This window comes from Lysobacter sp. Soil_N_51, from assembly GCF_057655755.1.
Window position 1 is genome coordinate 245433 of sequence record NZ_JBDGLR010000005.1, and the last position, 57002, is coordinate 302434.

At 67.5% G+C, this 57002-nt stretch carries 48 protein-coding genes, 1 tRNA gene and 1 pseudogene (1 of these 50 only partly in view); 37 read left to right on the plus strand and 13 right to left on the minus strand.

The annotated features are described in order from the left end of the window. The first annotated feature begins 649 nt into the window (after positions 1–649). The 8 genes from plsY (at position 650) to AC3A4T_RS10850 (ending at position 6338) form a co-directional block, all read left to right on the plus strand. Positions 650–1330 carry a glycerol-3-phosphate 1-O-acyltransferase PlsY gene (plsY, locus tag AC3A4T_RS10815; RefSeq protein WP_487675401.1) on the plus strand — a complete coding sequence of 227 codons (681 nt, stop codon included), beginning with the start codon at positions 650–652 and terminating at the stop codon, positions 1328–1330. After that, on the plus strand, positions 1330–2328 hold the full coding sequence (birA, locus tag AC3A4T_RS10820; RefSeq protein WP_487675402.1) for a bifunctional biotin--[acetyl-CoA-carboxylase] ligase/biotin operon repressor BirA: 999 nt from the start codon (positions 1330–1332) through the stop codon (positions 2326–2328). Before plsY ends, birA begins: the two co-directional genes overlap by 1 nt. After that, on the plus strand, positions 2325–3083 hold the full coding sequence (locus tag AC3A4T_RS10825) for a type III pantothenate kinase (protein WP_487675403.1): 759 nt from the start codon (positions 2325–2327) through the stop codon (positions 3081–3083). The genes birA and AC3A4T_RS10825 overlap by 4 nt, the downstream gene beginning before the upstream one ends. 34 nt (positions 3084–3117) lie before the next feature. Next, positions 3118–3969 (plus strand): SPOR domain-containing protein, encoded by an 852-nt coding sequence (locus tag AC3A4T_RS10830; protein WP_487675404.1) that lies wholly within the window; start codon positions 3118–3120, stop codon positions 3967–3969. 110 nt (positions 3970–4079) lie between these two features. Beyond that, positions 4080–4155: transfer RNA gene (locus AC3A4T_RS10835), tRNA-Thr, on the plus strand. 428 nt (positions 4156–4583) lie between these two features. Further along, on the plus strand, positions 4584–5507 hold the full coding sequence (gene rocF, locus AC3A4T_RS10840) for an arginase (RefSeq protein WP_056106082.1): 924 nt from the start codon (positions 4584–4586) through the stop codon (positions 5505–5507). 182 nt (positions 5508–5689) lie between these two features. Then, entirely contained in the window at positions 5690–5839 is a 150-nt protein-coding gene (locus tag AC3A4T_RS10845; protein WP_036106649.1) for an entericidin A/B family lipoprotein, read from the plus strand. A 298-nt stretch (positions 5840–6137) separates the two neighbouring features. Beyond that, positions 6138–6338, plus strand: coding sequence for a CsbD family protein (locus AC3A4T_RS10850; protein WP_036106652.1), 201 nt, complete (start codon positions 6138–6140; stop codon positions 6336–6338). A gap of 231 nt (positions 6339–6569) precedes the next feature. Here AC3A4T_RS10850 and AC3A4T_RS10855 read toward each other — a convergent pair whose 3' ends face one another. Continuing rightward, positions 6570–7412 (minus strand): hypothetical protein, encoded by an 843-nt coding sequence (locus AC3A4T_RS10855; RefSeq protein ID WP_487675405.1) that lies wholly within the window; start codon positions 7410–7412, stop codon positions 6570–6572. Between the two features lie 220 nt (positions 7413–7632). Here AC3A4T_RS10855 and AC3A4T_RS10860 point away from each other — a divergent pair. From AC3A4T_RS10860 to AC3A4T_RS10880, 5 genes and pseudogenes are all read left to right on the plus strand, one after another. Then, positions 7633–8826: pseudogene (locus AC3A4T_RS10860) on the plus strand (tryptophan--tRNA ligase); the annotation flags it as partial. Positions 8827–8922: 96 nt separating this feature from the next. Continuing rightward, the gene (locus AC3A4T_RS10865) at positions 8923–9303 is read left to right on the plus strand and encodes a YegP family protein (RefSeq protein ID WP_487675594.1); all 381 of its coding nucleotides are present in this window, start codon (positions 8923–8925) and stop codon (positions 9301–9303) included. 43 nt (positions 9304–9346) lie between these two features. After that, positions 9347–9670 (plus strand): hypothetical protein, encoded by a 324-nt coding sequence (locus AC3A4T_RS10870; RefSeq protein WP_487675406.1) that lies wholly within the window; start codon positions 9347–9349, stop codon positions 9668–9670. A gap of 111 nt (positions 9671–9781) precedes the next feature. Beyond that, positions 9782–10789, plus strand: a complete 1008-nt coding sequence (locus AC3A4T_RS10875) for an MBL fold metallo-hydrolase (RefSeq protein WP_487675407.1) — start codon at positions 9782–9784, stop codon at positions 10787–10789. Between the two features lie 152 nt (positions 10790–10941). Continuing rightward, entirely contained in the window at positions 10942–12108 is a 1167-nt protein-coding gene (locus AC3A4T_RS10880) for a GGDEF domain-containing protein (RefSeq protein ID WP_487675408.1), read from the plus strand. Between the two features lie 19 nt (positions 12109–12127). On the opposite strand, the gene AC3A4T_RS10885 is transcribed toward AC3A4T_RS10880, so the two are convergent. From AC3A4T_RS10885 to AC3A4T_RS10915, 7 genes are all read right to left on the minus strand, one after another. Then, a complete protein-coding gene (locus AC3A4T_RS10885) occupies positions 12128–12517 on the minus strand; it encodes a VOC family protein (protein ID WP_487675409.1) in 390 nt (129 codons plus the stop codon). A 228-nt stretch (positions 12518–12745) separates the two neighbouring features. Further along, positions 12746–14119: a dihydrolipoamide acetyltransferase family protein gene (locus tag AC3A4T_RS10890; RefSeq protein WP_487675410.1), complete on the minus strand. Its 1374-nt coding sequence runs from the start codon at positions 14117–14119 to the stop codon at positions 12746–12748. 40 nt (positions 14120–14159) lie between these two features. Next, entirely contained in the window at positions 14160–14513 is a 354-nt protein-coding gene (locus AC3A4T_RS10895; protein WP_056106072.1) for an SH3 domain-containing protein, read from the minus strand. Position 14514: 1 nt separating this feature from the next. Then, positions 14515–15546, minus strand: coding sequence for an alpha-ketoacid dehydrogenase subunit beta (locus tag AC3A4T_RS10900; RefSeq protein ID WP_487675411.1), 1032 nt, complete (start codon positions 15544–15546; stop codon positions 14515–14517). Next, on the minus strand, positions 15543–16616 hold the full coding sequence (gene pdhA / locus AC3A4T_RS10905) for a pyruvate dehydrogenase (acetyl-transferring) E1 component subunit alpha (protein ID WP_487675412.1): 1074 nt from the start codon (positions 16614–16616) through the stop codon (positions 15543–15545). Before pdhA ends, AC3A4T_RS10900 begins: the two co-directional genes overlap by 4 nt. An 848-nt stretch (positions 16617–17464) precedes the next feature. Then, the gene (locus AC3A4T_RS10910) at positions 17465–20956 is read right to left on the minus strand and encodes a lamin tail domain-containing protein (RefSeq protein ID WP_487675413.1); all 3492 of its coding nucleotides are present in this window, start codon (positions 20954–20956) and stop codon (positions 17465–17467) included. A 275-nt stretch (positions 20957–21231) separates the two neighbouring features. Next, positions 21232–24816 carry a lamin tail domain-containing protein gene (locus tag AC3A4T_RS10915; RefSeq protein ID WP_487675414.1) on the minus strand — a complete coding sequence of 1195 codons (3585 nt, stop codon included), beginning with the start codon at positions 24814–24816 and terminating at the stop codon, positions 21232–21234. Positions 24817–25023: 207 nt separating this feature from the next. Between AC3A4T_RS10915 and AC3A4T_RS10920 the strand changes: the two genes are divergently transcribed. Beyond that, positions 25024–25962 (plus strand): tryptophan 2,3-dioxygenase, encoded by a 939-nt coding sequence (locus AC3A4T_RS10920; protein ID WP_487675415.1) that lies wholly within the window; start codon positions 25024–25026, stop codon positions 25960–25962. 482 nt (positions 25963–26444) lie between these two features. Then, the gene (locus AC3A4T_RS10925) at positions 26445–27986 is read left to right on the plus strand and encodes a peptide MFS transporter (protein WP_487675416.1); all 1542 of its coding nucleotides are present in this window, start codon (positions 26445–26447) and stop codon (positions 27984–27986) included. 181 nt (positions 27987–28167) lie between these two features. On the opposite strand, the gene AC3A4T_RS10930 is transcribed toward AC3A4T_RS10925, so the two are convergent. Continuing rightward, entirely contained in the window at positions 28168–28716 is a 549-nt protein-coding gene (locus AC3A4T_RS10930) for a MarR family winged helix-turn-helix transcriptional regulator (protein WP_487675417.1), read from the minus strand. 98 nt (positions 28717–28814) lie between these two features. On the opposite strand from AC3A4T_RS10930, the gene hppD reads away from it, so the two are divergent. From hppD to AC3A4T_RS10965, 7 genes are all read left to right on the plus strand, one after another. Next, positions 28815–29906: a 4-hydroxyphenylpyruvate dioxygenase gene (hppD, locus tag AC3A4T_RS10935; protein WP_487675418.1), complete on the plus strand. Its 1092-nt coding sequence runs from the start codon at positions 28815–28817 to the stop codon at positions 29904–29906. Positions 29907–29934: 28 nt separating this feature from the next. Beyond that, entirely contained in the window at positions 29935–30435 is a 501-nt protein-coding gene (locus AC3A4T_RS10940; protein WP_487675419.1) for a hypothetical protein, read from the plus strand. A gap of 165 nt (positions 30436–30600) precedes the next feature. After that, entirely contained in the window at positions 30601–31926 is a 1326-nt protein-coding gene (hmgA, locus tag AC3A4T_RS10945; RefSeq protein ID WP_487675595.1) for a homogentisate 1,2-dioxygenase, read from the plus strand. A gap of 392 nt (positions 31927–32318) precedes the next feature. Beyond that, entirely contained in the window at positions 32319–32981 is a 663-nt protein-coding gene (locus tag AC3A4T_RS10950) for a lectin (protein ID WP_487675596.1), read from the plus strand. 173 nt (positions 32982–33154) lie between these two features. Then, the gene (locus AC3A4T_RS10955; RefSeq protein ID WP_487675420.1) at positions 33155–34171 is read left to right on the plus strand and encodes a sodium:calcium antiporter; all 1017 of its coding nucleotides are present in this window, start codon (positions 33155–33157) and stop codon (positions 34169–34171) included. A gap of 192 nt (positions 34172–34363) precedes the next feature. Beyond that, positions 34364–35593, plus strand: a complete 1230-nt coding sequence (gene nhaA, locus AC3A4T_RS10960; RefSeq protein ID WP_487675421.1) for a Na+/H+ antiporter NhaA — start codon at positions 34364–34366, stop codon at positions 35591–35593. A 21-nt stretch (positions 35594–35614) separates the two neighbouring features. Next, the gene (locus tag AC3A4T_RS10965; protein WP_487675422.1) at positions 35615–36481 is read left to right on the plus strand and encodes an NAD-dependent epimerase/dehydratase family protein; all 867 of its coding nucleotides are present in this window, start codon (positions 35615–35617) and stop codon (positions 36479–36481) included. Positions 36482–36568: 87 nt separating this feature from the next. Here the strand turns inward: AC3A4T_RS10965 and AC3A4T_RS10970 are convergent, their stop codons facing one another. Next, entirely contained in the window at positions 36569–37459 is an 891-nt protein-coding gene (locus tag AC3A4T_RS10970) for a DMT family transporter (protein ID WP_487675423.1), read from the minus strand. A 65-nt stretch (positions 37460–37524) separates the two neighbouring features. Between AC3A4T_RS10970 and AC3A4T_RS10975 the strand changes: the two genes are divergently transcribed. Then, on the plus strand, positions 37525–37956 hold the full coding sequence (locus tag AC3A4T_RS10975) for a hypothetical protein (protein WP_487675424.1): 432 nt from the start codon (positions 37525–37527) through the stop codon (positions 37954–37956). 62 nt (positions 37957–38018) lie between these two features. Here the strand turns inward: AC3A4T_RS10975 and AC3A4T_RS10980 are convergent, their stop codons facing one another. From AC3A4T_RS10980 to AC3A4T_RS10990, 3 genes are all read right to left on the minus strand, one after another. Further along, positions 38019–38513 (minus strand): Mpo1 family 2-hydroxy fatty acid dioxygenase, encoded by a 495-nt coding sequence (locus tag AC3A4T_RS10980; protein WP_487675425.1) that lies wholly within the window; start codon positions 38511–38513, stop codon positions 38019–38021. 115 nt (positions 38514–38628) lie between these two features. Continuing rightward, the gene (locus AC3A4T_RS10985) at positions 38629–38964 is read right to left on the minus strand and encodes a DMT family transporter (RefSeq protein WP_487675426.1); all 336 of its coding nucleotides are present in this window, start codon (positions 38962–38964) and stop codon (positions 38629–38631) included. 476 nt (positions 38965–39440) lie between these two features. Further along, positions 39441–40370: a phosphoribosylaminoimidazolesuccinocarboxamide synthase gene (locus tag AC3A4T_RS10990; protein ID WP_487675427.1), complete on the minus strand. Its 930-nt coding sequence runs from the start codon at positions 40368–40370 to the stop codon at positions 39441–39443. 185 nt (positions 40371–40555) lie between these two features. Here AC3A4T_RS10990 and AC3A4T_RS10995 point away from each other — a divergent pair, with 185 nt between their 5' ends. The 14 genes from AC3A4T_RS10995 to cphA all read left to right on the plus strand — a co-directional run. Further along, positions 40556–40888, plus strand: coding sequence for a J domain-containing protein (locus tag AC3A4T_RS10995; RefSeq protein ID WP_487675428.1), 333 nt, complete (start codon positions 40556–40558; stop codon positions 40886–40888). A gap of 144 nt (positions 40889–41032) precedes the next feature. Then, positions 41033–41728 carry a ribulose-phosphate 3-epimerase gene (gene rpe, locus AC3A4T_RS11000; RefSeq protein ID WP_056106036.1) on the plus strand — a complete coding sequence of 232 codons (696 nt, stop codon included), beginning with the start codon at positions 41033–41035 and terminating at the stop codon, positions 41726–41728. A gap of 25 nt (positions 41729–41753) precedes the next feature. Beyond that, positions 41754–42227: a ribonuclease E activity regulator RraA gene (rraA, locus tag AC3A4T_RS11005; RefSeq protein WP_487675429.1), complete on the plus strand. Its 474-nt coding sequence runs from the start codon at positions 41754–41756 to the stop codon at positions 42225–42227. 681 nt (positions 42228–42908) lie between these two features. After that, positions 42909–43886: a lipid kinase YegS gene (yegS, locus tag AC3A4T_RS11010; protein WP_487675430.1), complete on the plus strand. Its 978-nt coding sequence runs from the start codon at positions 42909–42911 to the stop codon at positions 43884–43886. Between the two features lie 153 nt (positions 43887–44039). Continuing rightward, positions 44040–45530, plus strand: coding sequence for an anthranilate synthase component I (gene trpE, locus AC3A4T_RS11015; RefSeq protein ID WP_487675431.1), 1491 nt, complete (start codon positions 44040–44042; stop codon positions 45528–45530). Positions 45531–46454: 924 nt separating this feature from the next. Then, on the plus strand, positions 46455–46646 hold the full coding sequence (locus AC3A4T_RS11020; protein WP_487675432.1) for a hypothetical protein: 192 nt from the start codon (positions 46455–46457) through the stop codon (positions 46644–46646). 317 nt (positions 46647–46963) lie between these two features. Continuing rightward, positions 46964–47638, plus strand: coding sequence for a winged helix-turn-helix domain-containing protein (locus AC3A4T_RS11025; protein WP_056107011.1), 675 nt, complete (start codon positions 46964–46966; stop codon positions 47636–47638). A gap of 34 nt (positions 47639–47672) precedes the next feature. After that, on the plus strand, positions 47673–49031 hold the full coding sequence (locus tag AC3A4T_RS11030) for a sensor histidine kinase (RefSeq protein WP_487675433.1): 1359 nt from the start codon (positions 47673–47675) through the stop codon (positions 49029–49031). Between the two features lie 727 nt (positions 49032–49758). Further along, positions 49759–50340: an anthranilate synthase component II gene (locus AC3A4T_RS11035; RefSeq protein WP_487675434.1), complete on the plus strand. Its 582-nt coding sequence runs from the start codon at positions 49759–49761 to the stop codon at positions 50338–50340. Between the two features lie 48 nt (positions 50341–50388). Next, the gene (gene trpD / locus AC3A4T_RS11040; RefSeq protein WP_487675435.1) at positions 50389–51417 is read left to right on the plus strand and encodes an anthranilate phosphoribosyltransferase; all 1029 of its coding nucleotides are present in this window, start codon (positions 50389–50391) and stop codon (positions 51415–51417) included. A gap of 306 nt (positions 51418–51723) precedes the next feature. Beyond that, entirely contained in the window at positions 51724–52119 is a 396-nt protein-coding gene (locus AC3A4T_RS11045; protein WP_487675436.1) for an antibiotic biosynthesis monooxygenase family protein, read from the plus strand. A gap of 7 nt (positions 52120–52126) precedes the next feature. Next, the gene (iadA, locus tag AC3A4T_RS11050) at positions 52127–53317 is read left to right on the plus strand and encodes a beta-aspartyl-peptidase (RefSeq protein WP_487675437.1); all 1191 of its coding nucleotides are present in this window, start codon (positions 52127–52129) and stop codon (positions 53315–53317) included. A 142-nt stretch (positions 53318–53459) separates the two neighbouring features. Next, on the plus strand, positions 53460–54305 hold the full coding sequence (locus AC3A4T_RS11055; protein WP_487675438.1) for a cyanophycinase: 846 nt from the start codon (positions 53460–53462) through the stop codon (positions 54303–54305). A 160-nt stretch (positions 54306–54465) separates the two neighbouring features. Continuing rightward, positions 54466–57002 carry the 5' portion of a cyanophycin synthetase gene (cphA, locus tag AC3A4T_RS11060; RefSeq protein ID WP_487675439.1) on the plus strand. It continues 253 nt past the right edge of the window, so 2537 of the gene's 2790 nt are visible here — the first part of the coding sequence; its start codon is at positions 54466–54468; its stop codon lies beyond the right edge, outside the window.

Below are 57002 nucleotides of genomic sequence, written 5' to 3' on the forward strand. Positions count from 1 at the left end.
GGGCTACCGTCGGCGTCGGCCGCGACACGGGACCGACTTTCCATGGCCTACCTGTAGGAGCGGCGTGAGCCGCGACCGCGCCAATGCGGCTGCGACGCAGGCCCCAGCAGCCAACGTCGTGGCCGAGGTTTCGCGGTCGCAGCTTACGCAGCTCCTACAGTCGGATACGGGGCTGTCGTCGGCGTCGGCCGCGACACGCAGCCGACTTCGCATGGCCTACCTGTAGGAGCGGCGTGAGCCGCGACCGCGCCACTGCGGCTGCTGCGCAGGTCCCTGTAGCCAGCGTCGTAGCCGCGGTTTCGCGGTCGCAGCTTACGCAGCTCCTACAGTCGGATACGGGGCTGTCGTCGGCGTCGGCCGCGACACGCAGCCGACTTCGCATGGCCTACCTGTAGGAGCGGCGTGAGCCGCGACCGCGCCAATGGGCCCACGGTGCAGGCTCCTGCGGCCATCGTCGCGGCCGCGGTTTCGCGGTCGCAGCTTGCGCAGCTCCTACAGTCGGATACGCGGCCGCCGCCACTACGGCGACTCCGCGCGGTGCACGCAATCAGCACGCGGGTCACAAGCCGCACGCCACAGCCGGTTTGCGCGGAGCGCCAATCGCTCCGGGCCGCGCTCGAACCCGCGCCGGCTCGCGCATAATCCGCGCATGCAGCTCGACCTCCTGTCTCCGCAATTGTCCGTGGTCACCCAACTGGCGCCGCTATCGGTGGCGCTGCTGGTGGCCGCCTACGCGATCGGTTCGCTGTCGGGCAGCCTGCTGCTGGGCAAGCTGCGCGGGGTCGACATCCGCACCCAGGGCAGCGGCAATGCCGGCGGCACCAACGCCTTCCGCACTCAGGGCCTGCGGTTTGCCGCCGCCGTGGTGGTGTTCGATATCGGCAAGGGCGCGCTGGCGACCTGGCTGGCTCTGCGCTACGCGCCGGTCGGGCATGCCTTGTCGGTCACCTCGCACGGGTATCTGGCCGCGTTCGCCGCGGTGCTCGGCCATGTCTGGCCGATCTGGCACGGGTTTCGCGGCGGCAAGGGCGCGGCGACCCTGGTCGGCGGGCTGGCGGTGCTGTGGCCGTTCGCGCTGCCGATCCTGCTGGCGGTGTGGGCGCTAGTGATCCTGCTCAGCGGCTACGTCGGCCTGGCCACGGTGATCGCCGCGCTGTGTCTGCCGGTACTGGCCTGGCTCGGCGATGCCGGGCTGCCGCGGCTGTATTTCGCCCTGGCCGCGGCGGTGCTGATCGTGTTCACCCATCGCGGCAATCTCGCGCGCCTGCGCGCCGGCACCGAATCGCGCTTCAACGGCGCGCGCCTGCTGCACCGTTGGCGCCGGAGCTGATGGACGATCGCGCGCTGCTGCAACGCCTGATCGAAGGTCCCGCCACCGGCGACGCGCTGGCCAGCGCGGCCGGGCAGACCCGCGCCGCGGTGTGGAAACGCATCGAGGCCCTGCGCGAAGCCGGGGTCGCGATCGAGGCCAAGCCCGGCCGTGGCTATGCCTTGTCGCAGCCGCTCGATCTGCTCGACGCGCAGGCGATCACCGCCGCCATGCACGCCGACGCGCGCGCGCGCCTGACGGCGCTGGACGTGGCCTGGACGATCGATTCGACCAACAGCGAATTGCTGCGCCGGCCCACGCCCGCGCAGGGCGCCGCGGTGCTGCTGGCCGAACGCCAGACCGGCGGGCGCGGTCGGCGCGGCCGGGTCTGGGCTTCGCCGCTGGCCGCGCATCTGTACCTGTCGCTGTCGCGCAGTTTCGGCGGCGGCCTCGCGCGCCTGGGCGGGCTGAGCCTGGTCGCCGGCATCGCCGCGGTCGAGGCCCTGCAGCGCTTGGGCTATGCCGACGTGCGATTGAAGTGGCCGAACGATCTGGTCGTGCTCGACGGCGCCGGCCTGCGCAAACTCGGCGGCCTGTTGATCGAAGGCGGCGGCGAATACGCCGGCCCGGCGCGGGCGGTGATCGGCCTGGGCCTCAACGTGCGCATGCCGGCCGCGGCCGCCGCGCAGATCGATCAACCCTGGTGTGACTTGGCGATGCTCGTGTCGCAACGCGTGTTGTCGCGCAACGCCGTCGCCGCCGCCTTACTTGACAGCCTGCTGCCGGCGCTGGACGAATTCGACGCGTCCGGCCTGGCGCCTTTCATCGATCGCTACGCCGCGTTCGACGCCTTGGCCGGGCAGGCGGTGACCGTCCACGGCGCGCAGGCAGATCACGTCGGCACCGCGATCGGTCTGGCCGACGACGGCGCCTTGCGGGTGCGTCTGGCCGACGGCGAAGAACGCCGCTTCCATGCCGGCGAAGTCAGCGTGCGCCGTGGCGCGGGAGACGCGCGATGAGCGCCTGGCTGTTCGATCTGGGCAATACCCGGCTCAAGTGCGCGCCGCTGGATGCGCATGGCCGTCCCGGCCCGGCGCTGGCGCTGCCGCATCGCGAGGAAGACGTCGCCGCGGCCTTGGCCGAGGCCTTGCCGGACGAGCGCATCGAGGTCGCCTATCTGGCCAGCGTCGCCCATCCGGCGCTGCGCATGGCGGTATTGCAGGCGTTGACCGAACGTTGCGGACGGATCTCGATCGCGCGTACTCAGCCGAGTTTCGAACTCGACGGCTTCGGCCGCGTGCGCATCGCCTATGCCGACCCGCGCAAGCTCGGCGTCGACCGCTTTCTCGCCTTGCTGGGCGCGCACGCGCGCGGCGAAGGCGCGGCCTTGATCTGCGGGGTCGGCACCGCGTTGACCATCGACCTGCTCGACGCCGACGGCCTGCATCACGGCGGCCTGATCGCGCCGTCGCCGACGCTGATGCGCGAAGCGCTGCATGGGCGCGCGCCGCAGTTGCCCGAACTCGGCGGTCAGCGCATGTCGTTCGCCGCCGACACCGAGGATGCGCTGGCGTCGGGCTGCGACGGCGCGGCGTTGGCGCTGATCGAGCGCAGCCTGACCGTGGCGAAGTTGAAGCTGGGCACCGTGCCGCAGTTGCTGCTGCACGGCGGCGGCAGCGACGCGCTCGCCGCCGCGCTGCCTGCGCCGATCGCCGCGCCGACCTTGGTGCTGGAAGGTCTCGCGATCTGGGCCGGAATCGAAACTTCGCCTTGAGCGGGGCGGCGATCGGGCAGGCTAGAATCGACGCATGCTCGTTCGTGCCCTCATCGTCCTGCTGATCGCGCTCAACCTCGGCGTCGCCGCGTGGTGGATCGCGCGACCCGCGCCGCCCGCGCCGCCGCGCGAACAACTTCCGTCCGGCGTGGCGCGGCTGCAGATGGTCGACGAACCGCGCAGCGCGGCTAAGCCGCAAGCCGTTACGCCGCCGAAGACGACGGACGCCGCCGCGCCGGTGGCGGCATCGTCGGCGCCGCAGCCCGCGTCGGCCGCGCCCGTGAATTCGGCGCCGGTCCCGGCGGCGGAGAAACCGCAGACGCCGCCAGCCGCAACGCCGTCTGCGGCCGCCACGGTAGCGACGGCCACGCCGTTGCCGACCACTCCCGTCGGCACGCCCGCGCCGATCGCACCACCGCCCGAAGCCAAGCCGCAATGCTTCAGCGTCGGGCCGTTCGCCGATACCGCCGCGGCCGCCGAGGCACGCGCCAAGCTGCAGCCGCTGGCGCAGAAACTGGCCACGCGCACTCAGGCCGGCACCGGCAATGCACGCGGTTGGCGCGTGTACATGCCGCAGGCCAGCGCCGAGGCCGCGCAGGCCACCGCGCAGCGCATCCGCGCGGCCGGTTTCAGCGATCTGTTCGTGATGAGCGGCAGCGAAGCCAACGCCATCGCCCTGGGCCGTTTCCGCAGCGAGGAATCGGCGCGCAAGCGCGGCGCCGAGTTGAGCGCGGCCGGCTTCAGCGCGCGGGTCGAAGCGCTCGGCGAAAGCGGCGAAGGCCCGACCTGGATCGACGTCGCCACCACCACCTCCAACGGCGATGCATTGCGCCGCGCCGCCGGCGCCTCGCGCTGGCGCGGCCGTTCCTGCGCCGGTCTGGGTTGATCGCGGCCCATTCGCAGCCCGCACGCGTCGCGCTGTCGCGATGAGACCCGGGCGCGATAGAATGCGCCGGCGCCATCGATCCGCTCGCTGGTCGCCCGTCACGTCAAGCTGCCGCTTTAGCTCAGTTGGTAGAGCACTCGCCTTGTAAGCGAGCGGTCGTCCGTTCGATTCGGACAAGCGGCACCACGTGAATCCAAGTGAGTCCGAGAAAAACAACCGCCCGGCCACCGCATCCGAAGGCCGCGCCAATTCCGGCCGCACTCCCGGCCACACCCCCCAACCGCATCCGAGCAAGCACATCGGCTCAGCATGCCGCGTCCAGCTCGCGCCCCGCGCCAGCGAAACCAAGAACAGCAAACTCCCGACACCCGCGCCTGGCCTCACGGCGCAATCGCCTCGCCTCGCCACGAAGCGACGCATTCGCCATTCACACCCGCGTTTTTGCGCACACCTTCACGGTTAAGCCCAGTTCGCGCTTAGGCACTAGAATGCCCCCATCGTCGGCGGCCGCAACGGCCCTGTTGCGGCGATCGCGCGATGCCGCGGGCATCGTCCGCGTTCACCTATCGATGCCGCGCGCTCATCCGTCAGCCAGCGCGGCAGAGGACATCCTTATGAGTCGTACCTATCCCCCGGTTTCGTTGATCGGTGCGCCGACCGACGTCGGCGCCGGCCACCGCGGCGCGCGTATGGGGCCCGAAGCCCTGCGCATCGCCGGCCTCGGCGAAGCCCTGGTCGCGCGCGGCGTCGACGTGGTCGATCGCGGCAATCTCGACGGCCCGCGCAATCCCTGGCAGAAACCGGTCGAAGGCTATCGCCATCTGCCCGAAGTGGTGACCTGGAACCGTCTGGTGATGGACGCGGTCGGCGCGGAACTGCGCGCCGGGCGCATGCCGATCCTGCTCGGCGGCGATCACTGCCTGGGGCTGGGCTCGATCACCGCGGTGGCGAACTACTGCCGCGAAACCGGCAAGCAACTGCGCGTGCTGTGGCTTGATGCGCACGCCGACTTCAACACCAGCCAGGTCACGCCGTCGGGCAACATCCACGGCATGCCGGTGTCGTGCCTGTGCGGCATCGGCCCGCAGGAACTGACCACGCTGGGCGGCCCGGCGCCGGCGATGCGCGCCGAGGACATTCGCCAGATCGGCATCCGCTCGGTCGATCCGGGCGAGAAGCAATTGATCCAGCAACACGGCCTGGACGTGTACGACATGCGCTACATCGACGAGATCGGCATGAAGCGGGTGATGGAGGAAGCGCTGGAAGGCGTGGACGACAACACCCATCTGCATGTCAGCTTCGACGTCGACTTCCTCGATCCGAGCATCGCGCCTGGTGTGGGCACCACGGTGCCGGGCGGGCCGAACTATCGCGAAGCGCAGTTGGTGATGGAGATGATCGCCGACAGCGGACGGCTCGCGTCGCTGGACATCGTCGAACTCAATCCGATCCTCGACAAGCGCAACCGCACCGCCAAGCTGTCGGTGGACCTGGTCGAAAGCCTGTTCGGAAAATCCACCTTGATGCGCGAGTAAGGCAAACGCGTCGATGGCGGCCGCGGCGATGAATCGCGGCTGACGCCGGACACGGTGAACCCATGTAAGGCATTGTTTCGCGTGGCTTTCGCGCCTCACTCCACGCGGGCTTCACGTTCATTCGCGTCTGATCGGCTCCAGGACGCGACGAGTGGCGCGGCCGCTATGACCAAGGAGATTCTATGAAGCGTTTGACTGCCCTGTTGCTGCTGGCCCTGTTTTCGATGGGCACCCTGAGTGCTTGCAACACCGTGGCCGGCGCCGGTAAGGACGTGAAGAAGGCCGGCGAGAAGGTCGAGCAGAAGGCCGAAGAAGTACGCGACGGCAAGTAAGCAGCGCGAACCGCTATAAGCAAAAAGGCCGGAGCGATCCGGCCTTTTTGTTTGCCTGATGTTTGGTTCGAAACCGCGCGACGACGATGGTTACGCCACTCAGCGCTCAGTTTGCGGCTGAAGGATTCACTTCGTTCATCGACATCAAGTCCGGGCTAACGCAATCGTGATCGGATGCGAATGTCGCGGCTGCGAAGCTGGCCTCGTGATCTCGGCAGGCCGATCACGCACGACGCGGTCGACACGACGCAGTGCGCGGCGCCGAATCCGAATCCCCCAACTGAAGGAGTGGACATCGATGAACAAAGACATCATTGCCGGCAAGTGGACCCAGATCAAAGGCAAGGCTAAGGCGAAGTGGGGCGACCTGACCGACGACGTATTCGATGTCGCCGAGGGCAACTCCGAATACCTCGCCGGCAAGCTGCAGGAACGCTATGGCTGGGAAAAAGACCGCGCCGAGAAGGAAGTGCGCGAGTTCGGCAAGACCTTGAACTGACCCGACGGGTCTGGATGGTGTAATCAGCGGCGCCGATCAAACCTGCTGATCGCGCCGCGCGCCAGTCGCATCGGCGCAGTTGTGGACAGCCACCGGTGCGAGGTACGAGGAGAAGCGGGCCGGATGCGAATCCGGCCCGTTTTTATTGCGTGTGTTTCCAAGCCAGGCAAGACTCGTCCCGATTCCCGATTCCCGATTCCCGATTCCCGATTCCCGATTCCCGATTCCCGCTCACCAACCGCGCGACGGCGGATCGGCGACGAAGCCGCTCGGAAACGCGTTGGGTTCGTTGCGATTGCGGTAGTACGGATCGCGATAACGCGGCACCACCCCGCGCGCGACCAAGCTGCGGTAATCGTCGTAGCGCAACTGCAGGACCTGCGCGGGCGAACGCGAGGCGCGCACGAACTGGGTCTGCGACACCGGCGACCATTCGCGCGAACCGTGACCGGTGCCGATCGATTGCGCGGCCGCGTCGGCGGCGGCCGATTCGCGGCCGATCTCGCTCGCCGCCGGCGCGGGCGCGGCGTTGCCCGATGCGCGGCGCTCGGCCTTGGCCGCTTCGCCTTCGCGCGCCATCGGCGGATACGGGTAGGGATACGGATACGGACGCGGCGGTTGGCGATAAGCGCGCTCCTCGAACACCGCCACGCCGATCACGCCGACGTTGTCGGGCCGGCCGGTGCGCGCGGCGTAGCTGTCGGGCAGATCGGTAAACACGAACTGGGCCACGTCGTCGAGCGACTTGCGCCAGCCGTTGATTTCGGTGGACTGCCACGCATCGAGCACGTAACCGGCCTGCGAGGGGTTGGCGGTCTGGCCGCTGACCGCGTTGACGCCGTCGACCGACAGCACCACCAGCACGCGCTGGCCGGTGGTGTTGGTCAGGCGCACCGAATAGCGATGGCCCGGGGTGCCGGCGATCCACTGCTGGCCGCGATGGGGCCAGCTCGGCAGCCAGTCGCCGTTGTCGCGGTCGACCACGGCGACATCGACCAGCGGGCGGGCGTAGCTCGGGGTGCAGGCGCTTGCGGTCAATGCGGCGCCGACGAGCAGGACTAGCGAGCGGAACATGGCGGGTCTCCTGGTGGGTCGATGAGGTGGTCGATCCTGCAAACGCCTGCCCGATCGAAACGGGGTTGTGGCTGCGATCACAGGCCCGCTCGCGCGGCCTAGCCGGCCGACGGCGCTCAGCTGCCGCTCAGGCGGATAGCCCGGTGGGCGGCCCGGCTCAGAGGTCGGCCGCGGCGGTCAGCGGGTACACTGGCCGGCCACGATCCACCCGCGATTCACCATGACCCAGACCCGCGTCCTGACCGGCATCACCACCTCCGGCACTCCCCACCTCGGCAACTACGTCGGCGCGATCCGCCCGGCGGTCGCCGCCAGCCTCACGCCGGACGTGGAGAGTTTCTATTTCCTCGCCGACCTGCATGCGCTGATCAAGGTGACCGAACCTGAGCGCGTGCAGCGCTCGACCCTGGAGATCGCCGCGGCGTGGCTGGCCTGCGGCTTGGACCCGGCCAAGGTGTGGTTCTACCGGCAGAGCGAAATCGTCGAGATTCCGGAGCTGAGCTGGTTCCTGACCTGTGTCGCCGGCAAGGGCATCCTCAACCGCGCGCACGCCTACAAGGCCGCGGTCGACAAGAACCGCGCCGAGGGCGAGGACGACGACGCGGCCATCAATGCCGGTCTTTTCATGTACCCGGTGCTGATGTCGGCCGACATCCTGGTGTTCAACGCGCACAAGGTTCCGGTCGGCCGCGATCAGGTCCAGCATATCGAGATGGCGCGCGATTTCGCCCAGCGCTTCAATCATCTGTACGGCGAGCATTTCGTCCTGCCCGAGGCGCTGATCGAGGAAAGCGTGGCGACCCTGCCGGGCCTGGACGGCCGCAAGATGAGCAAGAGCTACGACAACACCATTCCGTTGTTCGCGCCGCGCGAGCAGTTGAAGAAATTGATCTATTCGATCGTCACCGATTCGCGCATGCCTGGCGAGCCGAAGGACACCGAAGGCTCGGCGCTGTTCCAGATCTATCAGGCGTTCGCGAGCGTGGACGAAACCGAAGCGATGCGGCGCGCGTTCGCCGACGGCATCGCCTGGGGCGAGGCGAAGCAGGCCTTGTTCGAACGCATCGACGCGGAAATCTCTCCGCTGCGCGAGAAGTACGAAACGTTGATCGCGCAGCCGCACAAGATCGAAGCGATCCTGATCGACGGCGCGCGCCGGGTACGCGAGCGTTACGCGCATTCGACCATGAAGCGCCTGCGCGCGGCGGTCGGCTTGCGCGATCTGTCGCAGGCGATTGTCAAACAGGACAAAAAGGCTGTACGCACTCCGACACTTCCCGGATTTAAAGCCGTTCCCTTCAGGGAAAAGAGTGGAATGTTCAGGTTTCGAATTTCAAACGAGGCTGGACAGGAGATGTTTGTCTCAAAAGAGTTTAGTGATGCGAAAGTTGCTAATGCGCTTATAAGTGAGCTGGCGCTGCTTGGATTGGATTTTTTTGGGCTGCAGGAACTTCAGGATCAATTGCTCTTGACGCGAAATGGAGAAGCTCTCGGTGTTTTCAGTGGCGTGATGAAAAACGCGACTCCGCAAGAAGCTGAGCGATATCTGAAGCCACGCCTCAGTGGCCGCTACGTTGTATCGCGACAGAGCAATGGGCAGTATCACTTTGTTCTTAAGGCTGGTAACGGAGAGACCATACTCTCGAGCGAAAGCTACAGTACGAAAGAGTCCTGCTTGAATGGAATTGAAGCGGTTCGGTCCAATGCGGAGATGCCTGCTAGATTTGAGAAAAAATTGTCGTCGAGCAACAAACCCTACTTTGTTTTGAAGGCGGCCAATCATCAGATAATTGGTACGAGCGAGTTATATAATTCGGATGCAGCGAGAGAAAATGGAATTGCTTCTGTAAACATAAACGCGAAGAACTCTCCGTTGGAAGACAGGACCTGATTGTGAGTCCGGTCATTGAAAATTTTTCCGTTCGACCCCAGCCATGAGTCGCTTCGTCGAACTCAATCTGGCGCTGATCCTGTTCCTGCCGTGGTTCGCGATCCTCGGCGCCTTGTTCTGGCTGTATCCGCGCCGGCCGCGCAACCCGGCGCGCAAGTTGTTCGATGCGGTGTCGTTGGCGGTGTCGGTGTGCGCGTTCGTGCTCGCCGTGCATTGGGCGCACCTGCATGCCGGACGCGGGCACGGCGCGATGTGGCCGCAGATTCTCGCCACCTCGCTGGGTTATGGCGTGTTCCTGCTGGTGCTGGCGATCGCGTGCTTGGTGCGTTGGCGCTGGTTGCGCGGGGTGGTCGATCATCGCGAGTGAGAACAAGCGAAACCGCTGACGAAACCGCGAAATGATGCCTACGAAAGCCGCATCGCGGCGGCGCGCCATGAAGGCATAGACTGCAAGCCAGTCACAGCCCGATTCTCTGCCATGACCTCAGCTTCCGATCCGAGCACGCACGCCGCTTCCGAGCAAGCCGCGGCTTCGCACCCAGCCGACTCGCACGCAGCCGACTCGCACGGCATCGTCACCGTCGACACCGGCTTTCATCGTCCGGTGTTCGACGCGGCCTATCTGATCGTCGAAAACGGCCGCGCCGCCTTCGTCGATTGCGGCACCCAGCATTCGATCCCGGCCCTGCTCGACGCGCTCGCGCGGCAGGGGCTGACGCCGGCCGAGGTCGACTGGCTGATCCTCACCCACGTGCACCTCGATCACGCCGGCGGCGCCGGCGCGCTGATGCAGCGCCTGCCGAATGCACGCGCGGTCGTGCATCCGCGCGGCGCGCCGCACATGATCGATCCCTCGGTGCTGGTGGCCGGCGCCACCGCGGTCTACGGTGCCGAGGAAATCGAGCGCAGTTACGGGCAGATCGTGCCGATTCCGGCCGAACGCGTGGTCGTCGCCAAGGACGGCCATGTCGTTGATCTCGCCGGGCGACCGCTGCTGTGCGTGGACACACCCGGGCATGCGCGCCATCACTTGTGCGTGTGGGACGAGCGCAGCCGCGGCTGGTTCACCGGCGACACCTTCGGCCTGTCGTATCGCGAATTCGATGCGCCGCGAGGCCCGTTCGTGCTGCCGACCAGTTCGCCGGTGCAGTTCGAACCCGAGCCGCTCAAGACCTCGATCCGCACCTTGCTGGCGCGCGATCCCGAGGCGATGTACCTGACCCACTACGGTCGGGTCGGCGATGTGCAGCGGCTCGGCGCCGAATTGATCGAACAGATCGACGCGATGGTGCGGCTGGCGCGCGCCGCGTCGGCGGCCGGCGGCGACCGGCATGCGCGCCTGGTCGCGGCGCTGGCCGATTACTTCCTGGCGCGCGCGCAGGCGCACGGCAGCGCGCTGAGCCCGGCGCAGATGCGGGCGGTGCTGGCGGTCGACATCGAGCTCAACGCCCAGGGCCTGGAGGTCTGGCTGGATCGGCGCGGCTGAGCGGTCGCGGCCCTCGCCAGGGCCGATTTTGCTGAACCGACGCCGGAGCGCCACGATCAGGCCGCGCGGCCGTCACGGGCATTGAATCGTCTCCGGGGTAGCTTGAGCGAGACCACGTAGCATCTCTCCCCCCTATATCGCCGATGCCCGTCGTGCCGCTGCGACTCCGTCATTTCCTGCCGCTGTCGATCCCGGGCCCGCCCGCGCAGGACGATGCCCTCGCGCCCGCGGCCGATTCGCCGCCGCGTTCGCCTGGTGAGGACGACGGCCGTCAATCCACGCTGGAGTCCTACGGCCTGCTCGACAGCGTGCCGGAGGCGGCCTACGACGATCTGGTCCGGCTCGCCGCGACCTTGTGCGGCACCCAAGGCGCGGCGATCGCCCTGATCGATCGCGAGCGGGTCTGGTTCAAGGCGCGGCATGGGGTAGACGCCGAGCAATTGCCGCGCTCGCATTCGATCTGCCATCAACTGATCGGACAGGCCCGGCCCGATCGCCTGCTGCTGATCGGCGACGTCGCCCAGGACCCGCGTTTCGCCGCGCTCGGCCTGAGCCTGCAAGGCGGGCAAGCGCTGCGTTTCTATGCCGGCGCGGCCCTGATGAGCCCCGACGGTCATCCGCTCGGCACCCTGTGCGTCCTCGACACTCAACCGCGCGCGCTGTCGGCGGCCCAGGCCGACGGCCTGGCCGCGCTGGCGCGGCAGATCCAGCATCTGTTCGAACTTCGCCGGTATGCCATCGAACAGCGCCGCCTGTTGTCCGAGCGCGAGGCCTTCGCCCGGCAACTGGAAAGCGCGCAGGCCGACCTGCAGCGGCGTCACGACCTGCTGCAGCACAGCGCCAGCCACGATGCGCTGACCGGCCTGCTCAATCGCAGCGCGTTGGCGCAATTGCAGGACAGTCCGGACGCGATGCAGCGCCTGGGTCGCGCTGCCTACACCCTGATGGTGATCGACGTCGATCACTTCAAACAGGTCAACGATCGCCACGGCCATCTGCTCGGCGATCGCGCCTTGCGCGCGGTGGCCGACGCGGTGGCCGCGTCGATACGCGAAGACGATGTCGCGGTGCGCTACGGCGGCGAAGAATTTTTGGTGGTGCTGCCGGGCACGCGTCTGGCCACCGCCAGCGAAATCGGCGAACGCATCCGCCAGCGCGTCGCGCGTTCGTCGTTGCCGTTCGCGCTGACCGTGTCGATCGGCGTGGCCGGCGGCGAGCCCGGACGCGATGCGCCCGAGCAGGTGTTCGATCGCGCCGATCAGGCCTTGTACCGCGCGAAGGCGGCGGGGCGCGATCGGCTGGTGGTCGACGACAGTTGAGCGCGCGCCGCGCGCGCGTTCAATCCCACTGATTCGGCGGCGGTCCGCGCTCGGGGTGCTTCATCTGCACCACGCAGAAGCGATGGCCGGTCGGGGCCTGCATCACCCACCAGCGCTTGATGAATTCGACCCGGGTGGCGCCGAGTTTTTCCAGGCGATCGGCTTCGGCTTCGATGTCGTCGCTTTCGATGTCCAGGTGCACGCGCGAGGGATGCGCGACCTTCTGCACCGCGACGTAAAGCTCGTCGGCGGTGTTGGCGAGCTGCGCGTATTGCGCGCCGTCGCCATCGTCTTCGTCGGTTTCGCCGCGGGCCAGGCCGAGCGCGCCGCTCCAGAAATCCGCGGCGGGGTCGATCTCGCCGGTCTGACAATCGATGATGAAGCCGGCCAGGCGGCTGCGGTGGGCCATGTCGTCGCTCCGTTGTCCGAGGTCGAGCGACAGACTGCCGCGCGGGCGGCGAATGCGGAAGTGTCCGGGTGTCGAAGCGGTCGCAGTTCGCGCGCGATTTTTCTTGCGCGGCCATCGCATCGGTTTTGCTCGCGAACCGCGCGCACTCAGCGCGCCGGGTATTCGCGCTCATGCAAGGTGTCGCGAGGCGGGCGCCGGCCCGCGAGGGACCGGCGCCGCGCGGGTCGATCAGTTGGCGCGGGCCAGATCGTCGATCATCGCCTTGAGGAAGCGCGCGGCTTCGCCGCCGGTGCAGGCGCGGTGGTCGAAGGTCAACGACAACGGAATGACCTTGTGCGATTCGAAGCCGCCCATCACCGGGGTCATCTGGTGACGGCCCTTGCCGGCGGCGACGATCGCCACGGTCGGCGGCACCACCACCGGGGTGGCGTAGCGGCCGGCGAACATGCCGAAGTTCGACAGCGAGATCGTGTAGCCGGTCAGTTCCGACGCCGGGATGCTGCGGTCTTGGACCTGCACGCGCAGGCGATTAATCGCTTCGCGCACGCCGCGGGTGTCGAGCACGTCGGCATTGCGCAGCGCCGGCACGAACAGGCCGTCGTCGGTGTCCACGGCGATGCCGATGTCGACATGCGGATGCAGGGTGCGGGTGAGCTTGTCGCCGTCGAACCAGGCGTTGAGCGCCGGCACCGCCTTGCACGCGGTGACGATGGCGCGGACCAGGCGGCCGGTGATGTCGTTGCCCGGTGCCCAGGCGTGGATGTCGGCGTCGTCGGCAAGCGTGGTCGGCACGACCTTGCTGTGCGCGTCGGCCATCACTCGCGCCATGTTGCGGCGCACGCCCTTGAGCTGTTCGGGCTGGCCGCTCGCGGCCACGCCGGGCGGCTGGGTGCGCATCGGACGGCCGGCCTGCGACAGGGTGCTGCGCGAGGCGGCCGGCGCTTCAGCGACGGGAGCGCGATTCTGCGCCGGTGCAGCGACCGCGGCGGTCGGCGCCGAACCGACCTTGGCCGAACCGTCGGCGGCGGCGCGCTTGACGTCGTCGTTGGTGACCACGCCATCGTTGCCGGTGGCGCGCACGCGGCTCAGGTCGACGCCGAGCTTGCGCGCGAGCGCGCGCACCGCCGGCATCGCCTTGACGCCGCCGACCGCGACGGCCTGTTCGCTGCGCACCGCATCGGAGGACTGCATCGCCCCGACCACGGTGCCGCTGTCGGCGCGTTCGGTGGCTTCCGCGGGCTTGGCCGCGGCAACCGGTTCGGCGGCCGCGGCCGGCGCCGGTGCAGCGGCTGCCGCGGGCGCGGCATGACCGTGGTTGTGCCCAGTGTCCTGACCGTCGGCGCGCTGCGGCTGGCTGAGGTCGAGTTCGAACTCGGCCAGCATGGTGCCGGTGACGACGATATCGCCGGCCGCGCCGGCCAGCTTGAGCACCTTGCCCGACACGGGCGAGGGCACCTCGACCACGGCCTTGGCGGTCTCCATCGACACCAGGGTGTCGTCGAGGCGGATGGTGTCGCCGACCTTGACCGCCCATTCGACGATGGTCGCGTCCGGCAGGCCTTCGCCGAGATCGGGAAGCAGGAAGGTCTTGGTATCGCTCATAAACGGGTTCGTCTCTGAAATAGGGAGTTGGGACGCGGCGTCACGACGCATCGTCCTGGATGACTTGCAGATGGCGCGCGGGCACCCAGCCCTGCGCGCCGTCCTCGCGTTGCGCCCACCACCAGCCGCCGAGTTCGTCGTGCAATCGCAGCGACTGGCCGACCGACACGTCGAGTTCGCGCGCGTCGTAGCTGGCCAGCGTTTCGGCGCGTTCGGCGTCGAGCGGGCGCAGCAGATCGCATGGCGCCCAGCCGGCGCGGTCGTCGGCCAGGCGGGTCCACACGTAAGCGGGCCACTCGTGGTCGCGTTCGCCCAGGTGCACGATCTCACCCGCCTCGAAGCGGATGGGATCGTGATACTTGGTGCGGTAATCGGCGACCACGAGCGCGCGCATCTCAGCCATGGCCGAGCGCGCGCTTGGCCGCCGCGACGATCTTGTCGACGCTCGGCAGGTACTTCATTTCCAGGCGGAACAGCGGGATGTGGGTGTCGTAGCCGGTGACCCGTTCGACCGGCGCGAGCAGGTCGTACATCGACTCCTCGGCCAGGCGCGCGGCGATCTCGGCGCCGAAGCCGGCGGTGCGCGGGGCTTCGTGCACGATCACGCAGCGGCCGGTCTTGGCGACCGATTCGGCGATCGTGGCGAAGTCCAGCGGCTTGAGCGTGGCCACGTCGATCACTTCGCAGCTGATCCCTTCGCCGGCCAGTTTCTCGGCCGCTTCCAGGGTTTCCTTGACCTGCGCGCCCCAGCTGACCAGGGTGATGTCGGTGCCGTCGCGCAGCACGTAGCACACGTCCAGCGGCAGCGCTTCGCCGTCGTCGGCGACCACTTCCTTGTACTGGCGATAGATGCGCTTGGGTTCGTAGAAGATCACCGGATCGGGATCGCGGATCGCCGCCAGCAACAGGCCGTAGGCGCGCGCCGGCGAGGACGGCAGCACCACGCGCAGGCCCGGCACGTTGGTGAACAAGGATTCGTTGGCTTCGCTGTGATGCTCCGGCGCGCGGATACCGCCGCCCCACGGCACCCGCAGCACCATCGGGCAGGTCAGGCGGCCGCGGGTGCGGTGCCGGAAACGCGCGGCGTGGCAGATGATGTGATCGAGCATCGGATAGACGAAGCCGTCGAACTGCGCTTCGGCGACCGGCTTCATGCCCTGCGCGGCCAGGCCGACGGTGAGGCCGGCGATGGTGGTTTCGTCCAGCGGCGTGTCGAGCACGCGCTCGCTGCCGAAGATCTGCTGCAGGCCGGCGGTGGCGCGGAATACGCCGCCGTTGACGCCGACGTCTTCGCCGAGCACCAGCACGGTGTTGTCGTGGCGCATCTCGTAGGCGAGCGCCTGGGTGATCGCTTCGATCAAAGTGATCGCGGCGGGCGTGGCGACCGGCTGACTCGTATCCACGTTGGCTTTCGTCGCGACGTTCATCGACGACCCTCCAGAGCAAGTACTTCGGCGCGTTGCGCCTGCAGATCCGCAGGCATGTCGCCGTACAGGTAATCGAACATGGCTTCCACCGGCTGCACCGGCGTTTCCAGGTAGGCGTTGATCTCGACGTCGACCTTCTTGCCGCATTCCTCGGCCCAGGCTTTTTCGAGTTCTTCGCTCCACACGCCCTGATCGGTGAGATAGGTGCGCAGGCGCGGCATCGGGTCGCGCGTCCAGGCATCTTTCACTTCGGCGTCGTCGCGGTAGCGGCGCGCGTCGTCGGCGGTGGTGTGATCGTGCAGGCGGTAGGTGAGGAATTCGATCACGCTGCCGCCGCCGCCGCTGCGCGCCAGTTCGGCGGCGCGGCGCATGCCTTCGAGCACGGCGATCAGATCGTTGCCGTCGACCTGCAGGCAATGCAGACCGCCGGCCAGGCCCTTCTGCGCGAGCGTCTTGGCGCCGGTCTGCGCCTTGCGCGGCACCGAGATCGCCCAGCCGTTGTTGATCACGCACAGGATCAGCGGCAGTTCGTACGCGCCGGCGGAATTGAGCGCGGCGTAGAAGTCGGTCTTGGACGAACCGCCGTCGCCGCAGCAGGCGACCGCGAGGTTTTGCTCCTTGCGCAGTTTGAACGCCAATGCGGCGCCGGCCGCGTGCAGGCACTGGGTGGAGATCGGCACCGACCAGGCGAAGTCCTTGCGCGGACCGGCGAAGTCGTTGCCGCGTTCGTCGCCGCCCCAGTACATCAGCACTTCGCGCGGTTGCACGCCGCGCATGAACTGGGCGCCGTATTCGCGATAGCTCGGCGCGAACACGTCATCAGGTTGCATCGATGCGCCGATGCCGACATGGGTGGCTTCGTGGCCCAGGCAGGCGGCATAGGTGCCGAGCTTGCCGGTGCGTTGCAGCGCGATGGCCTTGGTATCGAAGGTGCGCACGAACAGCATCTGCTTGAACAGCGGCAGCAAGGTGTTCGCGTCCTTGAACGCGGCCGGGATCTCGGCGACGGGCTTACCGTCGGCACCGAGGTATTGCAGGTATTCGATTTCGAACGTCGCGGCGACGGTCATCGGGAAGGGTCCTCACGGGTGGGGATGAGGTCCGAATCGTTCCGGTCCCGGATCCAGTGCCGGGCGCGCTGGTCAGCTTCAGACGGCTGGGTCCGGTTCTCCGTTCCAGTGCGGAGTCAGCCGGGCCGGGCTAAAGCCGCAGCGCCCGTGGCCTTCCGGCCTGGGGCGCTGCGTCATGGCGCGGATGATACCCAAACGCGTGTTAAGCGCCGTTGCGCGCTGCGGCATGCATTGCGCGCGGAAACCCGCTAGGCGTCGGGAGGCGTGCGGCGAAATCACCGATTTCGTGAACTCGCCCGGAATTCAAACGCGCCGCGCGGATGATGACGGATCGGAATTTCGTTATGGCGTCGCGACTTGCGTTGGCGACGCGGGTTTGCGCGCAGGCCTGGATTGCGCTAGTCGCGCGCCGTGTTCGCGCTGCTTGCGAGTGTCGCGACGCATCGCGAATCGTCTTGCTGAATGTGATCTGGTTTCGATCCTGCGCGGAAACCGAACAGCACGGCGCGGTATGGATATCGATGACAGTTGCGTACGCGGCGGCGCGTTCGAAACGGCTGTTGCGGCAAAGCGGTCAAGCATCGCGGTGGGGACGATGGGGCAGGCGGACGCAGCGAACCGACGAAGCGGGCGCGTTGGACGAGTCGACGATGTTGGCGGTGCGAGCGAACGCGACACGATGATTCATGCCGTCAGACCCAATGGTTCGAGCATCGCTTCGGCATCTCGGCGATCACGGCATCGCATCGCAACGACATTCGCTCGACACAATCGCCGAGGCAAAAAAAGACCCCGGCGCAAGGCCGGGGTCGAGGTGGTGCGTACAGCGATGTATCAGTCGATCGCGATCAGGGCACGAAGCTCGGACGCAGCGACACGTTGGCGAAGGCGTTAGCGCCGCCGAGCACGGTGATGAACCAGCTGCCGGCCTGCGGCGCGCCGATCAGGATCACTTCGTTGTTGCCGGTGCGGATCGAACGCTGGTCGTAGTCGCTCGCGGTCGGCGCGCTGCCGCGCTTGGCGTACAGGGCGATGTCGCCGCTGCCGCCGACGGTGACGATGCGCAGGTTGCGCGCACCGGCCGGCACGTCGATGCGATACACGCGCGCTTCGTTGGCCGCGCCGGACACCAGCACGCTCTGGCCGTTGCCGATCGGCGTGGCCGGCGGACCGGCGGCGATGATGGCGACGGAGGCTTCGGCGCTGTCGTTGGCGGCGACCAGGTCCTGCGAGGTGGTGGTGCCGGCGACCGCGAGCTTGACCGTCTTGCCGACCAGGTCGGCGGTGGCGGTGGCCGACAGCGAGAAGGTGTCCTGCGTGTTCACCGCCAGCTGCGCCTTGCTGCAGGCGACCGAGGTCTTGCCGTCGGCGATCTGCGGTGCATCGCAGGTCCAACCCTGGCCGAAGGCGGTCACGCTGAGCGACGGCACTTCGGCGTCGAGAGCGAGACCCAGGCCGACCGCGGTGGCGAGCCCGGGGCCCTGGTTGCGCACGTTGACCGCGTAACCGTAGGGCTGGCCCACCGGCACCGGATCCGGCAAGGCGCTGGCGTGGACCGCGATGTCGGCGATTTCGCGCGGGAACAGGTAGGTCACCACCGGGTCGTGGTCGGACAGGCGCGAGGGCGAGTCGGCCAGGTTGCGGTTGACCTCCGGGAAGTCGGCGTTGATGCGCGCATGCGCCGGCACGATGCGGCTGGTGCTGACGACCATTTCTTCGTTGACCAGCACGTGGTCCAGGCTCTGCGCCATGCCGTCGAACACGAACGAATAGCGCTCGCTCGGCTCGGTGATGCTGGCCAGGTTGATCAGGTCGGGATTGACCAGATCGGCGCCGTCGCCGGGCACCACGGTGGCGTTGTCCGGGCTCGGCGTGCCGGTGACCACGTTCATCGCGTCGACGTAGCCGTCGTTGAATTCGAACGCGTTGAAGTCGCCGAGCACGATCAGGCGGGTGGACGGGTTGTCGGTCTGGCGCTGGTTGAGGTAGGTCGCCAGGAACTCGGCCTGACGCTGACGCTTGGCGCGCACGCGCTGGCCGTCGGCATCGTCGGTTTCCGCGCCGTTGAGCGAGCGCTGATGCACGACCACCACGCTGAGCGGGAACTCGCGGCCGTCGGCGTAATGCACGATCGCGTCGAGCGCGAGCGGCGGACGATCGTTGAGCAGGCTGCTGCCGCCCGCCGGTTCAGTCCACAGCGTGTCCTTGCCGACCTGGGCGACCGACACGACCTGCACGCGCGGCTTGCCCGGCAGCACTTCGCCGGTCTTGACCAGGTAACCCACGTCGATGCCGCCGACGTCGTTGCCTTCCATCAGGTACGCGACGTAGTTCGGGTTCGGCTGGCCGGCCGCGACCGCGTCGGTGTTGATGCGCGCGGCGAGGTCCTGCAGCACGGTCAGGTTTTCCACTTCGACCGCGCCGAGGATGTCGGGGGTCTTGAGGAAATCGCGGATGCCGAGCGAGGCCTTCTTCTTGCGCAGATCGTACGCGGCCGCGGTCAGGATCGGTTCGCCGATCGCCGGGTCGTTGACGGTGTCGAAGAAGCGCTCGAGGTTGTAGCCGGCGACCGAGACCGCGTTCGGGTCGACGGTTTCCACCGCCGCGTGCGGCGCCGGCCCCGGGGTGACGTTGACCGTCGCGCCCGGATCGACCAGCAGGGTGTAGCGGCGGAAGCCGTAGTCGAGCGGGCCGGTCATGCCGGTGATCACCGCGCCGTTGGCCACTTCCAGCTTCGGCGCGCCGAGCGCGTCGCTGTCGACGGTCATCAGTTCGGCGTTGCCGTCCCAGCGCGGGATCGGCGGCGAGGTGCCGCCGCCCGGGATCGGCGTGCCCGGCTGGATGCCCGGTTCGCGGAACGGACGCGGCACGCTGCCGATCACGCCGTGGAAGATGCCGTTGCTGGTGCCGGTCGCGTTGGGCTCGTTGGTGCTGCCCTTGGTCGGCGCGGTCACGGTGAAGCTCGGGATCGCCACGCGCATGGCTTCGAAGCGTTCCAGCGCGTCCAGCGGCGAGGTCGGCAGCACCTGCGGCAGCACCACCGGCACCGGCAGGGTGTCGGTGCCGGTCTGGGTGTAGGTGGCGAAGCTGATCTCGGTCAGCGGCAGCTGGCCCAGGTCGGCGGTCGGGATGAACTCGACCACGGTGCCGCTCACGCGCACGCGGTTGCCCACCGTGGCCGCCGCGGTCGGCGCGGTGCTGGTGAACACGTAGATGCCTTCGGAGGTCGCCGGATCCGCGTCGGCCTCGGCGTCGCTGGCCTGGACGAAGAAGCCGTTGTTCTTGCGGCCGGTGACCACGCCCTGGAAGGTCACGGTCTGGCCGGTCAGCGGCGAGGTCGCGCCATTGCCCTGGATGTCGTGGATCGGCACCAGGGTGACGTCGTCGTTGGCGATGGTCGCGGTCGCCTGGGCGAACGCCGGCGGGGCCGGCAGGCCGCCGCTGGTGACCTGGACCCGCAACTGGAAGGTCTCGTTGGGTTCCTGGACGGTGTCGCCGTTGACGGTGACCGTCACCGTGGCCGAACTCTGGCCCTCGGCGATGGTGCCGGTGGCGCCGGCCAGGGCGACGTAGTCGCTGCCCGCGGTGGCGGTGCCGTCGACGGTCGAGGCCGACCAGGCCACGCCGCCCGCGCCGGCCGGCTGGCTCAGGCTCAGGGTGAACACGAACGAGGTGGTGCCGGCGTCGCCTTCGTCGAGCGAGACGTCGGCGACCGACAGCACCGGCTGATTGCCGCCGGCGCAGGCGAACACCGGCGAGGCGCTGTTGCGCGGGGTCGGTTCGACGATGTCGAAGTCGGCGCTGTTGTTGTCGGTGTCGGTGCAGCCGTTGTTCTTGCGCACCGCGCCGGTGGCGTTGGCGGTGTTCGCGGTCGGCGTGCCTTCCGAGCAGGTCGTCGCGCTGCCGAAGCCGACGGTGTCGACGCGGCCGGCCGGGCAGGCGCCGCTGAGCGCGGTGGCGTTGTTGACCAGTGCGACCTTGCCGGCGCTGCCGGACATCGCGATCGTGCCGACCACATCGGGCGTGGGCAGCACATCGGTGCCGCCGCTGCCGTCGGCCTGCTTGATCAGGTAGTAGCCGCCGGGCGCGATCGAGCCGGTCAGCGTGGTGCGCTGCCAGGCGCCGGTGCCGGCGGACGAGTTGTACTGCACGCTCCAGCCGCTCAGATCAACGGCGCTGGTGCCGTTGTTGTGCAGCTCGATGAAATCGCTCTTGTAGCGGGCGCCGTTGTTGCCGCCGCCGCCGTAGGCCTGACTGATCACGACCTGCGCCTGCGCCGAACCGGCCGCCGCTAAGGTCAATACCGCCGCCGCCAAAAGGCGGCTCGTGCGCTTGTCCATGTGGTTCCCCATGTGAGCGTCTGCCCGACCTCCCCGGTCGCAGACGGCTGGATTGTGCATCAATACTCACTTTTTGGCGTTGCAGGAGCATGACGCGGGTCACGCTCAGCCCGGCCGCGCCGGCCCGGGCGCATTCAGCGGAGCGGCCCGCGCGAACGCCGGCGCAGGCCTGCTGCGTCGCAACAAGAACCCCCGGCTCGCGCCGGGGGCGAATCATCCGCGTCTTGCCGCGGGCCGCGGCGCCCCATGGACGCCGCGACGCCGCGGCGCCGGGGTCAGGGCTGCGGCACGGGCAGGGCGGGCAGGATCTCGATCGAGGTCTGGGCGGCGTTGTCGGACGGATCGGCATCGAGCGCCGAGGAGACCGCCGACGCGGCCAGGGTGATCGATCGGCCGGCCCGCTCGGGCGTGGCGGAGAAGCTCAGGCTCACCGCGTTGCTCGACGGCCCTTGCGGCGAGACGTTCAAGCCGGTGCAGGCCACGCTGGTGCGGCCGTCGGCGGTCACCGGCGGCTCGCAGGTCCAGTTGGGCGAATGCACGCTCACCCACAGCGGCTCGACCGGTTCCGACAAGGCTAGGCCCAGGCCGACCTGCCGGGCCACCTCCGGACCGAGGTTCTGCACCTGCGCGGTGAAGGTCGGCTGCATCGACTCGCCGACCCGATGGCTCGGCGCGGAGTGCTGCGCCCACACCCGCAACGAGGCCTGGTCGCGCGGCACCAGCCGCACATGCACCGGATCGGTGTCGCCGCCGCGTATCGCGCTGGTCTCGTCGTCGCGCCATCGCGCCGGGAAATCGGCGTTGATGCGCGCGCGTTCGAGTTCGATCGACTCGGTCTGCATCAGCAGGCGCTCGTCGGCGAGTACGTGCTGCAGTTCCTGCCGGCTGCCCTGATCGATCGACGAGTAACGCTGCTCGCGCGCCTGGATGGCGGTGAGATCGATCAAGTCCGGTTCGACCTGATCGGCGCCGTCGTGCGCGACCATCGTCAGCAGCGGATCGCTGGGCGTGCCGACGATCGTGCCGAGCGGATCGACCAGGCCGTCGTTGAACGCATGCGCCTGGAAATCGCCGACGAACAACAGCGGCAAGCCATCCGCGGCGTGTTGCTGCTGCTGCGCCCATTGCGCCAGGAACTGGGCCTGATCGCGGCGCCGGTCGCGCAGACGTTCGGCCTGCACGCTGTCGGCGTCGAGGCCGTCCAGCGATTGCAATCGCACCAGCACGATCCGCGTTCGCAACGCGCTGCCGTCGGCGTAGTTGCTGCGCGTGTCGATGACCAGCGGCGGTTGATCGAACAAGGCGATCATGCCGCCGCCCGGCGCCTGCGCGAACGCGTTCGAACCGAGCTGCTCGATCTTGTCCACGATCACCCGCGCGCCGACGTTGACGATCGCGTCGCTGCGCACCAGGAAGCCGAGGTTGGTCGCGTTCGGGTCGTTGCCGGGCGGGGCGATCGCGCGGTATTGCGCGGCGGGCTGGCCGTTGCTCATGGCATCGCTGTCGATGCGGTTGGCCAGCCGTTGCAACAACAGCTCGTTCTCGACCCCGCTGACGGCGACGATGTCGGGCAGGCGCAGGTTTTCGCGGATACCGCGCGAGATCTTGCCGAGCCGCCGTTCCAGCGCGAACGGCATCGGCGCGGGCTGGCCGGAGCCGGGCGGGCTGGTGAAATCGAACAGATCGCGCAGGTCGTAATGGGCGAGCGTGGTCGCGCGCTGGCCCGGCGCGCCCGCGGCGACCAGCGACGGCGTCGGCGGCGATTGCGGCGGCAGCCAGGCCGGCGCATCGGCGTCCAGCACGATGCTGTAGCGGCCGCTGCGATGATCGAGCGGCCCGATCAGGCCGCCGATCGGCGCGCCGGCGGCGAGGTCGATCGGCGCATGGCCGGCGGCGGCGCTGTCGACGCCGAGCACTTCCGGATTGCCGTCCCAACGCGGCAGCCAGCCCTGAAACTGGCCCTGCCAATACACGGGATAGCGGGTGCCGGGTTCGCGTTCGGGCGCGACAAAGGGCGCGGCCGGATTCTGTCCGCCGTCGACGACGTAAAAGCGCCCGTCGCTGACGCTCTGGCCCGAGCTTATGTCGGTGATCGCGCCGGTCGGCCCGACCACGCGCGTCTGCGGCAACATCACCCGCATGCCTTCGTAGTGTTCGTAACCGCGCGCGCCGATGTGGTAATCCGGCAGCAACGCACTCGCCGGCGGCGGCAACAGCACCGGCTCGGTGCTCAGTTGCGTGACCGAGGGCGAACCGCCGATCGCGGTCATCGATTCGCGCTGCGGATTGTCGCCGGGACTCATCAGCTCGATCACCGTGCCGCTCGCACGCACGCGCTGCGCGCGCAGCTGCGGCGACGGCGCCGACGCGGTCTGCACGAACAGGCCTTCGGAGGTCTCCGGATCGGCGTCGGCCTGGCCGGCGTCGGCCTGCAGGAATAAACCGTCCTTGACCACCGCGGTGACGATGCCTTCGACGATCACCGACTGATCGCGCAACGGCGACACCGCGTCGCGGCCCTGCACCTCGTGGATCGGCGTGACGCGCAAATCGTCGTTGATGAGCGTGGCCTGGGTGTCGAGGTAATCGCCGTTGGCGGCGACCGCGCCAGCGGCGATCTTGATCCGCAGGTTGACGGTTTCATCGGTTTCGTAGCTCAAGTCGCCGAGCACCGGCAACACGAATCGCGCGCTGGTCTGTCCGGCGGGAATGACGCCGCTGGGATCGATCGCGTTGTAGTCCTCGCCCGGGACGGCGCTGCCGCCGGGCAGGATCAACGCGCTCCAGGCGACGCCGCCGGCGCCGGCCGGACGATCCAGCCGCAACTCGAACTCGAACGGCGTGATGCCCGCGTCGCCTTCGTTGCGCGCGACCGGCGACACCGTCAGCGTCGGCGGCGGCGCGCGGTCGTTGTCGCGGATGGTCGCGGTGAGGTCGAGGTAATCGCCGTTGGCGGTGACCGCGCCGGCGGCGACCTTGATCTGCAGGTTCACCGTTTCGTCGCTTTCGGCCACGGTGTCGCCCTTGATCGGCAGCACGACGATGGCTTCGCTCTGGCCCGGCGCGATGGTTCCGGACTTGTTGATCGCGAGGTAATCGTTGGCCGGCGAGGCGCTGCCGCCGGTGGTGGTGAACGCGCTCCAGGCGACGCCGTCGGGCCCGGCCGGACGATCGAGCCGCAGCGTGATCAGCGCATCGGCGTAGCCCGAATCGCCTTCGACGATCTCGCCCACGCTCGCGGTCAGCACCGGCGGCGCCGAGGTCGAACACACCAGCCTGAGCGCGGTGCTGCCGCGCGGCTTGGCGGTGGCGACGACGAAGTCGGCAGCGTTGACCTGGGTGTCGGTGCAGCCGCCGTTCTTGCGCAGTTGCGCGGTGGTGTTCGACGCGGACGAGGCCGGCGCGGCGCCTTCGGCGCAATTGGCCGCGCCGTAGCCGAGGAAATCGACCAGGCCGGTGGGGCAGGCCGCGCTCAGGGTGATGTTGTTCGCGACCAGCGCGACCTTGCCCAGGCCGGGCGTCATCGCGATGCCGCCGCTGGCGTTGTACGGCGGCAGGCTCAGGTTGCCGGCGCCGCTGCCTTGGCGGATCAGGTAATAGCCGCCGGCCGCGATGCTGCCGCTGAGCGGCGTGCGCAGCCAACTGCCGTTGTTCTGCGCGTATTGCACGCTCCAGCCGTTGAGGCTGACGGCGCTGTCGCCGTTGTTGTGCAACTCGATGAAGTCCGCGTTGTATCCGCTGGTGGTGCTCCCCGCGCCACCGTAGACCTGGGAAATGACGACCTGGGCCTGAGCGTTGCCGGCCGAGGCCAAGGCCAAAGCGATCCCCGCCGCGAGCGCGCGGCTTGTGAGTTTGTGCATGAATTCCCCTTGGAAAGTGCGCCTGCGGACTGGAACCGACAGCGTTGCGCTGTAGTGGGCAGGCGCGTTTATTTTACGTTTGCGGTGTCGCACGGATCGCGACAGCGTGCACGCGGCGCACGATGCGAGCACGCGATGGCGCAGGCGTTGCGGCCCCGCGCCCGGCCCGATGCGCTACGCTTTGCGCCCCTGCCGCGAGCCCCGCCGATGTCCGTCGAAAAGAACCAGCGCGAACTGGAAAGCGGTATCCATACCGACCTGCACGGACGCATCACCTACAGCGGCTATCTGCAGCTGGACAAACTGCTGTCGGCCCAGCGCGGCCTGGCCGATCCGGCGCACCACGACGAGATGCTCTTCATCATCCAGCACCAGGTCTCGGAGCTGTGGATGAAGTTGATCGTCCACGAGTTGAGCGCCGCGCTGATCCACCTGCGCCGCGATCAGGTCTGGCAGAGCCAGAAAGTGATCGCGCGCTGCAAGCAGGTGCTGCGTCAGCTGACCGAGCAATGGTCGGTGCTGGAAACGCTGACGCCGTCGGAATACATGGGGTTCCGTGAAACGCTCGGGCCGTCCTCCGGTTTCCAGTCGCTGCAGTACCGCACCATCGAATTCATGCTCGGCAACAAGAACGAGGCGATGCTGCGGGTGTTCGCGCACGACCCCGACGGCCAGGTCGAACTCGAACGCGCGTTGTCCGCGCCGAGCCTGTACGACGAATTCCTGATGTACCTGTCGCGCTTCGGCCACGACATCCCGGCCAGCCATCTGCAGCGCGACTGGCGCCGTCCGCACGTCAGCGACCCGGCGTTGCAGCCGGTGTTCGAGCGCATCTACGAGAACACCGACGTCTACTGGCGCGAATACGCGCTGTGCGAGGACCTGGTCGACCTGGAGACCCAGTTCCAGTTGTGGCGGTTCCGCCACATGCGCACGGTGATGCGCATCATCGGCTTCAAGCGCGGCACCGGCGGGTCCAGCGGCGTGGGCTTCCTCAAGCAGGCGTTGGAGCTGACCTTCTTTCCGGAGTTGTTCGAAGTGCGCACCAGTATCGGCGTTGCCGGAGGGTACGGAGCTGCCGGCGGCTACGGAGCGGCCGAGCCCGGTCAGGGCTGCCCGGTCGGCGGTGGGGCCGGCCCGGCCTGACGTTTGATGTTTTGCTCCTTCCCCCGCTAGCGGGGGAAGGCTGGGATGGGGCGCGCCGGCCGGCGTGCCCTCACCCGCAGGCGGGAGAGGTGCTTTTGGACGGTCCGAAGCCACACCGGCGCCCGCGGCTTCCCGGACCGCAATCATCGCGCTCCCGCATGGCCTTCCTGTAGGAGCGGCGCAAGCCGCGACCGCGAATCCACACCCACCGCGCCCACATCGAAGCCCGTCCGACGAGACCCGTCGAGGTGACAGTTGTCACCCGATCCCCGCACGTAAGCATCCCAAACCCCGAACTTCGCCCCTCGGTTCGTGCAAAATCCACCCCTATTCAGGCACTTGCAGGCGCAAATGTTGCGCCGCAGCACATCGCGACAGGCTTCACAAAGGTTTGACGTGACCGGCCCGCACCGGTAAATCTCCCCGACCCGTGCCGTCGGCGTGGGATTTTCATTCAGTTTCCACACGACAGGGGACACCGCATGAGCGGAGCCGCACCAGCCACCCAGGGCACCGCGCCCATCCCGGATTTCACGCAGCGACTCGGGCATCCCAGACCCTTGTGGATGCTGTTCATGACCGAGTTCTGGGAGCGCTTCGCCTTCTACGGCATCCGCTGGGCGCTCGTGCTCTACATCGTGCATCAGTTCCACGGCGGCGACGCCTCCGGCGAAGCCTCGGCCAACCGCGTCTACGGCGCCTACCTGGCCCTGGTCTACGCCGCGGCGATCTTCGGCGGCTATGTCGCCGACCGCATCCTCGGGTATCAACGCTCGATCCTGCTCGGCGCGGTGATCATGGCGGCCGGCTTGTTCATGATCGCCCTGCCCAACGAGCAGATCTTCAAGCTCGGTCTGGCCACGATCATCTGCGGCAACGGCCTGTTCAAGCCGAACATCTCGACCATGGTCGGCAAGCTCTACAGCACCGGCGACGAACGCCGCGACTCGGGCTTCACCATCTTCTACATGGGCATCAACCTCGGCGCGATGGTCGCGCCGCTGCTGACCCAGTGGCTGGCGAAGAAGATCTTCGGCAGCGAGACCATGCCGGACTACAAGATGGTGTTCCTGTCCGCCGGCGTGGGCATGCTGATCAGCCTGGTGTGGTTCTGGTTCGGCCGCCAGCAGTTGCAGGGCATCGGCCGTCCGCCGGAAGGCAAGGCCGAAAAGGCCAAGGTGCTGTACGTGTTCCTCGGCGCGCTGGTCGCGATTCCGATCGTGTACTTCCTGCTCGCCATGGGCGCGAACGCGCTGCAGGGCGTGCTGACCGCGATGTTCCTGGGCCTGTGCGCCCTGCTGCTGGTGGAAGGCTTCCGTGAAGGTTCGGTGCAGCGCGACAAGGTGATCGCGATGCTGATCATCTTCACCTTCAACATCCTGTTCTGGATGTTCTTCGAGCAGGCGGGCAGCTCGTTCACCTTCCTCGCCGACAAGATCGTCAACCGCGACATCTTCGGCACCTCGATGGCCGACTTCGTGTTCAGCATCAGCGGCGAGCGGGTGTTCCCGACCGCGTGGTTCCAGTCGGTCAACTCGGTCGCGATCATCACCCTGGCGCCGCTGATCGCCTGGATCTGGGTGGCGATGGGCCGCGCCAATCCGTCGATCCCGCGCAAGTTCGGCCTGGGCCTGATCTTCAACGGCCTGGCCTTCCTGCTGCTGATGTTCGCGCTGACCAAGCTGGTCGGCGAAGCCGGCAAGATCCCGTTCTGGACCTTGTTCGCGGTGTACTGGATCCAGTCGATCGGCGAGCTGTGCCTGTCGCCGATCGGTCTGTCGATGGTGACCAAGCTGGCGCCGGTGCGCCTGGTCGGTTTCGGCATGGGCGGTTGGTTCCTGTCGACCGGCATCGGCAACAACCTGTCGGGCATCTTCGCCGGCGTGGTCAGCGGCGAAGGCGGCATGACCACGACGTCGGCGTTGAGCGGTTACACCTTCGGTTTCTGGGCGTTGGTGGGCGCGGGTGGTCTGTTGTTCCTGATCGCGCCGCTGGTGCAGAAGTTGATGCACGGGGTGAAGTGATCGGGTTGTGCTGATCGCTTGATCGCTCTATCGAAAACGGCAGCTCAGGCTGCCGTTTTCGTTTCTGGGGATTGGGGAGGCGGGCCATAAAGCAAAAATGGCAGAGGCAGAAGCAATGGCGACACGAGGGACAAAGTGCCTCGTTGCGCGAAACCCGAACGCAGAAACCCAGCGCGAAACCTCAGCGCGTATCCGCCGCCATCTCCGCCTCGGCCTGCATCTCCAACTCGTCCAGCCGATCCAGCAACCGGAACAGCGCCTCGCGCTCGGCCGGGTCGATGTCGACCAGCAACCGCTGCTCGAACGCCAACGCCATCGGCGCGACCTCGTCGTAGATCTTGTAACCATCCGGGGACAACTGCAGCACCGAACGACGGCGGTCGTCGTCGTGGGTCTCGCGCTCCAGGCGGCCGGCCTCGGTCAGGCGGGCGACCGCGCGGCTGACCGCGACCTTGTCCATCGCGGTGCGCTGGGCGACCTCGTTGGCCGACAGGCCCGGGTAGCGGCCCAACACGGCCATGACCCGCCACTCGGTCACGCTCAGCGCGTACCGCTGCGAATACACCCGCGCGATCGCGCTGCTGACCCGGTTCGACAGCACCGACAGGCGATACGGCAGGAAGTGCTCGAGGTCGAGCTCGGCATGGCGGGCGCCGCCCACGGCCTTGCTGGGGCTGGGGGCCGGGCTCGGCGGGACGGGTGATTCAGGATCCGGATTCGGTCGATTCATGTTGCACTGTGCCTTGCTTATGGTTTCATGTGAAACTATAACGACCCTTTCCCCGAGGCCGTCCGCAGCGGACCTGGCCGCCACCCGAGAACAATGCCATGAATGCACAGCCCAACCTCGGCATGCAGGTCACCACCTTCGAAAATCCGCTCGGCATCGACGGCTTCGAGTTCGTCGAATTCGCCGCGCCGGCCGGCCAAGCCGAGCAGCTTCACGCCTATTTCCGCGGCATGGGCTTCACCGCCGTGCTGCGCCACAAGTCGCGGCCGATCACCGTGTACCGCCAGGGCGGGGTGAACTTCCTGATCAACGAAACGCCCGACAGCTTCGCCTCGGCCTTCGCCCAGGCCCACGGCCCGTGCGCCTGCGGCTTCGCGATCCGGTTCAAGAAGCCGGCCGGAGAAGTGTTCGACGCTGTGCTCGCCAACGGCGGCGAAGCGATCGGCGACGGCGCCGACACCCGCGCGATCGACGCGCCGGTGGTCAAGGGCATCGGCGATTGCATGCTGTACCTGGTCGATCAGTACGGCGGCAACGGCAGCGCCTACGGCGACTACGAGCCGATCGCGGGCGCCGACCAGAATCCGACCGGGTTCGGCCTGACCTTCATCGATCACCTGACCCACAACCTGTACTTCGGCAACATGCAGAAGTGGTCGGATTATTACGAGCGTCTGTTCAACTTCCGCGAGATCCGCTACTTCGACATCAAGGGCGTCAAGACCGGCCTGGTGTCCAAGGCGATGACCGCGCCCGACGGCGTGGTGCGCATCCCGCTCAACGAATCCAACGATCCCAAGTCGCAGATCAACGAGTATCTGGACGCCTACAAGGGCGAGGGCATCCAGCACATCGCCTGCTTCACCGACAACATCTACGAGACCGTCGAGGCGATGCGCGCGCAGAACATCGATTTCCTCGACACCCCGGATACCTATTTCGACGTGATCGACCTGCGCGTGCCGAATCACGGCGAGGACGTGCCGCGTCTTGCCAAGAACAAGATCCTGATCGACGCCGACCCGGAAACCCATCAGCGCAAGCTGCTGCAGATCTTCACCAAGAACGCGATCGGCCCGATCTTCTTCGAGATCATCCAGCGCAAGGGCAACGAAGGCTTCGGCGAAGGCAATTTCCAGGCCTTGTTCGAAAGCATCGAGCGCGATCAGATCCAGCGCGGCGTGCTGTAATAGGCGACCGTGCCGCGAAGGAGTCGCAATGCTGAAGGAACTCGTCGATCTGCTGACCTGCCGGGAACTCGATCCTGACGAACTGGCGTCGCTGGTCGCCACGATCGAAGGCGCGGCGGACGATCCGGATCTGGACTGGATGGACGATCCCTCGCCAGAAGAGCTGATCCAGAACGCGATCGTGTTCAAGCTCGTCAACCACCTCGCCGTGGGCGACAAGATCGACGAAGTGCACGAGCAAATCAGCGACTTCTTCGCCGAGCCGCTGGCGGATTTTCCGCGTCACGCCAACGGGCGCTGGTACCTGCCGGACGAATACTTCGCCTGGCTGGACCCGCTGCTGGCCGAACGCGGAAAAGACGGCGGCGGCTATCAGTTGTTCCTGCTCGACGACAGTTTCAGCGACCAGTTGAACGCCTTGCTGGTCTGGCGCAAGGACGCCGCGCGGGTGCTGGAACTGGCGCGCGAGTTGGCGCTTTCGATCGAACCGTCGACCCAGCGCTCGTTGGGTCATCGCCCGATCATGTGATGGGCGGCGTCGGCGCCTCGCCGGTGTTCCGGCGTCGGCGCCATCGCCGCGAAGATTCAAGACGCCGCCGCCCACCGGCGACGTCGCGCCGCCGTCGAGGGGCGTCCAACAGCCCAGCGAGCCCGTATGAGCACCGCAGCCAACGACATCGACAACGTCATCCCGATGCCCAGCACCGACAGCGTCAGCCAGCGTCCGCGCGGCTACATGAGCGGTTTCGGCAACGAATTCGCCACCGAGGCGATCGCCGGCACCTTGCCGGAAGGGCAGAATTCGCCGCAGCGCGCGCCGCACGGCCTGTACGCCGAGCAGCTCAGCGGCACCGCGTTCACCGCGCCGCGCAAGGAAAACCGCCGCAGCTGGCTGTACCGGATCCGTCCGGCGGCGATGCACGGGACCTTCGCGCCGTTCCATCAGCCGCGCCTGCACAACGATTTCGGCGACGGCCCGGTCTCGCCCGATCAGCTGCGCTGGGACCCGCTGCCATTGCCCGACACCGAGGTCGATTTCGTCGACGGCCTGTACACCATGGCCGGCAACGGGTCGGCCGCCGGCCAGCACGGTTGCGGCATCCATCTGTATGCGGCCAATCGCTCGATGCAGGGGCGGTATTTCTACGACGCCGACGGCGAGCTGCTGATCGTGCCGCAGCAAGGCCGCCTGTTGCTGGCGACCGAGTTGGGCGCGATCGAGGTCGAGCCGCAGGAAATGGCGGTGATTCCGCGCGGCATCCGCTTCCGCGTCGAACTGCTCGACGGCGCCTCGCGCGGCTACGTGTGCGAGAACTTCGGCGCGTTGCTGCGCCTGCCCGACCTCGGCCCGATCGGTTCCAACGGTCTGGCCAATCCGCGCGACTTCCTGACCCCGCATGCGTCCTACGAAGATATCGAGGGCGAGTTCGAACTGATCGCCAAGTTCCAGGGCCATCTGTGGCGCGCCGAGATCGGCCACTCGCCGCTGGACGTGGTCGGTTGGCACGGCAACTACGCGCCGTACAAGTTCGACATGCGCCGCTTCAACACCATCGGTTCGATCAGTTTCGATCATCCCGATCCGTCGATCTTCACCGTGCTGACCTCGCCGAGCGATACGCCCGGCACGGCCAATATCGACTTCGTGATCTTCCCGCCGCGCTGGCTGGTCGCGCAGCACACGTTCCGGCCGCCGTGGTTCCACCGCAACGTCGCCAGCGAGTTCATGGGGCTGGTGCACGGCGCCTACGACGCCAAGGCCGATGGGTTCGCGCCGGGCGGTTCGTCGCTGCACAACTGCATGACCGGGCATGGGCCCGATGCGCAGACCTTCGAGAAGGCATCGCATGCCGATCTGAGTCAGGCGCATGTGATCGTCGATACGCTGGCTTTCATGTTCGAGACGCGCGCGGTGATCAGACCGACCGCGCAGGCGTTCGATGCGCCGCACCGGCAGCGCGACTATCAGGCCTGCTGGGCCGGGCTGCGCAAGCACTTCGATCCGAATTCGCGGGAGTAAGTGGGGCGTTTCGAGGCGGTCGCTTCGAACCTGCATGTACCGACAAAAAACGCGCGGCTTCGGCCGCGCGTTTTCGTTTGAACACCGATATCGCCGAGATGTTTTTGTGGGCGGGGCTTTGGCCCCGATGCTTTTCGATCGGATAGAGGTAGAGATTCGATTCGATCTGAGCCAAGAGTGTCGGGGCTGAAGCCCCTCCTACAAAAAACCTCTCGATTTCGACATGGGGTGGGTGCAGCTGCGCGCATTCGAACGCAACCTCGCGTTGGAGCAAGCGCGAATCCAGCCGCGAACCCTTCGCTTCTCGCCGCGTTCACGCAAAACCGCTAGGCTGATTCGGCCATTCGAATCGCGCCTTGTGCGCCGGAGTTCCGCCGATGAAACTTGCGCCGATGTCGATCGCGCCACGCCGCGCCGTGCTGTTCGCCGCCGTGGTGTTGAGCCTGGGCCTGGCCGCCTGCCAGCGCGAGGCTGCGCCGGCCGACGCGGCGACGCCGGCCGCGACCGCCGCGCCGGAGGCCAACCCGGCGCCGATCACCGATCAGCCCGCCGAAAGCGTTCCGCCCGCGACCGCGCCGGTGTCCAATCCGCCGCCGGCCGCCAGCGACACCCAGGCGCGCTTCGATGGCTACGGCGCCATGCGCTTCGGCATGAGCGCCGAGCAGGCCAAGCAGGCCTGGGGCGGCGAGCTCAAGGGCAAGCCGCCGGCCGACGGAGGTTGCTACTACCTGCAGCCGATCTGGGTGACCAACCCGCGCGATTTCGCCTTCATGGTCGAGGACGGCAAGTTCGTCCGCCTCGATGTGGGCAACGACAAGGAGACCGCGCCCGGCGGCGGCAAGCGCGGCATGAGCGCCGATGAAATCGGCAAGCTCTACGCCGGCCGGGTCGAGCAGCAGAACCACAAGTACGTGCAGGGCGGCCATTACCTGCGGGTCAGCGACAGCGCGGGCGGCGCGGGTGCGCTGGTGTTCGAAACTGATGTCACCGGAAAGGTGACCTCCTGGCGTATCGGTCTGCCGCCGCAGGTGGATTACGTCGAAGGCTGCGGTTGAGCCGTCGCCGACCGCGCCATGGCCGCTGAGCCGTTACGGGCAGCGGACCGGCGTCGCGCCATGACAGGCCGGCCACTGCCGGCCCGGCCACGACGTTAGAATCGGGACCGATGCGCCCGCTCGCCGGGCCACGCCGTCCACCGCACGCCGTTCACTGCAAGGGGAAGATCGCCATGTTCGAAGCCGTCGGCTTGTTCGTATTGGGCCTGTTCCTGCTGGCCCTGGGCGGCGATTCGATCGTCAAGGGCGCCTCCGGCCTGGCCCAGCGCTTCGGCGCCTCGCCGTTCGCCGCCGGCTTGGTGCTGGTCGCGTTCGCTACCTCGCTGCCGGAACTGGCGGTCAACCTGCAGGCGGTGGTGCGCGGCCAGCAGGCGCTGGCGCTCGGCAACGCGGTCGGCAGCAATATCGTCAACTTCGGCCTGACCCTGGGCCTGGCGGCGTTCGCCGCGCCGCTGGTGGTGCGCTGGCGCGCGCTGGCGCCGCTGTTGGTGCTGCTGTTGGTGGGCACGCTGGCGGTGATCGGCCTGGGCCTGGACGGCGCGCTCAGCCGCTGGGAAGGCGTGGCGATGCTGGTGGCGTTCGTGGTCGTGGTCGCCTACGCGACTTCGCGCACCCGCCATGAGGCGCCGGAGCTGCAGGACGCCATCGCCGCGTTCGCCCAGACCCAGACCCACCTGGGCCTCAATCTGGTGCGGGTGCTGATCGCCGCGGTGCTGCTGCACCTGGGCGCGTACCTGATCGTCGGCGGCAACGGCCTGTGGAGCTTCGGCGGCGCCGCGCCGGCCCTGGCCGGTGGGTTCGGTTCGCCGAACGCGGCCATCATCGGCGCCGGCCTGGGCCTGTCGCCGCTGCTGACCGGCCTGCTGCCGGTCGCGATCGGCACCGCGCTGCCCGAAGTCGCCGCCGCGGTCGCCGCGGCCCGGCGCGGGCAGGGCGACATCGTGGTCGGCCACGTGATCGGTTCGAGCCTGTTCAATCTGCTGATCGTGCTCGGCGGCATGGCCGCGCTGCACACCGTGCCGCTGCCCGCGTCGTTCGTGCGTTTCGAACTGCCGGCCGCGGCGGTGTTCGCCTTGATGCTGTACCCGATGCTCAAGGGCGACCTGCGCATCAGCAAGCGCGAGGGCGCGATCCTGGTGGTGGCGTTGCTGGCGTGGATCGGGTTCGAGTTGCTGATGCTGCATCAGTAACCGATCTCCCTCTCCCGCTAGCGGGAGAGGGCAGGGGTGAGGGCGCGCGTCGCGCCGATGATCTCGCAGGGGCTAGCCCTCATCCGCCCTTCGGGCACCTTCTCAGCCGTGCACTGTCTTCGGTCGCCGCAAGCGGGAGAAGGGCAGGGCGCATCCACAACACCCTTGCAACTGCCCCGCCTATAATGGGTCATGAGCGAAATCACCCCCATGCCGCGCTTGCCGCGGCGCGCGTTGCGCGCACTGAGCGAATTCTTCCGACTGGAAGCGGCCGGCGGCATCGTCCTGATCGCCGCGGCGGCGCTGGCCTTGATCGCGGCCAATTCGCCGCTGCAATCGGCTTACGAAGCGTTCCGCGAAATCCCGGTACAGGTGCGCATCGGCGCGCTCGACATCAGCAAACCGCTGCTGCTGTGGATCAACGACGGGTTGATGGCGATCTTCTTCCTGGTGGTCGCGCTGGAGATCAAGCGCGAGGCGCTCAGCGGCCAACTGGCCGAGCGCTCGCAGTTGGTGCTGCCGATGGTGTGCGCCGCCGCCGGCGTGATCGTGCCGGCGCTGCTGTTCGCCGCGCTCAATCACAACGACGCCGCCGCGATGCGCGGCTGGGCGGTGCCGACCGCGACCGACATCGCCTTCGCCCTGGGCGTGCTGGCGCTGCTGGGTTCGCGCGTGCCGGTGGCGATGAAGCTGCTGCTGTCGACGATCGCGGTGGTCGACGACCTGATGGCGATCCTGATCATCGCGTTCTTCTATTCGCACGGCCTGTCGGCGACCGCGCTGATGTGGGCGGCGGCCGCGTTGGCGGCGATGTGGGTGCTCAACCGGCGCGGGGTCAAATCGCTGGGGCCGTATCTGGCGCTGGGCGTGGTGCTGTGGGTGTGCGTGCTCAAGTCCGGCGTCCACGCGACCCTGGCCGGCGTCGCCACCGGCCTGATGATTCCGCATGTCGACAAGCGCAACAACATCGACGACGCGAACGAACACTCGCCGTTGGAAACCCTGGAGCATGCGCTGCATCCGTGGGTGGCCTACGCGATCCTGCCGTTGTTCGCCTTCGTCAATGCCGGTCTGTCGTTGAGCGGGGTCAAGCTGGAGGATGCGACCGCGGCCTTGCCGATGGGCATCGTGCTGGGCCTGGTGGTCGGCAAGCCGGTCGGCATCGTCGGCGCGGCGGTGCTGATGCGCGCGCTGGGCTGGGCGCGTTTCCCCAACGGCATGGACCTGCGCGCGATGGTCGGCCTGGGGCTGATGTGCGGAATCGGCTTCACCATGAGCCTGTTTATCGCGTCGTTGGCGTATCAGGACGCGCGGCTTTACGAGGAAGCGGTTCTGGGTATTCTTGGCGCCTCGCTGCTGTCGGCGGTGATCGGCTTTGCCTGGCTGCGCGCGGTATTGCCGGTGCGCGGCGCCCAGAATTGAACAACGCATGACGCACGCTTTATGAAGCACGCTTTGGTTTTCGGCGGCAGTGGCCAGATCGGCGTGCCGCTGCTGCAACGCCTGTACCACGCGGGCTGGCGGGTATCGGCGATATCGCGCCAGCAACGCCACGACCGCCCCGGCCTGGAATGGCTGCAAGGCGATCTCGACGCCGTGCCGGCGCTGCCGGCGCGGGTCGATGCGATCTTCAGCTGCGGTCCGCTGCTGAAGTTTTCGCGCTGGTACGAACAGTCCGGCATCGAGGCCACGCGCGTGGTCGCGTTCGGTTCGACCAGCGCCCAGACCAAGCGCGGTTCGGCCGATGCCGATGAGCGCCGCAACGCCGCCGAACTGCGCCAGGGCGAGGAAGTCCTGTTCGCGGCCGCGCTGCCGCGCAGCGATGCCGTCACGGTGCTGCGCCCCACCTTGATCTACGGCGCGGGCCGCGATGCGACCCTGACCCGGATCGCGCAACTGGCCAAGCGCCTGAAGTATTTCCCGTTGCCGCGCGGCGCCGAGGGCCTGCGCCAGCCGGTGCACGTCGACGACCTCGCCGATGCCGCGTTCGCCGCGCTGACCGCGCCGGCGAGTTTCGGCAACGTCTATGCGGTGCCCGGCGGCGAAACCCTGAGTTACCGCGACATGGTCGAACGCACCCTGGCCTGTCTGCGTCCGCCGGTGCGATTGATCGAACTGCCGTCGCCGCTGTTCAACCTGGCCTTGCTCGCCGCGCAGGCGGCCGGTCGCGCGACCGGCCTGGGCGAAGCCGCGGTACGGCGCATGCGCAACGACATGACCTTCGACGCGGGCCCGGCGCAACGCGACTTCGGCTATGCCCCGCGCAGCTTCCAGCCCAGCGCCGAAATGTTCGAAACCCCACGCGATTGATCGGTCGCCCCCTGTAGGAGCGGCGCGAGCCGCGACCGCGACACCTCACACGCGGCGCAAACACGATGTCGCAATGAAAGCCGCGTCTTAAAGATCCGCCGCCAAAGCCCGCTGCGCCCGCGCCTTGGCCAGATTCCGCAACGCAATCAGCAACACCCCACCGAGCACCATCGCCCCGCCGATCCACAAACTCGGCCCCGGCCGATCGCCCCAGAACACGATCCCCAGCGCCACCGCGATCACCGGCACCAACAGCAGCCACGGCGTGACCTGGGCGACCGGATGGCGCTGCACCAACACGTAATACAGCCCATGGCCGAGCAGCGAGGACACGAACGCGGCATAGACCACGCCGGTCCAGCCGACCCAGCTCACCTCGCCCAAGCTCGCCAGGCCGCCCGGCTCGACGATCAAACTGATCGCCAACAGCGGCGGCACCGCGATCAAGGCCGTCCAGCCTTGTTGGCTATAGACGTCCAGCCCGCGCAATCCCTTCATCAGCACCGTGCCCAGCGCCAGCGCCGCGGCCGAGATCAGCATCAGCACCACCGCCATGGGTTTATCCAACACCAGCGGATCGAAACCGAGCACCAGCACGCCGCCGAAACTGATCGCGATCGCCACCCCGGTGCGCCAGGCGAAACGCTCGCCGAGCAGCCACCACGCCAGCAGCGCGGTCATCGGCACGTAGCTTTGCAGCACGATCGCCGGCGAGGACAGATCGCCGGCCGCCTTGAGCGCGCTGAAGCTCAGGCCGAAATGCAGCACGCCGATGCACAGGCACACCGCGATCAGGCGCGGCCATTGGCCCGGCGCCGGCCGCTTGAGCACGAACACCAGCGGCACGGCGAGCAGGGCGAAGCGCAGCGCGGTGAACAGGAACGGCGGAATCTCGCGCAGCGACAGCGCCGAGGTCAGGAAGTTGATCGCCCAGGCCACGACCACGAGCAACAACAAGGCGATATCGCGAGCGGGCATGGCGGTCCGGCTTGGGCTATCGTGGCCGCCGAATCAGCGGCCGCGAATGGCAGAGGGGACCCATTGTGAAGCAAGCCCTGCAATCTGCGGGTATCTGGGAGTGGGGACTGCTGTTGCTGGTCGTCGTGCTGCTGTGGCTGATCCCGGGCGCGTGGTTGCTGCGCGCGCTGGTGGCGCGCGAGTTCCGCGCGCGGCCGGCGTTCGGCGCGGCGTTGTGGTCGGTGATCTACGCGCTGGTGCTGTGGGCGATGCTGAGCATCGTCGCCCTGATCGCGATGCAGAGCCTCGGCGCCGGTAGCGGCTGGCCGCTGATCGCGATCGCCTTCGTACTGTCCTGCTTGGCTCTGGCGACCGGCGTGCGCATGTTCCTGCCGGGTCCGGACGGCGGCAAGCTGCGCTGGTCGCGCGCCTTGTGGGTGGCGTGGCCGGCGGCGCTGATGCTTTGGGTCTGGGGCGGGTTCGGTATCGTCAGGCTGGTTCGCGTGATCGTGGATTGAGAACGAAGATCACCGCATCGCGTCCGCTCGAATAATCGAATCTCCAATCTCCAATCCCGGCCTCAATACGACCACCCCAGCTTGCGATACAGCTTCGCTAGCACCCACGCCGGGCCGATCAGCAGATAGGTCAGGTCGGTGAGGAAACTCGGCTTCTTGCCTTCGATCTTGTGGCCGATGAACTGCGCGATCCAGGCGATCACGAACACGCCGACTGCCGACCACAGCAGCACCGTCAGCCCGAACGACTGCGCGATCCAGTGCGTGAGCACGGCGAACACGCCGAACTGCGCGAACATGCCCAGGCCGAGTTTGCGCGAGGCGCGGTAGTAGAACAGCATCGCCGCGAACATCGCCATGCCCGCCCAGATGCCGGGCCTGAACCAGGTGCCCGGCGCGGGGATGCACCACAGCAGCGCGATCACGCTCCACAGGATCGCCGGCACCGCGAACACGTGGATGCGCTGGTTGGTGGCGTTGCGGTGATCGCCGGAATAGCTGGCGAACCAGCGGTCGATCGGACGAGTTTCGAACGAGGTTTGCGCGACGGTGCTCATGTGCGGCTCCCGATGGTGCGTGGCGGGCGCGCGGCCCGCGCGACGGTGGCTGGCGCGTCCGCGAGCGGCGCGCGTGAAACGGCGGTCGCGCGCGTGGACGCCGCGCGCGCGGCGGCTAGTGCGCCGCGGATTTCGAGAATAGCTGGATCACGATCACCCCGGCGACGATCAGCGCGATGCCGGCGATCGCGCCCGCGTCCAGGCTCTGCTTCATGAACAGCCAGCCGATCGTGGCGATCAGGACGATGCCGACCCCGGACCAGATTGCGTAGGCGACTCCGACCGGCACGCTCTTGAGTACCAGCGACAGGAAATAGAAGGCGACGCCGTAGCCGGCGGCCACGATCAGGGTCGGTCCGGTCTTGGTGAATCCTTCCGATGCCTTGAGCGCGCTGGTGGCGACGACTTCCGCGGCGATGGCGATGGCGAGGTACAGGTAGCCGATGTTCATGCCGGGGGCGATCCGCGTGAGGCGAGGTCGGCAGGGTAGCGCGCATGGCGTCGGCGGGCGGCGAAGGCGGCGCGGGATGGCGCCTTGCTGGGAGTGTTGCGTGTTTGTGGGGGCGGGGTCTGTAAAGCAGGTGACAGTTGGGGGGCGAGATAGGGACGACCTAAAGAAGGTAAAGCGACTAAAGCAAAGCAAAAGCGAATCCCCCTGCCCCCCTTTTCCCAAGGGGGGAACAGCAACAGCAACGGCAACGGCAGAGGAAAAGGCATCGGACGTGGGGAGTTGCGCTTGGCGGACCAGATCGCGGCACCCGCCCGAACTCTTTCGCAACTGCTTTTCCCCCTTGGAAAAGGGGGGGGCAGGGGGATTCGCTTTTGCTTTTGCTTGTTCTTTCGCCGCAGCCGAAGCCAAAGCCAAGCCATCCGCGCAACCCTAACGCCACAAACAAAAAGGGCCGCTTTCGCGGCCCTTCCGTCCAATCAATCCACCGATATCCCCGCCAACTTCTGCAAGGCCTCGGCGTACTTCGCCCGAGTGCGCTCGATCACCTCGGCCGGCAGGTTCGGCCCCGGCGGGGTCTTGTCCCAGCCTTGCGTCTCCAGATAGTCGCGCACGAACTGCTTGTCGTAGCTCGGCGGACTGGTGCCGACTTGATACTCGTCGGCCGGCCAGTAGCGCGAGGAGTCCGGCGTCAGCATCTCGTCCATCACATACAGGCGACCGTCGGCGTCGGTGCCGAATTCGAACTTGGTGTCGGCCAGCAGGATGCCGCGCTCGGCGGCGAAATCGGCGGCGTAGCGGTACAGGCGCAAGGTCGCGTCGCGCACCGCTTCGGCCAGTTCGGCGCCGACCGTGCGCACCGCGGTGTCGAAGTCGATGTTCTCGTCGTGGTCGCCGACCGCGGCCTTGGTCGAGGGGGTGAAGATCGGCTCGGCCAGTTTCTCGGCCTGGCGCAGCCCGCCCGGCAGGGCGATGCCGCTGATCCGGCCGGTGCGCTGGTAGTCCTTCCAGCCGCTGCCGATCACGTAGCCGCGCGCGATGCATTCGATCGCGACCGGTTTCAGCCGCTTGGTCACCACCGTGCGCTTGGCGTACAGCGCGGGGTCGACATTGGCCGGCAGGACCGCGGCGACGTCGATGCCGGTCAGGTGGTTGGGAATGATGTGCGCGGTCTTGCCGAACCAGAAGTTACTGATCTGGCACAGCATCTCGCCCTTGCCCGGGATCGGGTCCGGCAGGACCACGTCGAAGGCGCTGAGGCGGTCGGTGGCGACCATCAGCAGGCAGTCGCCGCCGGGGGCGGCGCCCGCGGGCAGGCGGTCGGCGGGCAGATCGTAGACATCGCGGACCTTGCCGCGATGGCGCAAGGGCAGGCCGGGCAGTTCGGATTGCAGCAGTGTGGTCGTCAACGTGGGGACCCCTGATGGCGGTACAGAAACCCTCCATCGCCCTGCGCCCGGAGCCGTTCGGCTCGCGCGCCTGCGCGACGGGGCCGGGCAGTGTACGCCGGCTGGCCGGCCGCGTGCAGGTCCGGGCGGGTAAACTGCGACGCTTCGGCCCTCGCGGGCCCGGCCGGACGGCGCGAGGGGCCTGAATGAATCGCTGGTACGGCAAATTGCTGGGGGCCGTGGCCGGGATCGCGCTGATGCGCGGCAACCCCCTGTTCGGCGCGATCGTCGGCCTGCTGATCGGCCACGCCTTCGACACCGACTGGTTCAAGCTGCGCGGCGACAACCCCTACCTGGCGCTGGGCCTGAGCGCGGACGCCAGCGACAGCGAGGTCGAACAGGCCTACCGGCGGCTGATCTCGCAATACCACCCCGACCGGGTCGCCAATGCCGCCCCGGAGGTCCGCCAGCAGGCAGAACTCAAGGCGCGCGAGATCAATCGGGCTTATGACCGGATCAAGGCGCTGCGCCGACGCTAAGGGCGAGAAACGAGTTCAGAGGAGTGAGGAGTGAGTAAAGGCGGTGTCGCTGGCGCTCTTACTCACTCCTCACTCCTCTGAACTCGTTTTTGCCTGATCCTCGCGGCAAGGCGACAATACCCACATCTCCCGCCGGCACCGCCCATGACCACGCAATCCACCGTCATCGCCCCTTCGATCCTTTCGGCCAATTTCGCCAAGCTCGGCGAAGAGGTCGACAACGTGCTCAAGGCCGGCGCCGACTGGGTCCATTTTGACGTCATGGACAACCACTACGTGCCGAACCTGACCATCGGCCCGCTGGTCTGCGAAGCGCTGCGCAAGCACGGCGTGACCGCGCCGATCGACGTGCATCTGATGGTCGACCCGGTCGACCGCATCGTCCCGGACTTCGCCAAGGCCGGCGCGAGCACGATCAGCTTCCATCCCGAAGCCAGCCAGCACGTTCACCGCACCATCCAACTGATCAAGTCGCACGGCTGCGGCGCCGGCCTGGTGCTGAACCCGGCCACGCCGATCGAAGTGCTCGACTGGGTGCTCGAAGACCTCGACCTGGTGCTGCTGATGTCGGTCAATCCCGGCTTCGGCGGCCAGAGCTTCATCCCGTCGGCGCTCGACAAACTGCGCAAGGTGCGCGAGCGCATCGACAACAGCGGCCGCGCGATCCGCCTGGAGATCGACGGCGGGGTCAAGACCGACAACATCGGCGAAATCGCCGCGGCCGGCGCCGACACCTTCGTCGCCGGCTCGGCGATCTTCAACGCCCCCGGCGCGCAGCAGCACGGCTACGCCGAGGTGATCGCGAGCATGAAGGACGCGGTCGCCGCCGCGCGGCGCTGAATCCATTCCGAATAAGAGCGCGATGATGAACACCTGCGACCTGTGCGACCGCCACGACGCGCAGGTGCGCGTGCTCGAGTTGCCGCTGCGCGATTACGGCGGCCGCATCGCGTTCGATGGCATCGTCAGCACGATCAAGGCCTACGAAGACAACTCGCTGGTACGCGATGCGGTTGCCGAGCCCGGCCACGGCCGGGTGCTGGTGATCGACGGCGGCGGTTCGATGCGTCGTTCGATGCTCGGCGATCTGCTCGCGGCCAAGGCGCTCGATAACGGCTGGGCCGGGGTGGTGGTGTTCGGCGCGATCCGCGACAGCGCGGCGATCGGGGCGATGGCGCTCGGGGTCAAAGCGCTGGGAACGTGTCCGCGCAAGACCGACAAGTTAGGACAGGGGTTGCGCGATGTGCCGGTTCAATTCGGCGGATTGCTGATCCGACCGGGCGAGTGGTTGTGCGCGGATGCGGATGGGGTGGTGTTGGCGGATGGTGTTTTGCGTTGAGGCCGACGTTTTATGTCGCCACATACGTGGGTTAGCTGCGGTGCACCGAGGCGTGCATGCCGCGATGATTTTGCGTAAGCCGTAGTGACAATTGCTCCGCCATGGTGCGTTCTCTCCCTGTAGGAGCGGCGCAAGCCGCGACCGCGCCATTACGCCGACGTCGCAAGCTGCGTCGTAGCTGCATTCCCGCGGTCGCGGCTCGCGCCGCTCCTACAGGAATGCCATGTAGCTTCGGCTTGCGCTTGAAGCCGCGCAGTTCATCCAGCGCTGAGAAGTCACGAGCCTCGCAGCGCTGGATGAACTGCGCGACTTGATGCTTAGGGCGAAGGCTTAGGTTGAAGCCAGAGACAGAGCGATGGACGAGGGGTAACGGGTGACGGGCCAAGCGGAGTTGCGGCTTGGAGCCGGCGCCGACGATTTCATCGCCAAACGTGAGCTGAGAGCACGGCCAGCGTGCATGGGCCCGCCGAGCCGGCGCCACCCCAATAAAAAACGCAGGCCTTTCGGCCCGCGTCTGGAATATTTGGAGGCAATCCAGCCTCCGCCCGTCGTCCCTGATATGGCCTCTTATATTCCGGATGAACGATGACAGGTGTGTGACACACTTCGCGGTATCCGCAATTCACTTGCCCTGCGCGCGGCACTGCTAGCCTCGCGACTCCTCCACGGACCCCCGACCCCATGCCCAAACCCCGCTGGCGATTGATCCTCAACGGCAAGTCCGCCGGCGACGATGCCCTGCGCGACGCCGTCGTCGCCATGCGCGACCGCGGCATCGTCCTCGATGTGCGGGTCACCTGGGAAAGCGGCGACGCCGAACGCTACGTGTCCGAGGCGATCGCAGACGGCGTCGCCACGATCATCGCCGGCGGCGGCGACGGCACCCTGAGCGAAGTGGCGACCACGCTCGCGCATCGCGACGAATCGGCCGACGTGCTGCCGTCGCTGGGGCTGGTCCCGCTCGGCACCGCCAACGATTTCGCCAGCGCCGCGCTGATCCCGAACGATCCGGCCCAGGCGCTGGATCTGATCGACCGGCAGGCGCCGCGGCCGATCGACCTGATCCGGCTGGAAGCGCCCGACGGGCTGCACTGGGCCGCCAATCTGGCCAGCGGCGGGTTCGGCACTCAGGTGACGATCGAGACCGATGCGGGTCTGAAGAAGATGTTGGGCGGACTGGCGTACCTGGTCACCGGCATTTCCAAGCTCGGCAAGATCGAGCCGATGCGCGCGCGCCTGCACGGCGACGGCTTCGAGTGGGAAGGCGACTTCATCGCCCTGGGCATCGGCAACGGCAAGCAGGCCGGCGGTGGCCAGGCCTTGTGTCCGGATGCGTTGATCGACGACGGCCTGCTCGACGTGACCGTGGTCCCGGAGTTGTCGGGCGAAGTCGGCGCGACCGTGCGCACCCTGCTGACCGAAGGCAAGCACGCCGCGCTCGACCGCGTCGCCGCGCGCGCGCAACTGAAATACGTCGAAATCGATTCGCCGCAAGGGCTGACCCTCAACCTCGACGGCGAACCGGTCCACGCGCATCACTTCCGCATCGACTGCGTGCCGGCGCGGCTGCGCATGCACTTGCCGGCGGACTGCCCGCTGCTGTCGGCGACGGCGGTGCAGGCCTTGCCGGGCGCGCTCGCGACCGAGGCCGACAGGTAGGCGCCGGACCGTCGCGCACGGTCGGCGAAGCAGTTACAGTGAGCGCCATGAAAGCCTGGGCGAACCCGCATTCCTTTTGCGCCGACGTGGGTTGGCGATGGTGGCTGCAAGCCATCCTCGCTCCTGCCCACTCGTCCATGAAGGAACCGCCGCGTGATCTCGCACGAACTCTTCCAGCAACAGGCCGCTAACGGCTACACCCGTATTCCCGTCGTGCGCGAGGTGCTGTCCGACCTCGACACGCCGCTGTCGGTCTATCTCAAGCTCGCCGACGGCCCGCACACCTATCTGTTCGAATCGGTCGAGGGCGGCGAACGCTTCGGCCGTTACTCGATCATCGGCCTGCCCGCGCAGCGCGTGTACGCGTTCGCCGGCCACACCCTGTTCGTGTCCGAACACGGCGAGCTGGTCGACAGCCGCCAGGTCGAAGATCCCTTCGCCGAAGTCGAGCGCCTGCGCACCGAATACCGCGTGCCCAAGATCGACGGCCTGCCGGGTTTCGCCGGCGGCCTGGTGGGCTGGTTCGGCTTCGAATGCATCCAGTACATCGAGCCGCGTCTGGCCGGTCCGCAGCCCGACGGCAGCTACAAGCCCGACGAACTGGGCACGCCCGACATCCTGCTGATGCAGAGCGAAGAGCTGGCGGTGTTCGACAACCTCAAGGGCCGGTTGTACCTGATCGTGCATGCCGATCCGCGCGAGCCGCAGGCGTTCGCGCGCGCCAATCGCCGGCTCGATCAGCTGGTTCATCGGCTGCGCATCGGCGGCGCCGGCTATCCGGAAACTCTGGATCCGGCCGGTCTGGACGAAGGCGATTTCGTGTCCGGCTTCACCCGCGACGGCTTCATCGACGCGGTCGAGAAAGCCAAGGAACTTATCCGCGCCGGCGATATTTTCCAGGTGGTTCTGTCGCAGCGGCTCAGCGTGCCGTTCAAGGCGCGCCCCGTCGACGTGTACCGCGCGCTGCGTGCGTTGAACCCATCGCCGTACATGTATTTCCTCGATGTCGGCGGTACCCAGGTGGTCGGCTCCTCGCCGGAAATCCTGGTGCGTCTGCAGGACGGCGAAGTCACCGTGCGCCCGATCGCCGGCACTCGCCCGCGCGGCAAGACGGTCGAGGAAGACAACGCGCTGGAAATCGAACTGCTGGCCGATCCGAAGGAACGCGCCGAGCACTTGATGCTGATCGATCTGGGTCGCAACGATGTCGGCCGCGTGTCGTTGCCGGGCACGGTCGAAGTCGGCGAGCAGTTCGGCATCGAGCGCTACAGCCACGTCATGCACATCGTCAGCGAAGTCACCGGCCAGTTGAAGCCGGACATGAGCTACGCCGACGTGTTGCGCGCGACGTTTCCGGCCGGCACCGTCAGCGGCGCGCCGAAGATCCGCGCGCTGGAAGTCATCCGCGAATTCGAACCGGTCAAGCGCAATGTGTACTCCGGCGCGGTCGGCTACATCGGCTGGCATGGCGACGCCGACACCGCGATCGCGATCCGCACCGCGGTGATCCAGGACGGCCGCCTGCACGTGCAGGCCGGCGCCGGTATCGTCTACGACTCTGACCCTCAGAAAGAGTGGGAAGAGACGATGAACAAGGGCCGCGCCTTGTTCCGCGCGGTGGCCGAGGCGGCGCGGGGGTTGTAAGCGCCGCGACGGATTGCCGATACCGATTGTAGGAGCGGCGCAAGCCGCGACCGCGCCATCGCGATTACGGCGTTGGTTTGGACGTCGCGACGATCGCTCACGTCATGTCGCGCCGGTTATCGGCAATTCGCGGTCGCAGCTCACGCAGCTCCTAAAAGGGCGCATTGTGAGTTACGAGGATGTTGGGACGGCGACTGTAGGAGCGGCGTGAGCCGCGACCACGCCATTGCGATTACGGCGTTGTTTGGATGTCGCGATGATCGCTCACGTCATGTCGCGCCGGTTATCGGTAATTCGCGGTCGCAGCTCACGCAGCTCCTACAAGGGCGCGTTGTGAGTTACGAAGGATGTTGGGACGGCGACCGTAGGAGCGGCGTGAGCCGCGACCACGCAATCGCGATTACGGTGTTGGTTTGGACGTCGCGATGATCGCTCACGTCTTGTTGCGCCGTTATCGGCAGTTCGCGGTCGCAGCTCACGCAGCTCCTACAAGGGCGTGTTGTGAGTTACGAAGGATGTTGGGACGGCGACCGTAGGAGCGGCGTGAGCCGCGACCACGTCATTGCGATTACGGCGTTGGTTGGATGTCGCGACGATCGCTCACGTCCTGTCGCGCCGGTTATCGGCAATTCGCGGTCGCGGCTTGCGCCGCTCCTACAGGGGGCGACCGTGAGTCGCGTCGAGAATTGGATGGCGATTGCAGGAGCGGCGCAAGCCGCGACCGCGCCCATGAAGCTGTGACATCGGTCTGAAGTCGCAGCGATCGCTCGAATGCGATCCCAGGCCGCGCCACATTGAAACCACCACATTAAAAATAGTTCATCCAGCGGAAAGCTCGAGGCGAAGCGCCGGGGCGCAATCTGGCTTCGCGATGGGGCCCACCCCCACCGGACAAACCTCCCCCCGAATCCCCTGGAGCCTCACATGAACGTCCGCAACGCCCTGATTGCCGTCGCCCTGACCGCGTTCGCCGGTTCCGCGTTCGCCGCCGCGCCGGCGAGCACCGCCGGCACCGCCGCGCCGACCGCCAAGACCGTAAAGTACAAGCATCACAAGGCCAAGAAGTCGGCCAAGGCTGCTCCGGCCGCCGAAGCGGCGGCGCCTGCCTCGAACTGATCCTTCGCGAGCCTGCTCCCCCGAGCCCCACGCATCGTCGGCGTGGGTCCCCGACACCCCGCCGGCGCGAGCCGGCGGGGTGTCTTTATTGAAGCGACCGCGACGACGGTCGAACGTTCGTGTGATCCCGTGCTTTCGTTGGTATGTTCCGCTTCCGCCAGTGGGTTCGGCTGGTCCCGCCGGTCCGTCCGGCGGGCGATTTTCCCCCGGCGCCACGACCGCCGCGGCCCGGCAGCGGCCATCGCCGTGGTTCCCGGCCAGCGCGGTATCCTGTCGGCGTCCTTTCCCTCATGCACCGTCGCGATCGCGGAGTCGGCATGCGCGTCCTGCTCGTCGAAGACGATCCCCACACCGCCAACTTCATCGCCAAGGGCCTGCGCGAAGACGGCCACACCGTCGATCACGCCGACAACGGCCGCGACGGGCTGTTCCTGGCCACCACCGAAAGCTTCGACGCGATCGTGCTCGACCGCATGCTGCCCGCGCTCGACGGCCTGGTGCTGCTGCAGACCTTGCGCGGCGCCGGCAATCGCACCCCGGTGCTGCTGCTGACCGCGCTGGGCGAAGTCGACCATCGGGTCGAAGGCCTGCGCGCCGGCGCCGACGATTACCTGGTCAAACCGTTCGCCTACGCCGAACTGAGCGCGCGCCTGGACAGCATCCTGCGTCGCGGCAGCGCCGGCGGCAGCGAACCGACCCGTCTGCGCGTGGCCGATCTCGAACTCGACCTGCTCAGCCGCGAAGCGCGCCGCGGCGACAAGCGCATCGAACTGCAACCGCGCGAATTCCGCCTGCTCGAATACCTGATGCGCCAGGCCGAACGCGTGGTCACCCGGACCATGCTGCTCGAAGCGGTCTGGGACTATCACTTCGATCCGCAGACCAACGTCATCGACGTGCACATCAGCCGCCTGCGGCAGAAGATCGACCAGGGCTATCCGCGGCCGTTGCTGCACACCGTGCGCGGCGCCGGTTACCGGTTGGGCGCATGAGCCGCGCGCGCATCAACGCAGGCGAGCGCCACGCATGCGCCTGATGCCGCGCTCGACCAGCGCGCGTCTGGCGTTGGCGGTCACCGCATCGTTTTTGTTCGCGTTCGTGTTGCTCGGCATCGGCGTGCATTACGCGGTGTCGGCGATGCTGATCCAAGACGCGCGCGAACTGGTCAAGGTCGACGCGGCCGGGCTGGTCGAGATGTACCAGGACGACGGCGGCGCCGCGCTGCTGGCCGAGCTGCGCGATCGCATCGCCTCCGACGACGATCCTGACGCGGTGTACGCGTTGACCGCGCCCGACGGCCGCGTGGTCGCCGGCAACACGCCGGTGCCGAGCCATCGCCACGGCGCGCACTGGATCGAATTCACCGAACACGGCAGCGACGGCGATCTGCGCGTGGTCGCGCAACTGCTGCGCCTGCCCGACGGCACCACCTTGTTGACCGGCACCCGAACCCGCAGCCAGGACCGCTTTCTCGGCCTGATGCTGCGCACGGCGTTGGCGGCGTTACTGGTCGCGGCCAGCCTGGGCGCGTTGATCGGCTGGATGACCTCGCGTTGGGTCTCGCGCCGGCTGCGTCATCTGGACAACACCGCCGAACGTGTCGGCGGCGGCGAACTGGGCCTGCGCGCGCGCCTGGACGGCAGCGACGACGCGTTCGACCGGCTCGCGCGCCGCTTCAATGCCATGCTCGACCGGATCGAGGAATTGCTCGGCGGCGTGCGTCACGCCACCGATCACATCGCCCACGACCTGCGCACGCCGCTGACCCGGCTGCGCAATCGGCTGGAGGAAGCGCGCCAGCGCGAGCAGGACGTCGACGCCGGCGCGCGCCTGGACGCGGCGATCGGCGAGACCGATCAACTGCTGCATTCGTTCGGCGCGCTGCTGCGGTTGGCGCGGATCGAGGCGCAGCCGCCGGTGCACGACGAACCCGAGCTGGACCTGGCCGACTTGGTCCGCGATGCAGCCGAGTTGTACACGCCGATCGCCGCCGAACGCGGCATCGCCCTGACCACCGAGCTGCCTTCGCCGGGCGGCGCGCGGGTGCGCGGCGACGCCGATCAGTTGTTCCAGATGCTGGTCAATCTGCTCGACAACGCGGTCAAGTACGCGCCGGCCGATACTGAGGTGCGGTTGGGTCTGCAGCGCGAGCGGCAGGTGATCGTGCTGCAGGTCGACGATCGCGGCCCGGGCATTCCGGCCGAGGACCGGGCGCGGGTGTTCGATCGGTTTCAGCGCCTGGAAACCCATCGCGGTTCGCCGGGTACCGGGCTGGGCATGAGTCTGGTGCGGGCGATCCTGCACCGGCATGGCGGGCATATCGCCTTGCTCGACAACCATCCTGGGTTGCGGGTGAGGGTGACGTTGGGGGCTACGGAGGATTGAGCCGCTCGGACGTGTCGTTGCAGGCGTGTGATTCCGGATGTAGGAGCGGCGTGAGCCGCGACCGCGCCAATGCAACTGCCGCGCAAGTTTCGGAATGGCGTCTTCATTGCATTGGCGCGGTCGCGGCTCACGCCGCTCCTACAGCGGGAGACGGGACGGCGCCGGTCGTTGAGGCGAGGGGCAGTCACCACCGCGCTCGCGGTCGCACAAACCCCGATCCAGCAGTTACAGTAGGGCCATGAAGCTCCGCGCGATCCCGCACAATTCCCCGAAGGCCGGCCAGGGCTGGCGATGGTGGCGTGCCGCCTCCGTCTGCGTGCCGTCGTCTTCCGAGGAATCCCTGCGTGACCCCGCCCGATCGTTCCACCCCCGCGGCCGCTGAGCGCCGCCGGCGCTGCCCCTTAGCGGGAGCGCCCGATCCGATTGCAACCGTACCGCTCCGGCCGGATCTGGTTCCATCAGAGTCTGCGTCTTCTGATCCGGCCTCGCCCGATTCGGGTCTATCGGCCCATCCCGGCAATTCCCGCCCCCAGTCACTGCCCCGGCCCGTTCGCAACCGCGATAATGGCGGGCTGGCGGCTGCGTCCGACAGGCGAGGGCAGGGGCCGGTTCGCCGCGCCACGGCAGCGTCGCAACCGGCGCAATCCTTCGCAGGCACGATACCGGGACCACCCGGCGACGTGCGTCGTCCACGCACTCCACGCACCACCCGCATTCGAGGCGCGTCATGTCCGTTTTGATGATCGACAACTACGACAGCTTTACCTACAACATCGTGCAGTACCTGCAGTCGTTGGGCGCCGAGGTCCGGGTGATCCGCAACGACGAGTTGTCGGTGGACGAGATCGAAAAACTCGCGCCCGAGCGCATCGTGATTTCGCCCGGCCCGAGCACGCCGGACAATGCCGGCGTATCGCTCGAGGTGATCCGCCGGCTCGGCCCGAACACGCCGATCTTCGGCGTCTGCCTCGGCCATCAGAGCCTGGGCCAGGCCTACGGCGGCGACGTGATCCGCGCCAAGCACATCATGCACGGCAAGACTTCGCACATCCGCCACGAAGGCCGCGGCGTGTTCGCCGGCTTGCCGGATGCGTACGAGGCCACGCGCTATCACTCGCTGGTGGTGTCGCGCGACAGCCTGCCCGAGAGCCTGGAAATCACCGCCTGGACCGAGTACGAGGACGGCCGTTTCGAAGAGATCATGGGCCTGCGCCATCGCGAGCATCCGGTCGAGGGCGTGCAGTTTCATCCCGAGTCGATCAAGACCGAACACGGGCACGCCTTGCTGCGCAATTTCCTGCAGCGTTGACGGCTTTGGCGAATCCCAGATCCCCAATCCCGAATCCCGAGTAGGCCCATGACTCCCCAAGAAGCCCTGCAACGCACCATCGAACACCGCGAAATCTTTCACGACGAAATGGTCGAGTTGATGCGCACGATCATGCGCGGCGAAGTTTCGCCGACCATGACCGCGGCGATCCTCACCGGCTTGCGGGTCAAGAAGGAAACCATCGGCGAGATCGCCGGCGCGGCGACGGTGCTGCGCGAATTCGCGCGGCCGGTGCACGTCGCCGATCGCACCCATCTGGTCGATATCGTCGGCACCGGCGGCGACGGCGCGCATACCTTCAACATCTCCACCGCGAGCATGTTCGTGGTCGCCGCGGCGGGGGCCAAGGTCGCCAAGCACGGCAATCGCAGCGTGTCGTCGAAGTCCGGCAGCGCCGATGTGCTCGAAGCGCTGGGCGCGGCGATCGAACTGCAACCCGAGCAGGTCGGCCAGTGCATCGAACAGGCCGGGATCGGCTTCATGTTCGCGCCGGTGCATCACCCGGCGATGAAGGTGGTCGCGCCGGTACGGCGCGAGATGGGCGTGCGCACCTTGTTCAATATTCTCGGCCCGCTGACCAATCCGGCCGATGCGCCGAGCATCCTGATGGGCGTGTTCCATCCCGACCTGGTCGGCATCCAGGTGCGCGTGCTGCAGGAACTCGGCGCGCAGCGCGCGCTGGTGGTGTGGGGCCGCGACGGCATGGACGAGCTCTCGCTCGGCGCCGGTTCGCTGGTCGGCGAATTGCGCGACGGCGTGGTGCGCGAGTACGAAGTGCATCCGGAGGATTTCGGCATCGCGATGGCGGCCAGCCGCAATCTGCGGGTCAACGATGCCGATGAGTCGAAGCTGCTGTTGCTGCAGGCGCTGGAGAATCACGAAGGTTTGCCGCGTGAGATCGTGGCTTTGAATTCGGGCGCGGCGCTGTATGCGGCGGGCGTGGTCGAGAGCATTGCCGAGGGCATCGAGCGCGCGCGCGGGGCGTTGGCGTCCGGTGCGGCGCGGGCGAAGCTGGGTGAGTTCGTTGCGTTGACGCGGCGGTTGGCGGCGGGGTGATGGTGGTTGGGTTGTGGCTTGAAGCCAAAGCAAAGCAAAAGCAAAGCAAAAGCGAATCCCCCCTAACCCCCCTTTTGCAAAGGGGGGAATGCAGGCGAAGCGATCGGGAGGTGCGGCTTGTTGTATGTGCGACTCAGAGTGCGGCTGCGACTCAGAGCGCAGCGAACCTGCATCACAACGCCCAGTTTTCGCCGACGCCCATGCTTTTTCCCCCTTTGTAAAAGGGGGGCAGGGGGGATTCGCTTTTAGCTTTTAGCGTTTCAGCTCCTAACTGCCTGCCCCAACCGCCACAACCCCGAGCCAGCCATGCCAGCCAGCTTCGCCACCCTCCCCAAGCCCCCGTACTACGCGGTGATCTTCAGCTCCCAGCGCACGCAAGACGGCGACGCCGCCTACGGCGAAGCCGCGCAGCGCATGGTCGAACTGGCCGCGCAGCAGCCCGGTTACCTGGGCGTGGAGTCGACCCGCGGCATTGATGGCTTCGGAATCACCGTGAGCTACTGGGCCGACGAAGCCTCGATCCTGGCCTGGAAGCGCAACCTCGAACACACCGCGATCCGCGAGCGCGGCCGCAAGGAGTGGTACGCGCAGTTCGAATTGCGCGTCACCCGGGTCGAACGCGCCTATGGCTGGCGCCGCGACGGCGCTCACGTCGACACGGCACAATCCCGTGATGCCGAACCCGGCCGCCGCCATGAGTGATCCGACGATGTCCGCAGGCCCGACCGACGAACCCGCGCTGCGCCTGATCCTCAACGCCGAGGTCTACGCGCCGCAGGCGCTCGGCCGGCAGAACCTGCTGCTCGGCGGCGGCAAGATCCTGTGGATGGGCATCGACCCGCCGCAACTGCCGTCCTCGCTGCCGGTCGAGACCATCGACCTGCAGGGCCGGCGGCTGATCCCGGGCCTGATCGACGGCCACGTCCACGTCACCGGCGGTGGCGGCGAAGCGGGGTTCCGCACCCGTGTGCCGGCGCCGATGCTGTCGCGCTACACCCGCGCTGGCGTGACCAGCGTGGTCGGCCTGCTCGGCACCGACGATCTCGCGCGCGGCACCCGCGAGCTGGTCGCCAATATCTACGCCCTGCGCGAGGAAGGCCTCAACGCCTGGGGCTACAGCGGTGGCTACCACCTGCCGCCGACCACCCTGACCGGCAGCGTGCGCGGCGACGTGGTGTTCATCGAACCGCTGATCGGCGTGGGCGAGGTCGCGATCAGCGACCACCGCTCCAGCCAGCCGACCCTGGACGAACTGCTCAAGCTCGCGTCCGAGGCGCATGTCGCCGGCCTGATGACTGGCAAGGCCGGCATCGTCCACCTGCACCTGGGCGATGGACCGCGCGGGCTGGAACTGGTGCGCCAGGCGCTCGATAGCAGCGAACTGCCGGCGCGGGTGTTCAACCCGACCCACGTCAACCGGCGCAAGGCCTTGTTCGCCGAAGCCCTCGAGCTGGCGCGGCGCGGTTGCCATATCGACCTGACCGCCTTCCCGGTCGAAGACGGCGAGGACGCCTGGACCGCGCAGGACGCGCTGATCCAGTACCTCGACAGCGGCGCGCCGGCCGAACGTGTCAGCGTCAGTTCCGATGCCGGCGGCTGCCTGGCCTGTTTCGACGAGCACGGGCGGATGTGCGGCATGGGCGTGGGCGAGTCGGGCGCCTTGCTCGAATGCCTGAACGCGGTGCTGGCGCGCGGGGTCGAACTGGAACGCGCGCTGCCGGCCTTCACCCTCAATCCGGCCCGTCTGCTGCGCCTGCCCGGCAAGGGCCTGATCGCCGCCGGCGCCGACGCCGACCTGGTCGCGCTGGACGAAAACGGCGCCGCGCACGATGTGTTCATCGCCGGCCGCGCGCATCTGCGCGACGGCGCGGTGCTGCGGCGTGGTAATTTTGAGACCTGATACCGATCCGTTCGCGACCGCTCCCGGTCGAATCGGCCCGGCCCACCGCTGAATCATTGTTCGCCGCCGGCCCCACGCAGCGGCCAGCCGCTTTCGCTGCGCCGCGCGCGCGGCCAGCCCGACCAAGAGTGAGTACGTACGGATGTCGCCAAGCAGAATCCCCGACGGTGAAGAGCGGGGCTGGATCGTTCCGATAGGTGGTGCGGAAGACAAGGAACACGGAGCGAAGATTCTGCAGCGGTTCCTGGATCTGTGCGGCGGCGACGGCGCCGACATCGTGGTGATTCCCACCGCCAGCCGCATGCCCGACACCGGCGACCGTTACGAAAAACTGTTCACCGACCTCGGCGCCAGCCGGGTCGAATCGATGGATTTCGATACCCGCCGCGATTGTTTCGAGCCCAACCGGATCCAGCGGATCGAACAGGCCAGTGGCATTTTCTTCACTGGCGGTAATCAGTTGCGCATCTCCACCATGCTCGGTGGCACGCCGATTGCGCAGGCGATCCGCGCCCAAAACGCACGCGGCGTGGCCGTCGGCGGCACCAGCGCGGGCGCGAGCATTCTCAGTGAGCACATGATCGCGTTCGGCACCGAAGGCTCCTCGCCGCGCGCCGACAGCGTGCGGCTGGCGCCGGGCCTGGGCCTGACCAATCGGGTGGTGATCGACCAGCATTTCCGCCAGCGCGACCGTCTCGGTCGCCTGGTCGCGGCGCTGGCCTACAACCCGTTCGCGATCGGCATCGGCCTGGACGAGGACACCGCGGCCTTCATCGGCCCGGACAACACCATCGAGGTCGAAGGCAGCGGCTCGGTCACCGTGGTCGACGCCGACGGCCTGCAGTTCTCGTCCATGCACATGGTCGGCGAGGACGAACCGGTCTGTTTGCTCGGCTTGGGCGTGCACATCCTGACCAAAGGCGCTACGTTCAATCTCAATACCCGCAAGGCATCGGCGGGTTCGCTGGCCGTATCGAAGTCGGGATGATGCAATCGGCGTGACTTGAGCGCATGTCGCTTGAGTCCGACGGTCTTGCATACGTTGCGCTTACATCCGTCCGGCTAAATCTGTTCCGCTCCAATCCATCCATTCGAATTTCCGCGACTTAAACCCACTCGACCCAAATCACCATGAACTGAGGTTCTGCATGCGCATTCTCGATCGCTCCGTTTATGTCGGCCCTTCGTTGTATGCGCACTTTCCGGTCATACGCCTGGAGCTGGACCTGCAGGCACTGGAAGCCTGGCCGACCGCGCGTCTCGGATCGGCCTTCATCGACGGACTGGTCGAAGCCTTGCCCGGACTGGCCGAACACGGCTGCTCCTACCGCGAACCCGGCGGTTTCGTTCGCCGCATGCGCGAGGACGAAGGCACTTGGCTGGGCCACGTGCTCGAACACGTCGCGATCGAACTGCAGAACGTCGCCGGCGAGAACGTCACCTTCGGCAAGACCCGCAGCGTCAGCGACGACCGCCCCGGCGTGTACTCGGTGGTGTACGAGTACGCGCAGCGCGAAGAAGGCATCGCCGCGGGCGAACTCGGCATCAAGCTGTTGTGTTCGCTGCTGCCCGAGGAGATTCGTCCGGCCGGCAGCGTGCCGGCGGACTTCGAATGGGAAAGCGCGCGCGACGGCTTCATCCGCTACGCGCAGCGCCGCGCGCTCGGGCCGTCGACCGCTTCGCTGGTGCGCGCGGCCGAGGAACGTAATATTCCGTGGTTGCGGCTCAATACCCAGTCGCTGATCCAGTTCGGCCATGGCAAGTATCAGCAGCGCATCCAGGCCACGGTGACGGGGCGGACTTCGCATATCGCGGTCGAATTGGCCAGCGATAAGGAAGAGACCAACAAGATCCTCGCCTCGCTCGGCTTGCCGGTGCCGCGGCAGGAGTTGGTCAGCGATTCCAGCGGCGCGATCCGCGCGGCGAAGAAACTCGGCGGTTCGGTCGTGACCAAGCCGTACAACGGCAACCACGGCCGCGGCATCACCATCGACATTTCCAGCGACGAAGACGTGCGCGCCGGTTTCGAGGCCGCGCGCGAGCATTCGCGTTCGGTGATCGTCGAGACCTTCGTCGGCGGCGACGATCATCGTCTGCTGGTCATCAACGGCGAACTGATCGCCGCGACCAAGCGCACGCCCGGCCATGTGGTCGGCGACGGTTTGCGCAGCATCGCCGAACTGGTCGAACTGGTGAATCAGGACCCGCGCCGCGGCGTCGGCCACGAGAAGGTACTCACCCGCCTGGAGCTGGATTCGCAGGCCGAATTGATGATGGAACGGGTTGGGTACACCGCCGCGTCGATCCCGAAGCCCGGCGAAATCGTCTACCTGCGCTCCACCGCCAACCTGTCCACCGGCGGCACCGCGACCGACGTCACCGACATCATCCATCCCGACAACCGCGACATGGCGGTGCGCGCGGTGCTCGCGATCGGCCTGGACGTGGGCGGCGTGGATTTCATTTCGCCCAACATCGCCGAGAGCTACAAGAACATCGGCGGTGGCATCTGCGAGATCAACGCCGCGCCCGGCTTCCGCATGCACGTCGCGCCGAGCGAAGGCACGCCGCGCGATGCCGCAGGTCCAGTCATCGACATGCTGTTCGCGCCCGGCGCGCCGACCCGGGTGCCGATCGCCGCGATCACCGGCACCAACGGCAAGACCACCACCGCGCGCATGCTCGCCCACATCACCAAGATGGGCGGCTACACCCCGGGCCTGACCACCACCGACGGCGTCTACATCGACGGCCAGCGCACGGTCGAAGGCGATATGACCGGCCCGGTGTCGGCGCGCATGGTGCTGTCGGACCCGCACGTCGACATGGCGGTGCTGGAAACCGCGCGCGGCGGCCTGCTGCGCGCCGGCATGGGCGTGTCCGAGGTCAACGTCGGCGCGGTCCTCAACATCCAGTCCGATCACCTCGGCCTGAAGGGCATCGACACGCTCGAACAACTCGCCGAGATCAAGCGGGTGGTGGTCGAAGTGGCCACCGATTGCGCGGTGCTCAACGCCGATGATCCGCACGTGTTGAAGATGTCGGCCTACACCGACGCCAAGGTGATCTGCTACGTCACCATGAACCCCTCGCACGCGCTGGTGCGCGAGCACATCCGCGCCGGCGGCCGCGCCTGCGCGCTCGAGGCCGGCATCAACGGCCACATGATCACCTTGTACGACAAGGGCAGCCATATCCCGCTGCTGTGGACGCACCTGATCCCGGCGACGATGGAAGGCCGCGCGCTGCACAACGTGCAGAACGCGATGGTCGCCGCGGCGATGGCGTTCTCGCTGGGGATCAAGCTCGACGCGATCCGCCACGGCCTGCGCACGTTCGACACGACCTTCTTCCAGGCCCCGGGCCGGATGAACGTCTACAACGAACATCCGTTCAAGGTGGTGATGGACTACGGCCACAACGCCCACGCGGTCAGCGTGATGTCGGACCTGGCCCAGCGCCTGGACGTGCCGGGCCGGCGCATCGTGGTCCTGGCCGGTCCCGGCGATCGCCGCGACGAAGACCTGCACGCGATCGCCGAAGCGGTCGCCGGCCGCTTCGATCACTACATCTGCCGCCGCGACGATTCGCTGCGCGGCCGCGACGGCGACGAAGTGCCGCGGATCATTGCCAAGAAACTGCTCGCGCTCGGCGTGGCGGAAACCTCGATTTCGATCATTCCCGA

Excerpts from the sequence above, each read along its gene's own strand:
- plsY (WP_487675401.1), top strand. The coding sequence starts at position 650 with ATGCAGCTCGACCTCCTGTCTCCGCAATTGTCCGTGGTCACCCAACTG.
- birA (WP_487675402.1), top strand. The coding sequence starts at position 1,330 with ATGGACGATCGCGCGCTGCTGCAACGCCTGATCGAAGGTCCCGCCACC.
- AC3A4T_RS10825 (WP_487675403.1), top strand. The coding sequence starts at position 2,325 with ATGAGCGCCTGGCTGTTCGATCTGGGCAATACCCGGCTCAAGTGCGCG.
- AC3A4T_RS10830 (WP_487675404.1), top strand. The coding sequence starts at position 3,118 with ATGCTCGTTCGTGCCCTCATCGTCCTGCTGATCGCGCTCAACCTCGGC.
- rocF (WP_056106082.1), top strand. The coding sequence starts at position 4,584 with ATGAGTCGTACCTATCCCCCGGTTTCGTTGATCGGTGCGCCGACCGAC.
- AC3A4T_RS10845 (WP_036106649.1), top strand. The coding sequence starts at position 5,690 with ATGAAGCGTTTGACTGCCCTGTTGCTGCTGGCCCTGTTTTCGATGGGC.
- AC3A4T_RS10850 (WP_036106652.1), top strand. The coding sequence starts at position 6,138 with ATGAACAAAGACATCATTGCCGGCAAGTGGACCCAGATCAAAGGCAAG.
- AC3A4T_RS10855 (WP_487675405.1), bottom strand. The coding sequence starts at position 7,412 with ATGTTCCGCTCGCTAGTCCTGCTCGTCGGCGCCGCATTGACCGCAAGC.
- AC3A4T_RS10865 (WP_487675594.1), top strand. The coding sequence starts at position 8,923 with ATGAAAAACGCGACTCCGCAAGAAGCTGAGCGATATCTGAAGCCACGC.
- AC3A4T_RS10870 (WP_487675406.1), top strand. The coding sequence starts at position 9,347 with ATGAGTCGCTTCGTCGAACTCAATCTGGCGCTGATCCTGTTCCTGCCG.
- AC3A4T_RS10875 (WP_487675407.1), top strand. The coding sequence starts at position 9,782 with ATGACCTCAGCTTCCGATCCGAGCACGCACGCCGCTTCCGAGCAAGCC.
- AC3A4T_RS10885 (WP_487675409.1), bottom strand. The coding sequence starts at position 12,517 with ATGGCCCACCGCAGCCGCCTGGCCGGCTTCATCATCGATTGTCAGACC.
- AC3A4T_RS10890 (WP_487675410.1), bottom strand. The coding sequence starts at position 14,119 with ATGAGCGATACCAAGACCTTCCTGCTTCCCGATCTCGGCGAAGGCCTG.
- AC3A4T_RS10895 (WP_056106072.1), bottom strand. The coding sequence starts at position 14,513 with ATGCGCGCGCTCGTGGTCGCCGATTACCGCACCAAGTATCACGATCCC.
- AC3A4T_RS10900 (WP_487675411.1), bottom strand. The coding sequence starts at position 15,546 with ATGAACGTCGCGACGAAAGCCAACGTGGATACGAGTCAGCCGGTCGCC.
- pdhA (WP_487675412.1), bottom strand. The coding sequence starts at position 16,616 with ATGACCGTCGCCGCGACGTTCGAAATCGAATACCTGCAATACCTCGGT.
- AC3A4T_RS10910 (WP_487675413.1), bottom strand. The coding sequence starts at position 20,956 with ATGGACAAGCGCACGAGCCGCCTTTTGGCGGCGGCGGTATTGACCTTA.
- AC3A4T_RS10915 (WP_487675414.1), bottom strand. The coding sequence starts at position 24,816 with ATGCACAAACTCACAAGCCGCGCGCTCGCGGCGGGGATCGCTTTGGCC.
- AC3A4T_RS10920 (WP_487675415.1), top strand. The coding sequence starts at position 25,024 with ATGTCCGTCGAAAAGAACCAGCGCGAACTGGAAAGCGGTATCCATACC.
- AC3A4T_RS10925 (WP_487675416.1), top strand. The coding sequence starts at position 26,445 with ATGAGCGGAGCCGCACCAGCCACCCAGGGCACCGCGCCCATCCCGGAT.
- AC3A4T_RS10930 (WP_487675417.1), bottom strand. The coding sequence starts at position 28,716 with ATGAATCGACCGAATCCGGATCCTGAATCACCCGTCCCGCCGAGCCCG.
- hppD (WP_487675418.1), top strand. The coding sequence starts at position 28,815 with ATGAATGCACAGCCCAACCTCGGCATGCAGGTCACCACCTTCGAAAAT.
- AC3A4T_RS10940 (WP_487675419.1), top strand. The coding sequence starts at position 29,935 with ATGCTGAAGGAACTCGTCGATCTGCTGACCTGCCGGGAACTCGATCCT.
- hmgA (WP_487675595.1), top strand. The coding sequence starts at position 30,601 with ATGCCCAGCACCGACAGCGTCAGCCAGCGTCCGCGCGGCTACATGAGC.
- AC3A4T_RS10950 (WP_487675596.1), top strand. The coding sequence starts at position 32,319 with ATGTCGATCGCGCCACGCCGCGCCGTGCTGTTCGCCGCCGTGGTGTTG.
- AC3A4T_RS10955 (WP_487675420.1), top strand. The coding sequence starts at position 33,155 with ATGTTCGAAGCCGTCGGCTTGTTCGTATTGGGCCTGTTCCTGCTGGCC.
- nhaA (WP_487675421.1), top strand. The coding sequence starts at position 34,364 with ATGAGCGAAATCACCCCCATGCCGCGCTTGCCGCGGCGCGCGTTGCGC.
- AC3A4T_RS10965 (WP_487675422.1), top strand. The coding sequence starts at position 35,615 with ATGAAGCACGCTTTGGTTTTCGGCGGCAGTGGCCAGATCGGCGTGCCG.
- AC3A4T_RS10970 (WP_487675423.1), bottom strand. The coding sequence starts at position 37,459 with ATGCCCGCTCGCGATATCGCCTTGTTGTTGCTCGTGGTCGTGGCCTGG.
- AC3A4T_RS10980 (WP_487675425.1), bottom strand. The coding sequence starts at position 38,513 with ATGAGCACCGTCGCGCAAACCTCGTTCGAAACTCGTCCGATCGACCGC.
- AC3A4T_RS10985 (WP_487675426.1), bottom strand. The coding sequence starts at position 38,964 with ATGAACATCGGCTACCTGTACCTCGCCATCGCCATCGCCGCGGAAGTC.
- AC3A4T_RS10995 (WP_487675428.1), top strand. The coding sequence starts at position 40,556 with ATGAATCGCTGGTACGGCAAATTGCTGGGGGCCGTGGCCGGGATCGCG.
- rpe (WP_056106036.1), top strand. The coding sequence starts at position 41,033 with ATGACCACGCAATCCACCGTCATCGCCCCTTCGATCCTTTCGGCCAAT.
- rraA (WP_487675429.1), top strand. The coding sequence starts at position 41,754 with ATGAACACCTGCGACCTGTGCGACCGCCACGACGCGCAGGTGCGCGTG.
- yegS (WP_487675430.1), top strand. The coding sequence starts at position 42,909 with ATGCCCAAACCCCGCTGGCGATTGATCCTCAACGGCAAGTCCGCCGGC.
- AC3A4T_RS11020 (WP_487675432.1), top strand. The coding sequence starts at position 46,455 with ATGAACGTCCGCAACGCCCTGATTGCCGTCGCCCTGACCGCGTTCGCC.
- AC3A4T_RS11025 (WP_056107011.1), top strand. The coding sequence starts at position 46,964 with ATGCGCGTCCTGCTCGTCGAAGACGATCCCCACACCGCCAACTTCATC.
- AC3A4T_RS11030 (WP_487675433.1), top strand. The coding sequence starts at position 47,673 with ATGCGCCTGATGCCGCGCTCGACCAGCGCGCGTCTGGCGTTGGCGGTC.
- AC3A4T_RS11035 (WP_487675434.1), top strand. The coding sequence starts at position 49,759 with ATGTCCGTTTTGATGATCGACAACTACGACAGCTTTACCTACAACATC.
- trpD (WP_487675435.1), top strand. The coding sequence starts at position 50,389 with ATGACTCCCCAAGAAGCCCTGCAACGCACCATCGAACACCGCGAAATC.
- AC3A4T_RS11045 (WP_487675436.1), top strand. The coding sequence starts at position 51,724 with ATGCCAGCCAGCTTCGCCACCCTCCCCAAGCCCCCGTACTACGCGGTG.
- iadA (WP_487675437.1), top strand. The coding sequence starts at position 52,127 with ATGTCCGCAGGCCCGACCGACGAACCCGCGCTGCGCCTGATCCTCAAC.
- AC3A4T_RS11055 (WP_487675438.1), top strand. The coding sequence starts at position 53,460 with ATGTCGCCAAGCAGAATCCCCGACGGTGAAGAGCGGGGCTGGATCGTT.